The sequence below is a fragment of the Citrobacter sp. VF227 genome, assembly GCF_052950715.1.
Genome location: NZ_JBRFVF010000002.1, coordinates 573,694 through 631,364 on the forward strand (window position 1 = coordinate 573,694; position 57,671 = coordinate 631,364).

General features: G+C 52.5%; 51 protein-coding genes and 1 pseudogene (1 of these 52 running past the window's edge). 29 read left to right on the top strand and 23 right to left on the bottom strand.

The window, feature by feature from the left end:
- Positions 1-224: 224 nt before the first annotated feature.
- From citC to rna, 8 genes are all read left to right on the top strand, one after another.
- Positions 225-1,301: a [citrate (pro-3S)-lyase] ligase gene (gene citC, locus ACU8YC_RS10290; protein WP_187252823.1), complete on the top strand. Its 1,077-nt coding sequence runs from the start codon at positions 225-227 to the stop codon at positions 1,299-1,301.
- On the top strand, positions 1,298-1,594 hold the full coding sequence (gene citD, locus ACU8YC_RS10295) for a citrate lyase acyl carrier protein (protein WP_151218745.1): 297 nt from the start codon (positions 1,298-1,300) through the stop codon (positions 1,592-1,594). The genes citC and citD overlap by 4 nt, the downstream gene beginning before the upstream one ends.
- Positions 1,591-2,499 (top strand): aldolase/citrate lyase family protein, encoded by a 909-nt coding sequence (locus tag ACU8YC_RS10300; RefSeq protein ID WP_151218744.1) that lies wholly within the window; start codon positions 1,591-1,593, stop codon positions 2,497-2,499. The genes citD and ACU8YC_RS10300 overlap by 4 nt, the downstream gene beginning before the upstream one ends.
- Before the next feature lie 9 nt (positions 2,500-2,508).
- Positions 2,509-4,041 carry a citrate lyase subunit alpha gene (gene citF, locus ACU8YC_RS10305; RefSeq protein WP_423390303.1) on the top strand — a complete coding sequence of 511 codons (1,533 nt, stop codon included), beginning with the start codon at positions 2,509-2,511 and terminating at the stop codon, positions 4,039-4,041.
- A gap of 3 nt (positions 4,042-4,044) precedes the next feature.
- Complete coding sequence (gene citX / locus ACU8YC_RS10310; RefSeq protein WP_151218743.1) at positions 4,045-4,599, top strand: citrate lyase holo-[acyl-carrier protein] synthase; 555 nt, start codon at positions 4,045-4,047, stop codon at positions 4,597-4,599.
- On the top strand, positions 4,568-5,473 hold the full coding sequence (gene citG / locus ACU8YC_RS10315; RefSeq protein ID WP_151218742.1) for a triphosphoribosyl-dephospho-CoA synthase CitG: 906 nt from the start codon (positions 4,568-4,570) through the stop codon (positions 5,471-5,473). The genes citX and citG overlap by 32 nt, the downstream gene beginning before the upstream one ends.
- A gap of 25 nt (positions 5,474-5,498) precedes the next feature.
- Complete coding sequence (citT, locus tag ACU8YC_RS10320) at positions 5,499-6,962, top strand: citrate/succinate antiporter CitT (protein ID WP_151218741.1); 1,464 nt, start codon at positions 5,499-5,501, stop codon at positions 6,960-6,962.
- A 110-nt stretch (positions 6,963-7,072) separates the two neighbouring features.
- Positions 7,073-7,879: a ribonuclease I gene (rna, locus tag ACU8YC_RS10325; protein WP_446895307.1), complete on the top strand. Its 807-nt coding sequence runs from the start codon at positions 7,073-7,075 to the stop codon at positions 7,877-7,879.
- 64 nt (positions 7,880-7,943) lie between these two features.
- On the opposite strand, the gene ACU8YC_RS10330 is transcribed toward rna, so the two are convergent.
- The gene (locus ACU8YC_RS10330; protein WP_151218739.1) at positions 7,944-8,774 is read right to left on the bottom strand and encodes an alpha/beta fold hydrolase; all 831 of its coding nucleotides are present in this window, start codon (positions 8,772-8,774) and stop codon (positions 7,944-7,946) included.
- 275 nt (positions 8,775-9,049) lie between these two features.
- Between ACU8YC_RS10330 and rnk the strand changes: the two genes are divergently transcribed.
- Positions 9,050-9,460, top strand: coding sequence for a nucleoside diphosphate kinase regulator (rnk, locus tag ACU8YC_RS10335; RefSeq protein ID WP_005120853.1), 411 nt, complete (start codon positions 9,050-9,052; stop codon positions 9,458-9,460).
- Between the two features lie 180 nt (positions 9,461-9,640).
- On the top strand, positions 9,641-10,069 hold the full coding sequence (gene uspG, locus ACU8YC_RS10340) for a universal stress protein UspG (RefSeq protein WP_151218738.1): 429 nt from the start codon (positions 9,641-9,643) through the stop codon (positions 10,067-10,069).
- Positions 10,070-10,152: 83 nt separating this feature from the next.
- Here uspG and ACU8YC_RS10345 read toward each other — a convergent pair whose 3' ends face one another.
- The 6 genes and pseudogenes from ACU8YC_RS10345 to ahpC form a co-directional block, all read right to left on the bottom strand.
- Complete coding sequence (locus ACU8YC_RS10345; RefSeq protein WP_210904815.1) at positions 10,153-10,920, bottom strand: dimethyl sulfoxide reductase anchor subunit family protein; 768 nt, start codon at positions 10,918-10,920, stop codon at positions 10,153-10,155.
- Complete coding sequence (locus tag ACU8YC_RS10350) at positions 10,920-11,477, bottom strand: 4Fe-4S dicluster domain-containing protein (RefSeq protein ID WP_047412739.1); 558 nt, start codon at positions 11,475-11,477, stop codon at positions 10,920-10,922. The genes ACU8YC_RS10345 and ACU8YC_RS10350 overlap by 1 nt, the downstream gene beginning before the upstream one ends.
- Positions 11,474-13,744: pseudogene (locus ACU8YC_RS10355) on the bottom strand (molybdopterin-dependent oxidoreductase). The gene ACU8YC_RS10350 and the pseudogene ACU8YC_RS10355 overlap by 4 nt, the downstream one beginning before the upstream one ends.
- Complete coding sequence (locus ACU8YC_RS10360) at positions 13,741-14,295, bottom strand: TorD/DmsD family molecular chaperone (RefSeq protein ID WP_151224915.1); 555 nt, start codon at positions 14,293-14,295, stop codon at positions 13,741-13,743. The pseudogene ACU8YC_RS10355 and the gene ACU8YC_RS10360 overlap by 4 nt, the downstream one beginning before the upstream one ends.
- Before the next feature lie 225 nt (positions 14,296-14,520).
- Positions 14,521-16,086: an alkyl hydroperoxide reductase subunit F gene (gene ahpF, locus ACU8YC_RS10365; protein ID WP_151224914.1), complete on the bottom strand. Its 1,566-nt coding sequence runs from the start codon at positions 16,084-16,086 to the stop codon at positions 14,521-14,523.
- Between the two features lie 186 nt (positions 16,087-16,272).
- On the bottom strand, positions 16,273-16,836 hold the full coding sequence (gene ahpC, locus ACU8YC_RS10370) for an alkyl hydroperoxide reductase subunit C (RefSeq protein ID WP_004859485.1): 564 nt from the start codon (positions 16,834-16,836) through the stop codon (positions 16,273-16,275).
- 374 nt (positions 16,837-17,210) lie between these two features.
- Here ahpC and dsbG point away from each other — a divergent pair, with 374 nt between their 5' ends.
- From dsbG to ACU8YC_RS10390, 4 genes are all read left to right on the top strand, one after another.
- Positions 17,211-17,957, top strand: a complete 747-nt coding sequence (dsbG, locus tag ACU8YC_RS10375) for a thiol:disulfide interchange protein DsbG (protein WP_151218735.1) — start codon at positions 17,211-17,213, stop codon at positions 17,955-17,957.
- Between the two features lie 206 nt (positions 17,958-18,163).
- Entirely contained in the window at positions 18,164-19,069 is a 906-nt protein-coding gene (gene citR / locus ACU8YC_RS10380) for a DNA-binding transcriptional repressor CitR (RefSeq protein WP_151224913.1), read from the top strand.
- Positions 19,070-19,238: 169 nt separating this feature from the next.
- Complete coding sequence (locus ACU8YC_RS10385) at positions 19,239-20,462, top strand: phosphoadenosine phosphosulfate reductase (protein WP_414437954.1); 1,224 nt, start codon at positions 19,239-19,241, stop codon at positions 20,460-20,462.
- Positions 20,447-21,064 (top strand): IbrB-like domain-containing protein, encoded by a 618-nt coding sequence (locus tag ACU8YC_RS10390; protein WP_187259418.1) that lies wholly within the window; start codon positions 20,447-20,449, stop codon positions 21,062-21,064. Before ACU8YC_RS10385 ends, ACU8YC_RS10390 begins: the two co-directional genes overlap by 16 nt.
- Here ACU8YC_RS10390 and ACU8YC_RS10395 read toward each other — a convergent pair whose 3' ends face one another.
- Positions 21,065-22,225 (bottom strand): pyridoxal phosphate-dependent aminotransferase, encoded by a 1,161-nt coding sequence (locus ACU8YC_RS10395; RefSeq protein WP_187259417.1) that lies wholly within the window; start codon positions 22,223-22,225, stop codon positions 21,065-21,067.
- A 133-nt stretch (positions 22,226-22,358) separates the two neighbouring features.
- On the opposite strand from ACU8YC_RS10395, the gene ACU8YC_RS10400 reads away from it, so the two are divergent.
- A complete protein-coding gene (locus ACU8YC_RS10400; protein ID WP_252837992.1) occupies positions 22,359-23,447 on the top strand; it encodes an oxidoreductase in 1,089 nt (362 codons plus the stop codon).
- A 118-nt stretch (positions 23,448-23,565) separates the two neighbouring features.
- Here ACU8YC_RS10400 and ACU8YC_RS10405 read toward each other — a convergent pair whose 3' ends face one another.
- From ACU8YC_RS10405 to entC, 7 genes are all read right to left on the bottom strand, one after another.
- Entirely contained in the window at positions 23,566-23,763 is a 198-nt protein-coding gene (locus ACU8YC_RS10405) for a YbdD/YjiX family protein (protein ID WP_151218731.1), read from the bottom strand.
- A gap of 63 nt (positions 23,764-23,826) precedes the next feature.
- A complete protein-coding gene (gene cstA, locus ACU8YC_RS10410) occupies positions 23,827-25,932 on the bottom strand; it encodes a pyruvate/proton symporter CstA (protein WP_187252835.1) in 2,106 nt (701 codons plus the stop codon).
- Between the two features lie 184 nt (positions 25,933-26,116).
- On the bottom strand, positions 26,117-26,530 hold the full coding sequence (gene entH, locus ACU8YC_RS10415; RefSeq protein WP_151224911.1) for a proofreading thioesterase EntH: 414 nt from the start codon (positions 26,528-26,530) through the stop codon (positions 26,117-26,119).
- A gap of 2 nt (positions 26,531-26,532) precedes the next feature.
- Positions 26,533-27,288 (bottom strand): 2,3-dihydro-2,3-dihydroxybenzoate dehydrogenase EntA, encoded by a 756-nt coding sequence (gene entA / locus ACU8YC_RS10420; RefSeq protein ID WP_151218729.1) that lies wholly within the window; start codon positions 27,286-27,288, stop codon positions 26,533-26,535.
- The gene (locus ACU8YC_RS10425; RefSeq protein WP_151218728.1) at positions 27,288-28,145 is read right to left on the bottom strand and encodes an isochorismatase; all 858 of its coding nucleotides are present in this window, start codon (positions 28,143-28,145) and stop codon (positions 27,288-27,290) included. The genes entA and ACU8YC_RS10425 overlap by 1 nt, the downstream gene beginning before the upstream one ends.
- Positions 28,146-28,158: 13 nt before the next feature.
- A complete protein-coding gene (gene entE, locus ACU8YC_RS10430) occupies positions 28,159-29,769 on the bottom strand; it encodes a (2,3-dihydroxybenzoyl)adenylate synthase EntE (RefSeq protein ID WP_151218727.1) in 1,611 nt (536 codons plus the stop codon).
- Positions 29,770-29,925: 156 nt separating this feature from the next.
- Positions 29,926-31,101, bottom strand: a complete 1,176-nt coding sequence (gene entC, locus ACU8YC_RS10435; protein ID WP_187259413.1) for an isochorismate synthase EntC — start codon at positions 31,099-31,101, stop codon at positions 29,926-29,928.
- 214 nt (positions 31,102-31,315) lie between these two features.
- Between entC and fepB the strand changes: the two genes are divergently transcribed.
- Positions 31,316-32,245 (top strand): Fe2+-enterobactin ABC transporter substrate-binding protein, encoded by a 930-nt coding sequence (gene fepB / locus ACU8YC_RS10440; RefSeq protein ID WP_151225084.1) that lies wholly within the window; start codon positions 31,316-31,318, stop codon positions 32,243-32,245.
- 44 nt (positions 32,246-32,289) lie between these two features.
- Here fepB and entS read toward each other — a convergent pair whose 3' ends face one another.
- Complete coding sequence (gene entS / locus ACU8YC_RS10445) at positions 32,290-33,528, bottom strand: enterobactin transporter EntS (RefSeq protein WP_151224908.1); 1,239 nt, start codon at positions 33,526-33,528, stop codon at positions 32,290-32,292.
- A 109-nt stretch (positions 33,529-33,637) separates the two neighbouring features.
- Between entS and fepD the strand changes: the two genes are divergently transcribed.
- The 3 genes from fepD to fepC are packed head-to-tail and all read left to right on the top strand — an operon-like array spanning position 33,638 to position 36,428.
- Positions 33,638-34,645 (top strand): Fe(3+)-siderophore ABC transporter permease, encoded by a 1,008-nt coding sequence (fepD, locus tag ACU8YC_RS10450; protein WP_446895308.1) that lies wholly within the window; start codon positions 33,638-33,640, stop codon positions 34,643-34,645.
- On the top strand, positions 34,642-35,634 hold the full coding sequence (gene fepG, locus ACU8YC_RS10455) for an iron-enterobactin ABC transporter permease (protein WP_414437957.1): 993 nt from the start codon (positions 34,642-34,644) through the stop codon (positions 35,632-35,634). The genes fepD and fepG overlap by 4 nt, the downstream gene beginning before the upstream one ends.
- The gene (gene fepC, locus ACU8YC_RS10460) at positions 35,631-36,428 is read left to right on the top strand and encodes an iron-enterobactin ABC transporter ATP-binding protein (protein WP_446895309.1); all 798 of its coding nucleotides are present in this window, start codon (positions 35,631-35,633) and stop codon (positions 36,426-36,428) included. The genes fepG and fepC overlap by 4 nt, the downstream gene beginning before the upstream one ends.
- 46 nt (positions 36,429-36,474) lie before the next feature.
- Here the strand turns inward: fepC and wzz(fepE) are convergent, their stop codons facing one another.
- The 4 genes from wzz(fepE) to fes all read right to left on the bottom strand — a co-directional run bounded on the left by wzz(fepE) (position 36,475) and on the right by fes (position 43,191).
- Complete coding sequence (gene wzz(fepE), locus ACU8YC_RS10465; protein WP_187252843.1) at positions 36,475-37,608, bottom strand: LPS O-antigen length regulator Wzz(fepE); 1,134 nt, start codon at positions 37,606-37,608, stop codon at positions 36,475-36,477.
- Between the two features lie 229 nt (positions 37,609-37,837).
- Positions 37,838-41,728 (bottom strand): enterobactin non-ribosomal peptide synthetase EntF, encoded by a 3,891-nt coding sequence (gene entF / locus ACU8YC_RS10470; RefSeq protein WP_446895310.1) that lies wholly within the window; start codon positions 41,726-41,728, stop codon positions 37,838-37,840.
- A complete protein-coding gene (locus ACU8YC_RS10475; protein ID WP_151218720.1) occupies positions 41,725-41,943 on the bottom strand; it encodes an MbtH family protein in 219 nt (72 codons plus the stop codon). Before ACU8YC_RS10475 ends, entF begins: the two co-directional genes overlap by 4 nt.
- Positions 41,944-41,973: 30 nt before the next feature.
- Positions 41,974-43,191 carry an enterochelin esterase gene (gene fes, locus ACU8YC_RS10480; protein WP_446895311.1) on the bottom strand — a complete coding sequence of 406 codons (1,218 nt, stop codon included), beginning with the start codon at positions 43,189-43,191 and terminating at the stop codon, positions 41,974-41,976.
- A 253-nt stretch (positions 43,192-43,444) separates the two neighbouring features.
- On the opposite strand from fes, the gene ACU8YC_RS10485 reads away from it, so the two are divergent.
- Positions 43,445-45,718, top strand: a complete 2,274-nt coding sequence (locus ACU8YC_RS10485; RefSeq protein WP_210904802.1) for a TonB-dependent siderophore receptor — start codon at positions 43,445-43,447, stop codon at positions 45,716-45,718.
- A 49-nt stretch (positions 45,719-45,767) separates the two neighbouring features.
- The gene (entD, locus tag ACU8YC_RS10490; RefSeq protein ID WP_278238641.1) at positions 45,768-46,391 is read left to right on the top strand and encodes an enterobactin synthase subunit EntD; all 624 of its coding nucleotides are present in this window, start codon (positions 45,768-45,770) and stop codon (positions 46,389-46,391) included.
- Between the two features lie 3 nt (positions 46,392-46,394).
- Here the strand turns inward: entD and ACU8YC_RS10495 are convergent, their stop codons facing one another.
- Together ACU8YC_RS10495 and ACU8YC_RS10500 are read right to left on the bottom strand one after the other, a co-directional pair.
- Positions 46,395-47,330: a transketolase family protein gene (locus tag ACU8YC_RS10495; RefSeq protein ID WP_151224904.1), complete on the bottom strand. Its 936-nt coding sequence runs from the start codon at positions 47,328-47,330 to the stop codon at positions 46,395-46,397.
- Positions 47,323-48,153: a transketolase gene (locus ACU8YC_RS10500; protein WP_151224903.1), complete on the bottom strand. Its 831-nt coding sequence runs from the start codon at positions 48,151-48,153 to the stop codon at positions 47,323-47,325. Before ACU8YC_RS10500 ends, ACU8YC_RS10495 begins: the two co-directional genes overlap by 8 nt.
- A gap of 361 nt (positions 48,154-48,514) precedes the next feature.
- On the opposite strand from ACU8YC_RS10500, the gene ACU8YC_RS10505 reads away from it, so the two are divergent.
- The 8 genes from ACU8YC_RS10505 (at position 48,515) to ACU8YC_RS10540 (ending at position 57,353) form a co-directional block, all read left to right on the top strand.
- Positions 48,515-49,465 (top strand): sugar-binding transcriptional regulator, encoded by a 951-nt coding sequence (locus tag ACU8YC_RS10505; RefSeq protein ID WP_187252848.1) that lies wholly within the window; start codon positions 48,515-48,517, stop codon positions 49,463-49,465.
- A gap of 339 nt (positions 49,466-49,804) precedes the next feature.
- Positions 49,805-51,325, top strand: coding sequence for an FGGY family carbohydrate kinase (locus tag ACU8YC_RS10510; RefSeq protein ID WP_151218715.1), 1,521 nt, complete (start codon positions 49,805-49,807; stop codon positions 51,323-51,325).
- 125 nt (positions 51,326-51,450) lie between these two features.
- Positions 51,451-52,386, top strand: coding sequence for a D-ribose ABC transporter substrate-binding protein (locus ACU8YC_RS10515; protein WP_043015525.1), 936 nt, complete (start codon positions 51,451-51,453; stop codon positions 52,384-52,386).
- 43 nt (positions 52,387-52,429) lie between these two features.
- A complete protein-coding gene (locus tag ACU8YC_RS10520) occupies positions 52,430-53,050 on the top strand; it encodes a DUF2291 family protein (RefSeq protein WP_151218714.1) in 621 nt (206 codons plus the stop codon).
- Position 53,051: 1 nt separating this feature from the next.
- Positions 53,052-54,596, top strand: a complete 1,545-nt coding sequence (locus tag ACU8YC_RS10525) for a sugar ABC transporter ATP-binding protein (RefSeq protein WP_286543056.1) — start codon at positions 53,052-53,054, stop codon at positions 54,594-54,596.
- A 17-nt stretch (positions 54,597-54,613) separates the two neighbouring features.
- A complete protein-coding gene (locus ACU8YC_RS10530; protein ID WP_151218712.1) occupies positions 54,614-55,681 on the top strand; it encodes an ABC transporter permease in 1,068 nt (355 codons plus the stop codon).
- A 53-nt stretch (positions 55,682-55,734) separates the two neighbouring features.
- On the top strand, positions 55,735-56,532 hold the full coding sequence (locus ACU8YC_RS10535; RefSeq protein WP_446895312.1) for an SDR family oxidoreductase: 798 nt from the start codon (positions 55,735-55,737) through the stop codon (positions 56,530-56,532).
- Positions 56,533-56,567: 35 nt separating this feature from the next.
- Complete coding sequence (locus ACU8YC_RS10540) at positions 56,568-57,353, top strand: SDR family oxidoreductase (RefSeq protein WP_075145023.1); 786 nt, start codon at positions 56,568-56,570, stop codon at positions 57,351-57,353.
- A gap of 42 nt (positions 57,354-57,395) precedes the next feature.
- Here ACU8YC_RS10540 and ACU8YC_RS10545 read toward each other — a convergent pair whose 3' ends face one another.
- Positions 57,396-57,671: the 3' portion of a GNAT family N-acetyltransferase gene (locus tag ACU8YC_RS10545; protein WP_446895313.1), read on the bottom strand. The gene runs 429 nt beyond the window's last position; 276 of the gene's 705 nt are visible here — the last part of the coding sequence; its start codon lies off the right edge, out of view; the stop codon is at positions 57,396-57,398.

Here is a 57,671-nt window from a genome sequence, read left to right on the forward strand (position 1 = left end):
AACTTAAAACCATAAAACACATTAAAACCTTCTAACTTATTGTGAAATAAATCAAAAATTACCTCCAAAATACCCCTTACGATGTATGCATCAGGGAAAAAAAGAAATACTCGGTAATAAAAAACCATTCCCTTCAATTGCGAACAAAACGTTATCAAGTTGCTAAGCGGAGCAACAAAAACAGAAACCCAGTAACAAAATATAGCATCGGGACTCTTTTCACTATGTTCGGTAATAATATATTCACGCAAGTTAAACGCTCAGAAAATAAAAAGATGGCGGCTATCGCGCAATTTCTGAAAGAAAATGATTTGAGCGTTGATACCACCGTTGAAGTATTTATCACCGTCACCCGTGATGACCGCCTGATCGCCTGTGGCGGTATTGCTGGCAATATCATTAAGTGTGTCGCCATCTGCGAATCCGTACGCGGCGAAGGCTTAGCGCTGACACTGGCGACCGAGTTAATCAACCTCGCCTATGAGCGCCACTGTACGCACCTCTTCATCTATACCAAAACCGAGTACGAATCGCTGTTTAAACAGTGTGGCTTTTCTACGCTGACCAGCGTTCCCGGCATTATGGTGCTGATGGAAAACAGCACCACGCGTCTGAAGCGTTACGCTGAATCTCTGGCAAAACTGCGTCGTGAAGGGAAAAAAATTGGTTGTATCGTCATGAACGCCAACCCCTTCACCAACGGACACCGTTTTCTGATCCAACAGGCAGCCGCACAATGTGACTGGCTGCATCTGTTTTTGGTCAAAGAGGATACCTCGCGTTTTCCGTATGAAGACCGACTGGATCTGGTGCTTAAAGGAACAAAAGACATTCCACGTTTAACCGTGCATCGCGGTTCGGAATATATCATTTCCCGCGCCACATTCCCGTGCTACTTCATCAAAGAGCAGAGCGTTATTAACCACTGCTACACCGAAATTGACCTGAAAATCTTCCGCCAATATCTGGCCCCGGCTCTCGGCGTTACGCACCGCTTCGTCGGTACCGAGCCGTATTGCACCGTCACCTCCCAGTACAACAACGATATGCGTTACTGGCTGGAGACCCCAACGCTTCCCGCCCCACCAATTGAACTGGTGGAAATTGAGCGGCTGTGTTTCCAGGAGATGCCGATTTCCGCCTCCTGGGTGCGCAAGCTGCTGGTTAAAAAAGATCTCACGGCTATCGCATCCCTGGTCCCTGACGCCACGCTGCACTACTTGCAAAGCATGGTTGAACGAGCCTCATCGGGTGCGGCAGTCCGCCAAAATACCCCCGCATTAGCAACAGGTGAAAAATGAAAATAAACCAGGCAGCCGTCGCAGGCACACTTGAGTCCGGTGATGTGATGATTCGCATCGCCCCACTCGATTCGCAGGATATTGACCTGCAGGTTAACAGTAGCGTCGAAAAACAGTTCGGTGATGCCATCCGGACCACCATTCTGGACGTTCTGTCCCGCTACAACGTACGCGGCGTGCAATTAAATGTTGATGATAAAGGCGCACTGGACTGCATTTTACGTGCGCGACTGGAAGCACTACTGGCCCGCGCTGGTGGTATTTCGGCACTGCCATGGGAGGATTGCCAGTGATTTCCGCATCTTTACAACAACGTAAAACCCGTACCCGCCGCAGCATGCTGTTCGTACCTGGTGCCAATGCCGCCATGGTCAGCAACTCGTTCATCTACCCGGCAGATGCGTTGATGTTCGACCTCGAAGACTCCGTCGCGCTGCGCGAGAAAGATACTGCCCGCCGTATGGTGTATCACGCCCTGCAGCATCCGCTGTATCACGACGTTGAAACTATCGTGCGTGTAAACGCCCTCGACTCCGAATGGGGCATTAACGATCTCGAAGCCGTGGTACGCGGTGGTGCAGACATCGTGCGTTTACCGAAAACTGATACCGCGCAGGATGTCATCGACATCGAAAGCGAAATTCTGCGTATCGAGAAAGCCTGTGGCCGTGAGCCCGGCAGCACCGGTCTGTTAGCCGCTATCGAATCGCCGTTAGGCATTACCCGCGCGGTAGAAATTGCCCACGCTTCCGAGCGTCTGATCGGCATTGCTCTGGGTGCGGAAGATTATGTGCGTAACCTGCGTACTGAGCGCTCGCCGGAGGGTACTGAACTGCTGTTTGCCCGCTGTTCTATTTTGCAGGCGGCACGCTCTGCCGGTATTCAGGCGTTCGACACCGTGTATTCCGATGCCAACAACGAAGCAGGTTTCCTGCACGAAGCTGCACACATCAAGCAGTTGGGTTTTGACGGTAAATCGCTGATCAACCCGCGCCAGATCGAACTCCTGCACAACCTGTACGCCCCAACGCGCAAAGAGCTGGCTCATGCGCGCCTGGTCGTGGAGGCAGCTGAAGCCGCCGCTCGCGAGGGTCGTGGCGTAGTTTCCCTCAACGGCAAAATGGTCGACAGCCCGGTTATCGAGCGCGCCCTTCTGGTTATCTCCCGTGCAGAACTTTCAGGCATTCGCGAAGAATAAGGCAAAAAAATGACGCAGAAAATCGAACAGTCTCAACGCCAGGATCGCGTGGCGACCTGGAGCCGTCATGCAGAAAGTGAGCTTTCCGCTTATCAGAGCACCGCAAAAGTAGAATTACAGGCGCAAAAACCGCGCGACAAAAAGCTGTGCGCTAACCTGGAAGACGCCATTCGTCGTTCGGGTTTACAGGATGGCATGACCATCTCTTTCCACCACGCTTTCCGCGGTGGCGATCTGACGATTAACCTGGTGATGGACGCCATCGCCAGGATGGGTTTCAAAAACCTGACGCTGGCCTCCAGCTCTCTGAGCGATTGCCATGCTCCACTGCTTGAGCACATCCGTCAGGGTGTAGTCAGCCGTATTTATACCTCCGGGTTGCGTGGCCCGCTGGCGGAAGAGATCTCCCGTGGCTTGCTGGCAGAACCAGTCCAGATCCACTCCCACGGTGGCCGTGTACACTTGGTACAAAGCGGCGAACTCAGCATTGATGTCGCCTTCCTCGGCGTACCGTCCTGCGATCAGTTTGGTAACGCCAACGGTTATACCGGTAAAGCATGCTGCGGCTCACTGGGCTATGCTCGCGTTGATGCCGAAAACGCAAAACAGGTTGTCCTGCTGACAGAACAGCTACTGACCTACCCACATAACCCGGCGAGCATTACGCAGGATCAGGTGGATCTGATCGTCCAGATCGATCAGGTTGGCGATGCAGACAAAATCGGTGCTGATGCGACCCGCATGACCACCAACCCACGTGAACTGTTAATCGCCCGTAGCGCAGCAGACGTCATTGTTAACTCCGGCTACTTCAATGAAGGCTTCTCACTGCAGACAGGAACCGGCGGCGCCTCTTTGGCCGTGACGCGTTTCCTGGAAGACAAAATGCGCAGCCGCGATATCCGTGCTGACTTCGCGCTGGGCGGCATCACCGCCACCATCGTGGATCTGCACGAAAAAGGTCTGATCCGCAAACTGCTGGACGTGCAGAGCTTCGACCGTAACGCGGCTGAGTCGCTGGCCCGCAACCCAAACCACATTGAAATCAGTGCCAACCAGTATGCCAACTGGGGCTCGAAAGGCGCATCTGTCGATCGTCTGGACGTCGTGGTACTGAGTGCGCTGGAAGTTGACACCAGCTTCAACGTTAACGTCCTGACCGGCTCTGACGGCGTACTGCGCGGCGCATCCGGTGGTCACTGCGATACCGCAGTTGCCGCTGCGCTCTCCATCATTGTTGCTCCACTGGTTCGCGGACGCATTCCGACGCTGGTTGATAACGTCCTGACCTGCGTAACGCCGGGCTCCAGCGTCGATATCCTGGTCACTGACCACGGTATCGCCGTCAACCCTGCGCGTCCTGAACTGGCAGAACGTCTGAAAGAAGCTGGTATGAAAGTGGTATCCATTGAATGGCTGCGCGAACGAGCTCAGCAACTTACTGGTCAACCACGCGCTATCGAATTCACCGATCGTGTGATTGCCGTTGTGCGTTATCGCGATGGCTCGGTGATTGACGTTGTGCATCAGGTGAAGGAATAAGCCATGCACCTGCTCCCTGAATTTGCCACCCAACACGCGGTTTCGATTCCCGAGCTGCTCGCCAGCCGCGATGAGAGACAAGCAAGGCAACATGCCTGGCTGACGCGCCACCACGCGCCACTGGTCTCATTCACTGTGGTTGCACCGGGTCCGATTAAAGACAGCGCATTAACCCGTCGCATCTTTAATCACGGCGTAACCGCCCTGCTCGCACTGGCAGAAAAATCTGCCTGGATTATCAGGGAGCAAACAGCGCTGGTTTCGGCCAGCGGTCCGGAAGGTCTTTTGTCTATTGAGGCTCCGGCCCATGACCTCAAGCTCGCCACCATTGAGCTTGAGCATTCTCACCCGCTGGGACGGTTGTGGGACATCGATGTCCTGACCCCAGAAGGGGAAATTCTGTCCCGGCGTCATTTCGCACTCCCTGCCCGTCGCTGTCTGCTGTGCGGGCAAAGTGCTGCCGACTGTGCGCGGGGTAAAACTCACGCGCTTTCCGATTTACTGACTCAAATGGAGGCACTGCTGCATGATGCCGATTCCCGCAACATCACCCCATAACGCAGTCCTTCCTCTGGATCTCCCGGATGCCTACGCAACGCTTGCGTGGCGCGCCATGTTGACTGAAGTCAACCTGTCGCCCAAACCGGGTCTGGTGGATCGTTTTAACAACGGCGCACATAAAGATATGGCGCTGGAAGATTTCCATCGCAGCGCTGAGGCGATTCAGGCCTGGCTGCCGCGTTTTATTGAATACGGGGCGTTTAGCGCGCAATTGTCGCCTGAAGATGTGCTGCAAGGGCTGCGGCCGCTGGGCATGGCCTGCGAAGCCGACATGTTTCGCGCCACCGCAGGGGTGAACACCCATAAAGGGAGCATCTTTTCACTGGGACTACTGTGTGCCGCCATTGGCCGCCTGCTCCAGCTAGGCCTGACCGTCACCCCTGAAATCCTTTGCTCTACGGCAGCCGCATTTTGCCGTGGCCTGACCGAGCGCGAACTGCGCCAGAATAATCAACAACTCACGGCTGGCCAACGTCTTTATCAGCAACTGGGATTAACCGGCGCACGAGGTGAAGCCGAAGCGGGTTACCCGTTAGTCATCCAGCATGCTCTGCCGCACTACCGTGCCCTGCTGGCACAGGGGCGCGATCCTGAACTGGCGTTACTCGATACGTTACTGCTGCTGATGTCCATCAATGGCGATACCAACGTGGCCTCTCGCGGTGGCGCTGAAGGTCTGCGCTGGCTACAACAACAGGCCGCCACACTGTTGCAGCAAGGGGGAATTCGCACCCCTGCCGATCTCGAATACCTGCGCCAGTTCGACCAACAGTGCATTGAACGCAATCTCAGCCCTGGAGGCTGTGCCGATCTGCTGATCATCACCTGGTTCTTAGCTCAGATTTCACAAGTTCATCATTATCACAATTAAAGATCCTTTCCGGAGAATCACACACATGTCTTTAGCAAAAGATAAAATATGGAAGTTGCTGGCCCCACTGATCGTCATGGGCGTCATGTTTCTTATCCCCGTCCCTGATGGAATGCCCCCGCAGGCCTGGCACTACTTTGCCGTGTTCGTGGCAATGATTGTCGGGATGATCCTTGAGCCAATCCCGGCAACAGCGATTAGCTTTATCGCCGTAACGATCTGCGTCATCGGCAGCAACTATCTGCTGTTTGATGCTTCAGAGCTGGCCGACCCGGCGTTTAAAGCGGGTAAGCAAGCGCTGAAATGGGGTCTGGCAGGCTTCTCCAGCACGACCGTGTGGCTGGTGTTTGGCGCGTTTATTTTCGCGCTGGGCTATGAAGTCACCGGTCTGGGTCGCCGTATCGCGTTGTTTATGGTGAAATTCATGGGGAAACGTACCCTGACGCTGGGCTATGCGATTGTTATTATCGACATTTTGCTGGCGCCGTTTACACCATCTAACACCGCGCGTACCGGTGGGACCGTATTCCCGGTTATCAAAAACCTGCCGCCGCTGTTTAAATCATTCCCAAACGATCCTTCCGCGCGCCGTATCGGCGGATATCTGATGTGGATGATGGTTATCAGTACCAGCCTGAGCTCCTCTATGTTCGTAACCGGCGCTGCGCCTAACGTGCTGGGTCTGGAATTCGTCAACAAAATTGCCGGTATTCAAATCAGCTGGTTGCAGTGGTTCCTCAGCTTCCTGCCGGTTGGTATTATTTTGCTGATCGTTGCTCCGTGGCTGTCCTATGTTCTGTACAAGCCAGAAGTTACGCACAGTGCTGAAGTTGCCGCATGGGCTGGTGATGAACTGAAAACCATGGGTAAATTGACCCGTAAAGAGCTGACTCTGATCGGTCTGGTTATACTGAGCCTGGGTCTGTGGGTTTTCGGTGGTAAGCTGATTGACGCAACCGCAGTGGGCCTGCTGGCAGTCTCCCTGATGCTGGCGCTGCACGTGGTACCGTGGAAAGACATTACCCGCTATAACAGCGCATGGAACACCCTGGTCAACCTTGCCACACTGGTCGTGATGGCGAATGGATTAACCCGTTCAGGCTTTATCGACTGGTTCGCCAACACCATGAGTACGCACCTGGAAGGCTTCTCGCCTAACGCGACCGTAATCGTGCTGGTGCTGGTGTTCTACTTTGCTCACTACCTGTTTGCCAGTCTTTCTGCACACACCGCCACCATGCTGCCGGTTATTCTGGCGGTTGGTAAAGGTATCCCGGGCGTTCCGATGGAACACCTGTGTATCTTGCTGGTGCTGTCCATCGGTATCATGGGCTGTCTGACTCCGTATGCAACAGGCCCTGGCGTAATCATCTACGGCTGTGGTTATGTGAAATCCAAAGACTACTGGCGTCTGGGTGCTATCTTCGGCGTTATCTACATCTCTATGCTTCTGCTGGTCGGCTGGCCGATTCTGGCAATGTGGAGCTAATCATTTCGGTTCACGCCTGATGAAAATGATGCCAGTCAGCTGAACCTGACTGGCATTTTTTATGATTAAATAGATGATATTCAGAATTTATATAAGTATTCGACATCATCATGAGATCAACATGGCGTTATTCTTCGTTGCTGGCAGCACTTCTGCTGCCAATTTCTGCGGCTAAGGCCGATGAACTTCAGGCAAAACAGTACGCTGATTTTGACAGCTACGTGCTGGCCCTCTCCTGGCAAACCGGATTTTGTCAGAGCCAGCATGAGCGTAATCGTCAGGAACCTGACGAATGTCGCCTGCAAAAAGAGAGCGCGAACAAAGCGGATTTCCTGACCGTTCACGGTTTATGGCCCAGCCTGCCAAAATCTATCGCCGCCCGTGGAGTCGACAACCGCCGCTGGATGCGTTTTGGCTGCGCGACGCGACCAATTCCCAACCTACCTGAAGCGCGCGCCAGCCGTAAATGCGCGGCACCTGAAACGGGACTTTCTCTGGAAAGCGCGGCAAAGCTCAGCGCCGTAATGCCCGGCGCCGGTGGGAGATCCTGTCTGGAGCGTTACGAGTATGCCAAACATGGCGCCTGTTTCGGTTTTGACCCCGACGCGTACTTCGGCACGATGGTACGGCTGAATAATGAGGTTAAAAACAGTGAAGCTGGCAAGTTCCTGGCAGACAACTACGGTAAAACCGTCAGCCGTAGCGCATTTGACGCCGCCGTCGCCAAAAGCTGGGGTAAAGAGAACGTTAAAGCCGTGAAGTTAAGCTGCCACGGTAATCCGGCTTATCTCACGGAGATCCAGTTATCTCTGAAAGCCGACACCATCAACCAGACGTTATCCGCACAGTCATTCTTACCGCAACCGCATCCGGGTAACTGTAGTAAACAGTTTATTATCGACAAAGTGGGATACTAAACAGCCTGATCGAACACTACGCTGCTCCCTCGTCGGGCGGAACAGCGTAGTACGTCCCCAAAGATTAAGACTGAATAAAGTTGAGCAGATCGCCGTTGATCTGATGTTTATGGGTGGTGCAAATGCCATGCGATCCACCAACATACACCTTCAGTTGCGAGTCCGGTAATATTTCCGCCGCGACCTTCCCGCAGGTTTCAAACGGGACAATCTGATCGTCATCACCGTGGATCACCAGCGTCGGGATAGTCATCTTTTTGAGATCCTCACGCAGGTCAGTTTCTGAAAACGCATGGATACAGTCGTACAACGCTTTGATGGAGCCTTGTAAGCCCTGTGCAACAAAGCTTTCGCGTACGGCTTTCGACTCATTTACGCCCGGTCGGTTGTAGCCATAGAATGCTGCGGTCAGTTCATAGAAAAAGGCAGCGCGATCGTTTATCACCCCTTCACGGATACCCTCAAACACCTCTTTCGGCACGCCGTTTGGATTAAAATCGGTCTTGATCATAATGGGCGTCACCGCGCCGATTAATACCGCTTTTGCTACCCGTTGCGTTCCATGGCGACCAATGTACCGCGCCACTTCCCCACCGCCCGTAGAGTGTCCGACATGGACGGCATCTTTAAGATTGAGATACGCGGTAAGTTCAGCCAGATCGTCAGCATACTGATCCATATTGTGACCATCCCAGGGTTGGGCCGAGCGCCCATGCCCACGCCTGTCATGGGCGATCACACGAAATCCTTTCGACGCGAGGAACAACATCTGATCCTCAAACGCATCCGCCGTCAGCGGCCAACCATGACTAAAGACAATGGGCTGTCCACTTCCCCAGTCTTTAAAATGCAAATAGCTGCCGTCTTTCAAGGTTAGTTTGTCGTACTGGCTCATGAGATCTCCTGTCGCGGAACACTGAGTTGTTTGACGCGCCCGCAGCGAGCGCTTAAAAAGCATAATGCAAATTGGAGAACGATCACGTTTTTCGGCTAAAATCACACCATACGCGACAATATTGATGATTTGCCTGAATGTGAACTAAATCACTTCAAACCTGGGGTAAGTCTCAGTATCATCATAAAAGCTAAACCCTTGCCGCCTGACGGTGAGGGTTTTCTTTTGGGATTATTTACCTGCGCACCCGCAGTATCGACGACATGGAGTAATAAATGTCCAGACCAACTATCATCATTAACGACCTCGATGCGGAACGCATTGACCGCCTGTTGGAGCAACCTGCGTTTGCTGGTTTACCGATTGCCGACGCCCTGAACGCCGAGCTGGATCGTGCCCAAATGTGTTCTCCAGAAACCATGCCGCACGATGTTGTGACCATGAACAGCCGCGTGAAATTCCGCAATCTGAGTGATGGCGAAGTCCGCGTGCGTACCCTGGTGTATCCAGCTAATATGACTGACAGCAGCACACAGCTTTCGGTAATGGCGCCGGTCGGCGCTGCACTTTTGGGTCTGCGCGTTGGCGACACCATTCACTGGGAACTGCCAGGCGGGACATCAACACATCTCGAAGTCATTGAGCTTGAGTACCAACCTGAAGCTGCTGGCGATTACCTGCGCTAACTCTGTCTTATCAAAGCGACTCGCTTTATCTTACAGGGGATGCATCCGCATCCTCTTTCCGGTTAGCCCCAGTTCCTTGTTTTTCTTCCTGTTCGCAAAACATAAATCTGTGTCGTGACTGACAGAATCATTTTTAATACTATGCTGTTATGTGTTCATGTAATGACAAGGAGAATGTTTATGTACAACACAATCATAATGCCTGTTGATGTATTCGAGATGGAACTGAGCGATAAGGCTATTCGCCATGCAGAATTTCTGGCACAGGAAAAAGGCGTTATCCATCTGCTGCACGTGTTGCCAGGTTCGGCGAGCTTAAGTCTGCATCGCTTTGCCGCTGACGTTCGTCGTTTTGAAGAGCATCTGCAACACGAAGCGGAATCCCGTCTGCAAACGATGGTCGGTCATTTCAGTATCGATCCTTCTCGTATCAAACAACACGTCCGCTTTGGCAGCGTACGTGACGTGGTCAACGAGTTAGGTGAAGAGTTGAATGCGGATGTCGTTGTCATTGGGTCACGCAATCCATCAATCAGCACCCATCTGCTAGGCTCAAACGCGTCCAGCGTTGTTCGCCACGCAACACTGCCGGTGCTGGTTGTCCGCTAACAGCCGCTGATTTACTATCTTTGCGATAGATAGAAAACCCCTGCCAGGTTAACCGCCTGACAGGGGTTTTTATTCGCTCACAATCAATACAAGTGACCGATATTCACAATGGTACTGACCGTATCGCCAAAGAACGTCAGACGACTCAGAAACAGACCAACAAACAGCAGAACAAAAAGCGCTTTTGCACGACGCTCTCCCTGGCGGCTGAGTACAAAGGCCACCGCCAGACAAACCAAACTTGCCAGATAAAGCGGCGACGTCAGCCAGGCATGCGCCGTCATCTGCATGATAGTACCGCCGCTTAACCAGATAATCGGCGCGGCAATCATGACCGCCAGACAAGCGACAATCCCCTGGCGTAATGCGGCAATGGCAGGCGTGAGATTAAGCAACGGAATCGCGGCACACCCCATCACCCACACTGTGATGAAGAACAGCAGCATCGTCAGACCATTGGCGATCGCCGCCATAGCTGGGGCCGCATAAGTCATCCCCTGTACCGCCACCAGCGCGATCCCGAGAATGGATGCCAGTAAAGCTGGGGCTTTGTGCCCTTTCGCCAAAAACGTCACGCCCACCGCCGCGCCGTATAAGGTTGCGCCAAGAATTTCACGGCTCAGCCAGGCGTGCTGCAGGTTAATCAGGGCGTTGTAGGCGCGATCCGGATGCGCAAGGTGCAATACTGCCGCCACGGACGCAGCAGCCAGAACCAGCCCGCTTATCAGCCAATACAGGCGCTTGCTCTCCAGTTTTCCCTGCAAGGCACGCAGCGTCAGAATGAGTGTGATCCCAACCGACATCTGGCTCAATACGGTAAAAATAACCAGCGGAAGTTCATACTTTTCCATTACTTGCCCTCCGGCTGCTTCGGTTGGCGCGCAAGGATAAATCGCGTGCCCGGATTCAGCTGCGGCATACGCGGGAATCCCGGCGGATACTGTACGGCATTATTGGGGATCGGGTCGGCATCCAGGTCGATAAGCGTCAGCGCACCGACCGGACAGGCATTCACGCACGCCGGCTGCATACCAACATCAAGTCGCTCGTAGCACATGCTGCATTTTTCCGCTTTCTTCGTCTCCTCATTAAAGCGCGGCGCACCGTATGGGCAGTTGCGGATACAGTTTTTGCATCCGATACAGCGCTCCGGGTTATGCACCACTACACCATCTTCACGTTTGGTATACGCCTCTACCGGACACGCCGCCAGACAGGCTGGGTTTTCGCAGTGATTACAGGCCAGCGAATAAAATGCTCGCTCTTCATGCGGATAAATTTCTTTATCCAATGGATAGACATAGCGCCAGAAGCGTTCAGGCTCCAACTGGTTAAAACTCTTACACGCCATCGCACAGCCACGGCAGCCGATGCACTTATCGCTATTGACTAAAAACGCGCGTCTCATGCCGCTGCTCCTTTACTTACCAAAATGATGTCCGCAAACTGACTGTGGATCGCCGCACCCGGTGCGCCGGTTTTCATCAACCCCATATCGGCTGGGGTATCAGCCACCACGTTTTGTACGTTGTATTTGCGTTTCGGGAACCACGCCTCATACATCACCAGGAAATCTTCCGGTACGTTAGCGGTGACCTTCGCACGCAGTTCCACTTCTCCGGCGGTGTTAAACACTTTCACCAGGTCGTTTTCAGTAATTCCTCTTTTCGCTGCGGAAAGCGGATGCATATAAACAAACGGCTCCGGATAGAAAACCTGCATCCAGTCAAGGTTGATAAACTGGGAATGGATACCGAACTGCACATGTGGCGTAAACAGGTGGAATGGCAAGGTGCTTTTGGCTTCCGGTTTGTACTCCGGCAGCGCAGTATGACCATTTTTCTCGCATAGCTCAGATTTGAACTCAAACTTGCCGGAGGGCGTTTTGAACTTGCGGTCATACCAGGCCGCAGAGCTTGGTAGAATGGCTTTTTTCGGGCCGTCCAGCAGATCGTCCCAGGAAGAGATACCAAACATTTTGCCCATCCCGTCATTGAATTCCTGATCCAACCAACGTTTATGATCGAACTCCTGCGGGAACGTACAGGAACCCGGCTCCAGTTTGTTGATCGTGCGGGAAAGTAAAACGGCAATTTCCAGGTCGCATTTCGCCTCATACATCGGATTAATGGCTGGCTGGTTGATAGAGAGCCAGTAGTGCCAGTAAGAGGCGTCTACGTTCCACTCTTCAAATGCGGTAGTCACCGGCAAAACGATATCGGCATGCCCAACGGTTTCGTTAAAGAACTGATCGGCGCACACCACCATTTCCAGTTTTTCGAACGCTTTTTCCATCTTGCTACGATCAAAATCCTGAGCAAACGGGTTCTTACAAGCGACCCAAAGCATGCGCACAGGGGGATCGTTGGCATCAAGCAACCCTTGTGCCGTCTGGTTGATATTAAGCGAACGCTCGGAATATTGCGCAACTGCGCCCGCGGCGCCAAATTCGCTGGTTGCCCCAGCAGCACCGGGCATACCAACAGAACCTACCGGCGGTTTCTGCAGCATGGCATTGTAGTTAAAGCCCTAGGTATGCAGGTGACCATAACGCGCCCCGCCGCCTTCAACCCCAATATTGCCGGTCATTGCCACAAAGGCATCAATCGCACGGACGTTTGCGCCGCCGTTGACATGGCGCTGCATACCGTAGCCAATCCACACGGTGGCAGGATTAACTGCGGTAAATTCTTCCGCCAATTGACGAACAACATCAGCGGAAAGACCACAGATTTCAGCGGCCCACTCAACGGTCACATTGGTGCGCAGATAGGCTTCGAATTCCGGATAACCGTGGGAATAGTTATTGACGAAATCCTGATCCACCAGACCTTTATCCACCAGATGGCGCGCCATTCCCAACGCCAGAGCGCCATCTGAGCCTGGACGTACACGCAAGTAGAGATCGGCTTTCGCGGCAGTCTGGGTTAACAGCGGATCGATAACGACCACTTTTGCGCCTTTTTCCCGCGCCTGATAGACATATTTCATGGTGTGCATTGAACACCAGGCCGGGTTAGCCCCCCAGATGATGATGTATTTGGCTTTCACCATATCTTCCGGGTCGTTACACCACATATCGCCCATGTCATAGTTCTGCGCGTCAATACCGGCCGGCCAGCACGGCGTTCCGGCAAAACGGGTGGTGTAGCCCAGCGAAGACATCATGCCTTCAACGGCATAGTTCAGCACACCGAATTTGCCGGAGTACTTAGTCAGCGCCAGACCCAGCATTGAGCCGTCTTTCTTTTTGATCTCCAGCATCTTGGTCGCAATACGCTGCATTGCGTCTTCCCATGAGATGCGACGCCAGTTCCCGCTACCGCGAACATCCTGAACCATCGGATATTTAATACGATCCGGACTATAGACGCGACGGGGATAAGTCAGGCCTTTTACACAAGGAGTACCGTGTGTAAATGTTGACTCCGGTGCCCCTTCGACAAAGGTGATGACACCGTCTTTCACCCAGGTTTTCAGGCTACAGGTGTCATAGCAGTTACGCGGACAAGCGTTGCGATAAATTTTGTAGGTTTTGGGGTTAAACGGGATTGGCGGTTGCGCCAATGCGCAGCGTGAAGTCAGCAATCCCCCTGGCAGGGCTGCGACCGTGCCAAGGGCAATCAACCCTTTCAAAAATGAACGTCTGTTCAGAACTCCCGGTTCATTACTCATATTGATACTCTCGTTTTTAATTCATCAAGCCAAGAAGACAATCTTCCCGCTACGTTTTTCAACGTGACGGTTTGTGCATTTATATTTATTTTTTCTATATACTTGGGCACCCACACCGCGACATACTCAGATGCATATCGAGTAAGGGTCACCTGGTATTCAGATGATGCTCTGGCATTAGCTGATAATAAAACCGCCAATTCCAATACACAGGAAATATGATCATCCGGAATATTATTCCTGTCATTTATAGATAAGCCCATATTTGCCATGAATTCCCGAATGCTTCGGGTTGATTTGCCCATTACGAGGGCATCTTCTTCAAGATAAACCGAGGCAAACGGCGCGGCCTTTAGCTTCTGCGGTCCGACAAACAGTGCATTGAAGTCGTACTCCACTTCCAGCCACTCCTGCTCTGTTAGCGACTCGGCATTTCTATCCAGGGCAGAATAAGCCTCTTTCAGCGCGTTACTGTCATAAGAGATAAAAAAGTCACGCAAAAATAACCCTGTCGATTCAAAGTTCGTCAGGGTTTTATATATTTCACCCATGAATTAACCAACCATTTATTCATAAAATAAATAAGAACATAATGTGGGTTAATATAATAAATGAAACGCTAACGCTTTCTTTGACTAAAAAAATGATCAGGCTAACTTAAGTAATGTTTTATGCGTTTTATTGTTTCAGGAATTGAAAATTTGTGAGCGGCGGAAATAAAAAAAACCGCCAGCGGAAAACTGGCGGTTTTGGTATTGCAGGTGTGTCTTACTTTTTTATGCTACTGTCGTGCGAATCAGATAATCAAACGAACTCAATGATGCCTTGGCACCTTCGCCGGTCGCAATGATAATCTGCTTATACGGTACGGTGGTGCAATCACCGGCAGCAAAAACGCCCTTAACGCTCGTTTCGCACTTGGCATCAATGATGATTTCACCCATGCGATTACGCTCAACGGCACCTTCCAGCCAGTTGGTATTTGGCAACAGACCAATCTGTACAAAAATACCAGCCAGTTCTACGCTGTGAACATCGCCGCTTACGCGATCACGATACGCCAGACCAGTGACTTTGCTGCCATCGCCTTTCACTTCTGTCGTTTGCGCGTTCAGAATGATATCGACGTTTTTCAGACTGCGAAGTTTATTCTGCAGCACCTGATCGGCCTTCATTTCTGGAGCAAACTCCAGCAGCGTGACATGTTCAACAATACCAGCGAGGTCGATTGCGGCCTCAACACCAGAGTTACCGCCGCCAATCACTGCGACGCGCTTGCCTTTAAACAGCGGGCCATCGCAGTGTGGGCAGTAGGTTACGCCCTTGGTGCGATACTGATCTTCGCCCGGCACGTTCATGTTGCGCCATTTCGCACCAGTGGCAATGATAATACTGCGAGCTTTCAGCACTGCACCGGATGCCGTTTCGATCTGATGCAGACCGCCTTCCTGCGCCGCCGGGACCAGTTTGCTCGCGCTCTGGCTGTCGATCACATCAACATCATAATCATCAACGTGTGCTTTCAGCGCGCCGGCCAGTTTCTGACCTTCAGTTTTGGGCACCGAGATATAGTTTTCAATATCAACGGTATCAAGAACCTGACCACCAAAGCGTTCGCCCATCAGTCCGGTGCGAATACCTTTACGTGCAGAGTACACCGCCGCTGCCGCGCCCGCAGGACCAGAACCGACAATCAGCACATCATAGGCATCGCGCTTGTTCAGCTCTTCGGCTGCACGTTTTTCTGCACCGGTATCCACTTTCGCCACGATCTCAGTCAGCGTCATACGACCCTGACCGAACTCTTTGCCGTTCATATAGACCGCTGGAACGCCCATCACGTTGCGCTCGGTGATTTCGTTCTGGAATGTCCCGCCGTCAATCGCCGTATGCTTGATACGGGGGTTGAGTACAGACATCAGGTTCAGCGCTTGCACTACGTCCGGACAGTTATGGCAGGAAAGCGAATAATAGGTTTCAAACTCAAAATCACCGTCGAGATCGCGGATTTGCTCCAGCAACGCCTGCGCTTCTTTTGACGGATGACCGCCGGTCCACAGCAGCGCCAGCACCAGAGAGGTAAATTCATGACCCAGAGGAGAACCGGCAAAGCGTGGTCCCTGATGAGAACCGGGGTTAGTAATCAGAAACGATGGCTTACGTACCGCCAGAGTATTGTCTTCTTTGAAGGTGACTTTTTCTGACAATTCAGCAATTTCAGTCAGCAGTTCCTTGATTTCTGCCGATTTAGCGCTGTCATCCAGCGTAGCAATCAACTCAACAGGTTTGGTCAGTTTCTCAAGGTAAGCCCTGAGCTGGGTTTTCATATTTGTGTCGAGCATTCTTCTTCCCTCTCTGAAAACATCATCATGCAAGCCGACTTCGCTGGACTGCATTAATGCAACTTGCATCATGGTGCTGGAATGAAATGGGCGCGTCTGCGCCCATTGATTGCCGGGTGGCACTTCGTTTACCGGCCTACGGTTTCATAGGCCTGTGCAAGCGCATCACCGCAAGGCAAAACTGGCTTAGATCTTGCCGACCAGATCTAAAGATGGCGCTAAGGTCGCTTCACCTTCTTTCCATTTCGCCGGGCAAACTTCACCTGGGTGAGAAGCGACGTACTGAGCAGCTTTAATTTTGCGCAGCAGGTCAGATGCATCACGGCCGATACCTTCAGCGGTAACTTCGATTGCCTGGATGATACCCTGCGGGTCAACAACGAAAGTTGCGCGGTCAGCCAGACCTTCATCTTCACGCATGTTGTCGAAGTTACGGGTCAGGGCGCCAGTCGGGTCGCCGATCATCGCGTATTTGATTTTCGCGATAGTGTCAGAGCTGCTGTGCCATGCCTTGTGAGTGAAGTGGGTGTCAGTAGAGACGGAATAGACATCTACGCCCAGTTTCTGCAGTTCTTCATAATGGTCTGCAACGTCACCCAATTCGGTCGGGCATACGAAAGTAAAGTCAGCCGGGTAGAAGAAGAAGACGCTCCAGCGACCTTCGGTATCTTTCTCGGTTACTTCGATGAACTCACCGTTTTTGAACGCCTGGTTTTTGAAAGGTTTAATTTTAGTATTAATCAAAGACATCTGTACTTCCTCCGTGTTTTCGTTGAGAGATAAGTTAACGAAAATCTCTTCGCAGGGCTAATGCGTTTCCTTTATCAAATCAATAAGCGATAACTAACAACCCACTCAAACACATGTTGTGAACTTAACGATAAAAGTAAAAAAGGCCCCCTTTGCAGGGAGCCCCATTACCCGAGCTACCCGCAGGTAACATCAGTGCCAGCAGGACTGGCTATGTGTTGCGCTCTACATTACCTTAACAAAGGTCGTAACAGCGATTGGGATTACATCACCCAACTAAAGAAAGGGCAATCGATGGACGGTCGATCTTACCTATGGCTGCGATAGGTTTTACAACAGAGTCCCCTGTCCTTCTTATTTTATAAGGAAAATCAATGTTTAAACGCACCTTACTTTTAAGCCTGCTCCCTGCAGTGGTGTATGCCGAAGAACTGCCTGCTCCTGTTAAAGCGATTGAGAAACAGGGCATTACTATCCTGAAACCCTTCGACGCGCCGGGAGGAATGAAAGGCTATCTGGGAAAATACCAGGATATGGGCGTTACTATCTACGTCACGCCTGACGGTAAACATGCCATCTCGGGCTACATGTATAACGAAAAAGGAGAAAACCTCAGCAATGCGCTAATCGAAAAAGAGGTTTATGCCCCTGCAGGTCGCGAGATGTGGCAACGGATGGAAAAGGCATCCTGGATCCTGGACGGGAAAAAAGAGGCACCAGTCATTGTCTACGTGTTTGCCGATCCTTTCTGTCCTTATTGTAAACAATTCTGGCAGCAGGCGCGCCCGTGGGTGGATTCCGGAAAAGTTCAGTTGCGCACATTGCTGGTTGGCGTAATTAAACCCGAAAGTCCGGCTACCGCCGCTGCGATTCTGGCCGCAAAAGATCCGGCCAAAACCTGGCATGACTATGAGGCATCTGGTGGGAAAATAAAGTTGGAAATCCCGACCGCCGTCCCCCCAGAACAGATGAAAGTATTGAATATCAATCAAAAGTTGATGGATGACCTGGGGGCTAACGTAACGCCGGCTATCTATTACATGAGCAAGGACAATACGTTACAACAGGAGGTCGGGTTGCCCGATAAGGATAAATTAAACATTATCATGGGAAATAAATAAAGGTAATAGAATGAGTGATTGTTATCGTTCTCATTTCAATCACTCAGCACAATTCAAATTCCCCTCGTGAAAATTACGCAGATTGTGCTATTTTAGTTAAAGTTAATGATTCATTAAGCACAGAAACATAAACCACCAGAATAACTACCATTTAAAATATTCAAAATCTTTATTTTTCTCACCATAACTATTATTGGAAGGCATATATGGCTAATCTCTACGACCTTAAAAAATTCGATCTCAATCTACTGGTTATATTTGAGTGTATTTATCAACATTTGAGCATCAGTAAGGCTGCTGAAACGCTGTATATTACACCTTCTGCTGTTAGTCAGTCGTTGCAGCGACTGCGTACGCAATTTAATGATCCACTGTTTATTCGTTCCGGTAAGGGTATTACCCCGACGGTGACAGGCATTAATCTTCATCATCATCTTGAGAAAAACCTCAACAATCTGGAACAAACAATAAACATAATGCACAGTTCCAGTCTGAGCAAAAAATTTGTTATTTACAGCCCGCAATTTGCAACCAGACTGATTATCAACGAGTTAATTCATTCTCTCAGAGATGAGTCAGATATCGAAATTGAGCATCACGATATATTAATCTCCTCAGAAACGGCGGAGAACATATTGGTATACCGCAAGGCTGACCTGGTCATTACGACAGAGTCAATCAATAACCGCTCCATTATCTGTACGCCATTCACAACACTCGAGCATGTCCTGGCTTGCAGAAAAAATCACTCAAGAATCAATGAGTCAAGTACGATTGATGACATTATACAAGAGAAGTTTACATTTTTTCTTACTGAAAATGAAGGTATTAAAAACTTCCAGTCACAAATAGATAATGCTTTAATCAATCGTAACATTGGTTTCAGCAGCGATTCGACGATCTCAATCACCAATATCATTGCCAGCACGGACATAATCGGCGTTATTCCTCGGGCTATATACGAATACTATCGTACTTCTTTAGATTTAAAAGAAATCAATATTGATTTTACATTACCATCCATTACACTTTATTTAATGTACAACAGAGCCTCACTCAACAATAATGCTTTCGCTGAATACATAGCAAGAATCAGCCAGAATATTATTTAAAACAGCAAGTGATATATTCAATCAATAAATTTAATTCATCCAGAGAATAATCCCTGGCGAACCATACAAATAAAGAATACAGCGTAAATTGCATAACACATAAACTGGCATATCCAATTACAAGCATTTATTATGTCTGTAAATAATAAGATGCCGATATGGACTTGATATGTCTGTTTATAAAATTCCTCTGGTACAAAATGTTCTGGAGGCCGCTCAGGAACGCATATCCTGGACACTAGAAACTCTGCCACGCGTGTGCGTCTCATTCTCTGGAGGAAAAGATTCAGGGCTAATGCTACACCTGACAGCCACGCTCGCTCGTCAGTTAGGAAAAAAAATTAACGTCCTGTTTATCGACTGGGAAGCACAATTTTCCTGCACTATCGACTATGTAGTAGCTCTACGTGAACGTTATGCCGATGTCATTGAACGATTTTATTGGGTGGCCTTACCGCTCACCACCCAAAATTCACTCTCACAATTTCAACCCGAATGGCAGTGCTGGGAACCTGATACACCGTGGGTTCGTCAACCACCTGCGGATGCTATAACCGACCCTGAGTTCTTCTCTTTCTATCAACCCGGCATGACATTTGAACAATTTGTTCGTGAATTTGCTGACTGGTTTTCAGAGAAACGACCAGCCGCCATGATGGTGGGCATCCGCGCCGATGAGTCATACAATCGTTTCGTCGCTATCGCCAATTCTCATAAGCAACGTTTTGCCGATGATAAACCCTGGACTACCAGCGCCCCCGGCGGGCACACCTGGTATATTTATCCGCTTTATGACTGGAAAACCGCCGATATATGGACCTGGTTTGCAAAAACCAGAATGCCGAGCAATCCCCTATACAACCTGATGTATCAGGCTGGTGTCCCAACGCGCTACATGCGCATTTGTGAGCCCTTTGGCCCGGAACAGCGCCAGGGATTATGGCTATATCATGTCATTGAACCCGAGCGCTGGGCAGCCATGTGCGCCCGTGTTAGCGGCGTCAAAAGCGGGGGAATTTACGCTGGACATGATAATCATTTTTACGGTCACCGGAAAATACTCAAACCAGAGCATTTAAGCTGGCAGGAATATGCCATGCTGCTATTGGACAGCATGCCAGAGACGACTGCAGAACATTACCGCAATAAAATCGCCGTTTATTTACAGTGGTATAAGAAAAAGGGCATGGACAATATCCCGCAAATTCAGGAAAAAGATATTGGTTCAAAGGATATTCCATCGTGGCGGCGTATCTGCAAAGTCTTGCTGAATAATGACTACTGGTGCCGGGCACTTTCTTTCAGCCCAACAAAACCTAAAAACTACCAACGTTATAACGAACGTATGAAAACAAAACGCCAGGAATGGGGGATTTTATGCAGCAACGATTAACTCAGGAACTCACTGGTTTTCTTTCTGGCCTGTCAGAAGAAGAGCGAATTGAAGCGATCAATCAATTCAGAATGGCGATACACAGCGTCAGCCCCTTTCGCGATGAGCCTGTCGATTGTGTGTTATGGGTTAAAAATGATCATATCTCGCCCAACGATTACAATCCCAATAACGTTGCCCCGCCGGAGAAAAAGTTGCTGCTGAGATCCATCGAAGCCGACGGATTCACTCAACCTATTGTGGTGGTCCAGTCAACGACGGAAGACTATGAAATCGTCGATGGATTTCACCGTCATGAGTTAGGTAAAAGCAAGCCATTGCTGAGATCACGCCTGCATGGCTATCTGCCCGTCACCTGTTTACAACGCGAACGCCACGAACGTATGGCAGCGACCATTCGCCATAACCGTGCTCGCGGGCGGCATCAAATTCACGCTATGTCGGAAATCGTTCGTGAATTATCACAGCTGGGGTGGAGTGAAGAGAAAATAAGTAAAGAGCTAGGTATGGACGACGATGAGGTTTTACGTCTAAAACAAATCAACGGCCTGCAAGAGTTGTTTGCCGACCGTCGATTCTCTAAAGCCTGGACGGTGAAATAGCTATAGCGAAACCAAACGTTCGGCTGCCGCTAGTAGCGTCGATTCTTGCTTGGCAAAACAGAGGCGAATCAACTTATGCGGAAAAGGATCGGCGCAAAAAACCGACAACGGGATCGCCGCAACGCCCACCTCAGTCGTTAGCCACTGGCAAAACTCAACGTCGTTAAGCGTAGAGACAGCACTGTAATCGACCAACAGAAAATACGTGCCTTCACACGGGAGTATTTCCAGGCGGCTATCACGCAAGGCATTCACCAATATGTCGCGTTTTTGCTGATAAAATGCTGGCAGCTCATGATAGTGCGCTGGATCTTCGCGCAGCATATCCGCCAGCGCCAGCTGCGCCGGCGTATTGACAGAAAACGTCAGATACTGGTGAACCTTGCGCAATTCTGCGCTAATGGCGGCTGGCGCGACGCAGTAGCCAACTTTCCAGCCGGTCATATGATAAGTCTTACCAAATGATGAAACGGCAACGGCGCGTTCGCGTAGCTGGGGATGCGCCAGCACGCTGGCATGACCCTGTTCAGCGAAGCAGATATGTTCATAAACTTCGTCGCTGATGACAAAGATCTCGCGTTCTTTAATCGCCTGCCACAGCGCATCAAAATCGGCGTGATGCCACACGGTGGCGGAAGGGTTATGCGGTGTGTTAAGGATCACCAGCCGGGTACGTTCGCTGAGTAAAGCGCTAAACGCCCGCCAGTCGACGTTAAAAGACGGCGGTTGCAGCGCGATACGTTTCACCACCCCGCCGGATAATTCGACCGCAGGCGCATAGCTGTCATAACTTGGGTCAAAACAAATCACCTCATCACCCTGACGCACCAGCGCCGTAATTGCGGCGTACAATGCTTCCGTTGCCCCTGCGGTGACAGTCACTTCACTATTTGCGTCAGGACTAAAGCCGTATAACTGCGTGGTTTTATCCGCAATAGCTTCGCGCAGCGGCTGCACACCCGTCATCGGCGCATACTGGTTTGCACCATGCGCGACGTGATACGCCAGACGTTCCTGCAAAAAAAGTGGACCGTCAAAATCAGGAAATCCCTGCGAGAGGTTAATGGCCTGATGCTGCTGTGCCAGCGCGCTCATTTGCGTGAAAATAGTGGTGCCCAGATTAGGTAGTTTGCTTTGCGGAATCAGCGGGTTATTACTCATTATTGTTATCCCAGCGTGTGATGTTGTGGTTGAAGCAACTATAGCACGATGCTAGTATTTGGCAATCAAGACGTTCAGACGTCTATATAAAAATAACCTGCCAGGACAGGACAGCCAAAAGGACAAACACAACATGAGTAATACCGAGATTCGCGTCGTCACCGGCCCGGCCAACTATTTTTCCCATACCGGCAGCCTGTCAAGACTCAACGATTTTTTCACTGCCGATCAACTCTCACATGCTGTCTGGGTTTATGGTGAGCGCGCCATTGATGCGGCCCGCCCTTATCTGCCGGATGCATTTCATCTTGCCGAAGCTAAGCGCCTGTTGTTCACAGGACACTGCAGCGAAACCGATGTAACTGAACTGCAAAAACTGTCAGGAGAGGATCGCAGCGTGGTGATTGGCGTGGGCGGCGGAACCTTGCTCGACACCGCCAAAGCGCTGGCTCGTCGTCTCGGTTTGCCTTTCGTGGCGATCCCGACCATTGCCGCCACCTGCGCGGCCTGGACACCGCTCTCTGTCTGGTACAACGATGCAGGCCAGGCGCTACATTTTGACATTTTCGATGATGCTAATTTTCTCGTACTGGTAGAGCCGGAAATCATACTCAACGCCCCAGAGGAGTATTTACTGGCGGGGATCGGCGATACGCTGGCGAAGTGGTATGAAGCTGTCGTTCTCACGCCTCAGCCGGAAACTTTGCCGTTGACCGTACGGCTGGGTATCCATGCCGCACAGACGATCCGCGATGTCCTGCTGGAAAGCAGCGAGCATGCGCTAGCCGATAAACAACAAGGCACGTTAAGCCGTACATTTTGCGATGTGGTTGATGCCATTATTGCCGGAGGCGGCATGGTTGGCGGTCTGGGCGAACGTTACACCCGGGTGGCGGCAGCACATTCGGTACACAATGGCCTGACCGTCCTTCCGCAAACGGAGAAGTTTTTACACGGCACCAAAGTGGCGTACGGCATACTGGTGCAGAGCGCGCTGCTGGAACAAGATGATGCACTGGCGCAATTGATAGCCGCTTATCAGCGCTTCAACCTGCCAACGCGGCTGGCTCAATTAGATGTGGATATCAAGAATCAGGCCGAGATTGATAAGGTGATTGCCCACACTCTGCGCCCGGTAGAATCCATTCACGCGCTAGCGGTGACGTTAACCCCGGATACCCTGCGCACGGCGTTCGAAAAGGTAGAATCGTTTACAGGGTGAGCGAAAAATCTGCCGGGAGCAGATTTGCACACTGCTTGCAGCGGCCCTGTAGGGGCGAAGCCCAGGGATGGGCCGAGTAACAAAGCCCACATACCTGCAGCTTGAATTATGAAGATCATTAACAACAGCGCGCGCCGCCTTTGCCCCCATAACGCGCATCCTGGCGCTCGCGGAAAAATTCTTCGTAGGTCATCGGCGTCTGATCCGGGTGCGTGACTCGCATATGTTCAACATAGTTGTCGTAATCCGGTACACCGATCATTAACCGGGCGGTTTGGCCTAAATACTTTCCGGCTTTAGAGAGCGTTTCAAACATAGTGGTTACCTGTCGTACAAACGCCCTCCCCGTTCAGGAGAGGGCTCATTGGTTAAGAGAATATTAGTGCGCGCCTTTCGCCTGCGCCACGATCTCTTCGACATTCTCAGGCATCGGCTCGTACGGCGTCTCTTTCGAAGTTGGTTTGTCCTCTTTCAATGCTGCCAGCGCAGTTTTGATGGAGAACAGACCCAGCACCACAACGACTACCATGAAGAAAATGGTAAGCCCCGCATCCAGACGGTTGTTAAACACCAGCTGCGTCAGCTGTGACTGGGTGTACTGTGCCGGAATGTTTCCGCTGTCGATCATAGCCTGGAACTTGTTGGCGATAGCCAGGAAGCCGATTTTCGCATCCGGGCTAAACGCTTTCTGCCAGCCAGCAGTCAGGGTACAAATCAGCAGCCAGGCGGTTGGCACCAGCGCCACCCATGCGTAGCGTTGACGTTTCATCTTGAACAGTACCACTGCACAAAGCATCAGCGCCATACCGGCCAGCATCTGGTTGGCGATACCAAACAGTGGCCACAGGGTATTAATACCGCCCAGTGGATCCACCACGCCCTGGTGCAAGAAATAACCCCAGGCCAGCACGCACAGCGCTGTCGCCAACAGGTTCGCTGGCAGCGAATCGGTACGTTTCAGACCCGGTGACATCACGCCCAGCAGATCCTGCAGCATAAAGCGCGCGGCGCGCGTACCGGCGTCGACTGCCGTCAGAATAAACAGGGCTTCAAACAAAATGGCGAAGTGATACCAGAACGCCACATCCATCATGCCACCCAGCGCACCGTGCAGAATATACGCCATGCCCACCGCCAGCGTCGGCGCACCGCCTGCGCGGGAGATAATGGATTGTTCGCCGACATCGTTCGCAATCTGATGCAGCGTATCAGGCGTGATAACAAAGCCCCAACTGCTCACGACCTGTGCCGCTGACGCAACCACATCGGTGGTTCCGGCAGGTGCCAGTACCGCCATCGGGCTGTTCATCGCAAAGTAAACACCTGGATCGATAACGCAGGCCGCCACCAGCGCCATAATGGCGACAAAGGATTCCATCAGCATCCCGCCGTAACCGATAAAGCAGGCCTGACCTTCATTCGCCAGCATCTTCGGCGTGGTGCCGGAGGCAATCAGCGCGTGGAAACCCGAGACTGCACCGCAGGCGATGGTAATAAACAGGAACGGGAACAAGTTACCACTCCAGACCGGGCCTGTACCGTCAACAAACTTTGTCAACGCAGGCATGGTCAGTGTCGGGCGCATGATCAGGATCCCTACCGCCAGACCAACAATGGTGCCAATTTTCAGGAAGGTAGAAAGATAATCACGCGGTGCCAGCAGCAGCCATACCGGCAGCACGGCAGCGACAAAACCGTATCCCACCAGCATCCATGTCAGCTGTACGCCGGTAAAGTCAAAATAAGGAGCCCAGGTGGGACTTTCCGCCACCCAGCCGCCGGAAATAATGGCGAATACCAGGAAGACCAGACCGATGACCGACACTTCACCAATGCGACCTGGGCGCAGATAACGCAGGTAAATCCCCATAAAAATCGCCAGCGGGATTGTGAACGCCACGGTATAGGTTCCCCACGGACTGTGGGTCAGCGCTTTCACGACGATCATCGCCAGTACCGCCAGGATAATCACCATGATCATAAAACAGGCCACCAGCGCAATAACGCCTGCCGTTGGGCCCATCTCTTCTTTAACCAGTTCGCCAAGGGAACGACCATCGCGACGGGTAGATACAAACAGTACCATGAAGTCCTGCACCGCACCCGCCAGCACCACCCCGGCCAGCAACCAGATCATACCTGGCAGATAGCCCATTTGCGCCGCCAGTACAGGTCCAACTAATGGCCCCGCTCCGGCAATCGCCGCAAAATGGTGACCAAACAGCACTTTTTTATCGGTGGGAACATAGTCCAGACCATCGTTATGACGCACGGCTGGCGTCATACGCGTCGGGTCCAGCGCCAGTACATTTTTAGCGATGTACAGGCCGTAGAAACGATAAGCGATAAGGTAGACACAGACCGACGCCACGACTATCCACAACGCGTTGATCTGTTCACCGCGGTTTAATGCGATATAGCCGAGGGCAAATGCTCCCATTACGGAGAGCACTGTCCAGACGAGGTACTTCCCTGATTTGTTCATAGTTGTTATCCGTTGTCCGCTCCAGAGAGATGTTACATTTTGTTTCTATAACATCTTTTCTGAATTTAACAACCTGACAACCATACAAACCCGAAGTATCACTGAGTATTTACATTGCATTGTTAACTAGATCACTTCATTTACCTGTTAACGCTGCAATTTCATTTTACTTTTCAGGGTCACTTCACCCCATCACCGCAGTACCTAAACGGCAGGTGCAACAGCGTCGTCCCTGCTCATCAAAGATGACAATTTCCCAGCTCTGATTCTGACGCCCGAGGTGCAAAGGTTGGCAGACACCGCGCACTTTACCCTGCGAAACCGCCCGATGGTGCGTGGCGTTGAGTTCCGTCCCCACCACACACTGCCCGTCGCGAGTCATCAGATAACCTGCCATCGAACCCAACGTTTCTGCCAGAGCCGCAGACGCTCCGCCGTGCAGCAAACCAAACGGCTGATGCGTACGCTCATCCACCGGCATTTCGGCTTCCAGCACATCATCACTCAGTCGGGTATAGACCATGCCCAGGTGCGCCACCATGGTGTTCTGACTGGTGGCATTGAGTTCATCCAGCGTTAAATGACGTTTCCAGATCATCGTCATGCTCCCAGCGTAGAGCCGCCGTCTACCACGATATCCTGCAACGTAATGTGGCTGGCTAAATCGGAGGCAAGAAATAAAATCGTGTGGGCGATCTCCTGCGGCTGGGCGATTTTCCCCAACGGAATGCCGAGCTTATACTGCTCGCCAAATCCACGAATACGCTGCTGTTCCGCGTCATCGCTGACCCACAACGTACGCTGCATATCGGTATCGGTCGAGCCAGGCGAAACCACATTACAGCGCACACCGCTACCCGCCAGTTCAAGTCCGACGGTTAACGCCAGGCTTTTCAGCGCGGCTTTTGACGCCCCATAAGCACTCATGCCGATACGCGGCGTGTGCGCCGCATCCGATGCAACGGTGACGATCGCCCCGCCCTGCTGGCGACGAAACTGCGCCATCGTCTGCTGAAACAGATTGAACGCTCCGCCCACGTTGACGGCGAAGGTTTGCTGCCAGTCCTCAACGCTAAGCGCGTCGGTTGGTCCCATACGCAGGATCCCTGCGGCATTCACCAGTATGTCGAGACATTCGGTATTCGCGAGCAAACGCCCGCATACCTGCGCCACCTGCTGCGCGTTCGCCACGTCCATCACCTCGGTGGCAAAGGGATACTCTGCCAGCGCGAACTCGCGGTCAAAGCCCGTAACCTGTGCCCCGGCGTCAATAAACGCCAGCGCCGTGGTGTAGCCGATTCCTTTTCCCGCGCCGGTTACCCAGACGGTTTTCCCGGCAAAATCAAATCCGGCCATTACTTCACCTCGCGGGAGAGCAGAGCCCACCAGGCGTCAATGGTCGGTTTTTTCGCCAGCATGACGAAATCAATGTCGCCATGCACTTTACGCCAGCGGGCGGCCAGCGCCATCATGCGAACCGAATCCAGTCCATAGTCGATCAGGTTTTCATCATCCATCGGCTCTTCTGATTCATCCAGCAGCGGCAGAATAACGCGGCGCAACGCCTCTTTACTGGCCGGGACAGGCATCGGCAATAATTCCTGCGTCATCACCACACGCCCGGAACGTCCCGCCACATATTTCAGCGACATCAGATGTTCGTCACGGCTAAAGTCCGCCAACGCATCGGCAACCATAAACGGTTTGATATCACGCATGAAGGCGTCTGTTGCGGTGGTCATACAGCCAATATGCGCATACACGCCGGTAATAATCAGTTGATTACGCCCGGTTTCCTTAAGCATCTGTTCTAACGGAGAGCGATGAAATGCGCTGTAACGCCATTTCACCAGGATAGTATCTGCTTCATCCGGTGCCAGCGCTTCAACGATTTTTTGCTGCTCAGGCGAACGCGTCAGGCCCGGCCCCCACATATCATTAAGCAAAGCACGGTCCTCATCACTCTGCTCTTTCGGCTGGGCGGTGTAATACACCGGAATATTATGCGCTTTGCAGTATTGACGCAGTGCGGCGATGTTAGCGACAACCTGCTCCATCATCGGGCAGTTATCGCCCCAAAAACCGATAAAATAGTCCTGCATGTCATGGATCAGCAGCGCGGCGCGTTCAGGTTCAAAGGCCCAGTCCACTTTGTTCACCGGAACATCAAGCGCTGTGGGTAGCGCATAAGCCTGCAGTTTAGGAATTGCCATCTCTTTTTCTCCTTCAGGCCAGTGAACGTGATGCCAGCCACTGACGTAATTGTTTTTTATCCACTTTCCCAACCGGCGTCAGCGGTAATGACTCAACGCATTCCACACGGTCAGGTAATTTAAATTCCGCCACGCCCTGCTCGCGCAGAAAACGACGCACCTGCACCGCGCGTAGCGGCTCTTTTACTACCAGGCAGGCGCAGCTTTTCTCGCCCATCAGCTCGTCATCCACACTGACCAGCGCCGCATGAATCACCGCCGGATGGCGCAGTAACAAGTTTTCGATTTCTTCGGCAGCGATCTTCTCCCCGCCACGGTTGATCTGATCTTTTTCGCGCCCCTGCACGGTGATGTAGCCATCCCGATCGATAGCGATCAGATCGCCGGAGCAGTAAAACCCGTTGGCATCAAAGGCGCTGGCATTGTGTTCAGGGCTGTTGAAATAGCCACGGAAGGTGTACGGGCCACGCGTCATCAGGCGTCCGGTTTCGCCCTGTGGCAAAGGATTACCGTCAGCGTCTGCCACCCAAACCTCATCATCGGGACACATCGGGCGACCCTGGGTATTGATGATGCGCTCAGGACTGTCGTCCAGGCGGGTGTAGTTCACCAGCCCTTCCGCCATACCGAAGACCTGCTGCAACTGGCAGCCTATTTCCGCCGGAATGCGGGCGGCAAGCGTCGCGGACAAGCGCGCTCCGCCAACCTGTAACAATTTCAGCGATGCCAATTGCGCATTACTGCCCCACTCCGCAATCGCCTGCAGCCACAGGCTCACGGCTGGCGGCACCAGCGCCGTAACGTTCACCTGATGCTGTTCAATCAACGGGAAGCACAGCGTGGCGCTTGGATCGGCCGCCAGCACTACAGTTCCACCCGCAAGGAACACCCCCAGCGCGCCAGGTGAACTCATGGCGTAGTTATGCGCCGCCGGAATAGCGCACAGATAGCGCGTTTCTCCAGTGAAATGGCAAATCTCGTTGCTGCGGCGCACGCTGTAGTAATAATCGTTATGGGTACGCGGGATCAGCTTCGGCGTCCCGGTAGTGCCACCGGAAAGCTGGAAATACGCCACTTCATCTGCAGGCGATGGCGTAGCGGTAAAATCAGTCGCCGACTGGCTTATCGCGTTTTGCAGGTTGTGTTCACCCTCGTCATTGAGCAGCAGAACCACGCGCACCGAGCTGTGCTCGGCAACAAATGTGTTAAGAAAGTCATCTGCGGTAAACAGCGTATGCGCGCGGTCAGCGATCAGCAGCGCCGGTTTAATTTGTGTCGCGTAGGCGTTGAGCTCGGTGCGTTGATGGCTGTACAGCCCAAAAACAGGCGCCACTCCCAGCTTGAGCAGGGCAAAAAAGGTGACATACAGTTCAGCCACATTGCCCAGTTGCACCAGCGCGGTTTCGCCGGGTTTGATCCCCAGGCGGCGCAGGCTGCTGGCGAGATTATCTGCTGCCTGGTTCAACTGGCGATAGCTCAGATGGCGTTCACCATCAATCACCGCCGTCTGGTCACTATCGGCGTGGCGAGTCAAAATGTCGGTCAGCGGCAAATCCTGCCAGTAACCTTTTTCACGATAGCGGCGGGCAAATTCTTCCGGCCAACGGGTGAAAGGAATACTCATGATTACTCCTTAGAGCCTGTCAATAAGGCGTATATTGTTGCAGCCAGTTTGGACACGGACAGCGCGGAGCAACCGGAGCGTACTTGTGGTACGTGAGGATTGTGAGCACTGCCCAGGGTCAAACTGGCAAATAAAATAGCCTGATGGACCAGGCTCTTAATGCAGGCCAAAAACATTCAACATGGTGGAAAGCTTGGCTCCCGTTTCACGCCATTCCGCAACCGGGGAAGAGGCTGGCACAATTCCTGCTCCGGCGAAGAAACGAACCTGATTGCGCAGCAGCCTCGCGCAGCGGATCGTCACGACCCATTCACCGTTACCTTCGGCATCACACCAGCCGACAATGCCGCCGAACAGTTCACGATCGAACGGCTCCAGTTCGGCGATAAGTTTGCGTGCGACCTGATGCGGGAAGCCGCTCAGCGCAGGCGTCGGGTGTAGCAGGCACGCCAACGTCAGGGCGTTTTCCTGCGCGTTGGCTTTACCTTCAAACGGCGTACCGAGGTGCCACAGCGTAGGCGTGGTAACCAGTTGCGGAGAGGAAGGGAGTTGCAGTTCACGGCTACGATCGCGCAATACATTTTTCATCGCCTGCGTCACCAGTTCGTGTTCATGGCGATCCTTCTCGGATGCCAGCAGGCGATTACCCGCCTCCCTGTCCAGCACATCGTCCGGCTGACGGCGCGCGGAACCGGCCAGAGGTAATGAGCTGAAACGATCGTCTTCTTTGCGTAACAGCAGTTCCGGACTGGCGCCAATCAATACGCCGTCGTCTTCAAGAGGCACGTGGAAGTTGTAGCTCGCCGGATTTTGCGCCACCAGCCGCTCCAGCAGGGCGCCGCTGTCTATATTGGCGTCTACAGTGATATCGATCAGGCGGGATAACACCACTTTGTCAACTTCCGGGGTAGACGTCAGCGCAGCCGCCCGGGCGACCATGTCTTCAAAAAAGTCCTGTTCTGGGATCGATTTACGTTCCACGACGTTCAGCGACTGATGCGCATTAAAATAACGTGATGACTGCTGCTTCGCCGTGCGGGAAAACGTCTGCCACGACTGGGGAATAAACAACGATGACGGCTGGCGGGTGTCAAAAGGGATCGCCCCGACCATGATAGGGTTAGCGATACCCTGCGATTTGGCATCAGCAAACAGGGCGCGCATTTTCTGTTGGAAAGGGCTGTCTGGCGCGTCGCCATCAATTGCCGGTTCCGCATAGCGGGCGAAGCATCCTGACGTCGTAAAACTACGGTACGGCGACATAAAGAAAAAACTGTCGGGAGCGAGCGTCGGCATAGTCTGCGTTTTTTCCTCGGCCAGTGACGTATCCATATCATCCTCCAAAAATGATAAAGGCTCTAATAATGATTATCATTTATATTTTCGGTCGCTAACCTAAAAGTAAAGCGGCAGTATGTCAACTCTTGAGGTAGCACAATGTGCGACTTTGGCTTGCATCCTTGTTCACTAACAATGAAAATGAGAAGCATTACTCATACTGATAACAGGAAGCTGATTCGTGAGTCTCCCCTCTTTTTGCCGCACCATGCTCTTGCTGACAGGTTTGTCTATTTCAGGAATTTCTTCAGGTCACGCCGCCGAGTGGCCGCGTCAGGTTACCGACAGCCGCGGCACGCATACGCTGGAGCATAAGCCGCAGCGCATTGTCTCCACCAGCGTCACCCTCACAGGCTCGCTACTGGCGATTGATGCTCCGGTCATCGCCAGCGGAGCCACCACGCCGAACAATCGCATTGGCGATGCGCAGGGCTTTTTGCGTCAGTGGAGCGAAGTCGCAAAAGAGCGCAAATTGAGTCGTCTGTATATTGGTGAACCGAGCGCTGAAGCCGTTGCGGCGCAAATGCCGGATCTGATTCTGATAAGCGCCACCGGCGGGGATTCTGCCCTCGCACTGTACGATCAACTGTCCACCATTGCGCCCACACTTATCATTAATTACGACGACAAAAGCTGGCAGTCACTGCTGACGCAGTTAGGCGGCATCACCGGGCATGAGCAACAGGCGGCAGCACGTATTGCCGAGTTTGATAAGCAACTGCAGACGGTTAAACAACGTATTACCCTACCGCCACAGCCGGTTAACGCACTGGTGTACACCGCCGCCGCGCACAGCGCCAACCTGTGGACGCCGGAATCTGCGCAAGGCAAGTTAATGGAGCAGTTAGGTTTCACGTTAGCGCAGCTGCCAGCCGGACTGCACACCAGCCAGAGTCAGGGCAAGCGCCACGATATCATTCAAATCGGCGGTGAGAATCTGGCGACCGGACTGAATGGCGAAGCGCTATTCCTGTTCGCGGGCGACAACAAAGATGCCGACGCCATTTATGCCAATCCGCTGCTGGCACATCTGCCGGCCGTGCAGAACAAGCGTGTTTACGCCCTGGGAACGGAAACTTTCCGTCTGGACTACTACAGCGCGACGCTGTTGCTGCAACGCTTCTCCTCACTGTTTTAATGGTTCGTACCGGATGTGGTTTACGCCGCATCCGGCCTGAAGCCTCACGCCAGTTCAGGCGGCGTCTGACGGAAACGACGTAACTCATTCAACAGCAGCAACAGCAGCAGTCCTGCGATCGCAAGGCCAAATCCACTGACGCTTGCCGAAGCGACTGGCGTCATCATCGCGCCCAGACCACCTAACAACGCCGCTCCGATGGCATCACCAGTGACATTCTGCGCGGTCCACAAACCGTTAATTCGCCCGAGCATCGCTTCCGGCGTCTGCGTCTGTAACAGGGTGTACTGCAACAAAGAGCTGACCGCACTCAGCCAGCCAAACAGCGCCAGGCAAACAACCCCAAGCTCCCACACCGGCATCAACCCAAACAGCCCGATAGCCAGGAACGACGCCACGGTCGATGCCAACATGATCAGTCCCGGGCGAATGCTGTGCGCCAGTTGCCCGCTGGTCAATGCGCCCACCGCCGCCCCCAGGGGAATAGCCGCATACAGCAGACCAATTTGCGCGCTCGACATTTGCCAGTTAATCGCCAGCGCCGGATACAACACGCGTACAGCGCTCGCCATGGTCAACAGACCGCCGAGCAACGCAATGCCGCCAATCAGCGGACTGGCAAGCAGAAAACGAAATGCTGCCAGCAGCGATTTCAGCGGATGCTCACGCGGCTGCGGCGGAGGCGGCAACGCGGGAAGGCTCAGCAACGGCAGCAATGTAATGAAGGTCCCCGCCGCCGCCAGCCCGTAGTTCCAGGCCACGCCACCGGTTGCGAGCAGCACCCCGCCAAGCATTGGCGAAATGACCGACCCCAGACGCACCGTCAGCATGGTAATCGCCCCGGCCTGCATCAAATTCTCCCGCCCGACCAGCGCCGGCGTTGCTGCCAGCAAAGCGGTTACACCCAGTGAGGCAAAGAAACCGTCCCACAAGCCAAGCAGATAAATCACCAGTAATGACGGTTCAGGCAGTAGCGCATTCAGACACAGACCAATAAAGCCAATTCCGCAGGTTCCACGCGCCAACAGGATCACTTTTTTACGTTCATAGCGATCGGCCAGCACGCCGCCCACCATCAGGCCAATAAACATCGCGCTACCAGTCAACGTCACCGACAAACCAACCTGCCAGGTCGACTGCGTCATCATCTGGATCTGTACCGGAACCGCCACACCGAGTAGCCCCAGAGAGACAATGGAAATAAAACGGGCGAGGAAGACGGCACGAAATGCAGGGTGGGTCTTTAACAGGCTGAGATTGAGCAGCCATGATTGTCGATTCATTACAGAGCCTTACCAGGTACTTTTTCAATATCCATTCGATGGCTGCACATGCTAACATATCCAAATAAGATCGATAACGATAATTACTATCATTATCAGGGAAGTTGATATGCCATGCTCTGTTTCCGCGACACGTGCCTTCGCCGTGCCCGGACTATTGTTATTACTTGTTCTCATCACGGTACTAAGCCTGGTGATTGGCGCAAAATCGCTACCTGCTTCCGTGGTGCTGGATGCGCTCACCGGCAGTTGTCAAAGCGCTGATTGCACCATCGTGCTGGACGCACGCCTGCCGCGCACACTGGCAGGACTGCTCGCAGGTGGTGCGCTGGGCCTGGCTGGCGCATTAATGCAAACGCTCACGCGTAACCCTCTCGCCGATCCCGGCATTCTGGGCGTCAACGCCGGTGCCAGCTTCGCTATTGTGCTGGGCGCCGCGCTGTTCGGCTTTTCCTCTGCGCAAGAGCAACTGCTGATGGCCTTTTGCGGTGCGCTGGCCGCGTCGCTGATCGTGGCATTTACCGGTAGTCAGGGCGGTGGGCAGTTAAGCCCGGTACGTCTGACGCTGGCAGGGGTTGCGCTGGGCGCGGTGCTGGAAGGATTATCCACCGGCATCGCCCTGCTCAACCCGGACGTTTACGATCAGTTGCGTTTCTGGCAAGCCGGTTCACTGGATATCCGCAGCCTGCAAACGCTTAAAGTAGTACTTGTGCCGGTGCTGATTGCCGCTACTGTTGCGTTGTTCCTCAGCCGCGCCCTGAATAGTCTGAGCCTCGGAAGTGACACCGCTACCGCACTGGGCAGCAAAGTCGCTCGCACGCAGTTTATTGGCCTGCTGGCGATTACCGTACTGTGTGGTAGTGCAACCGCGATTGTCGGCCCTATCGCCTTTATCGGTCTGATGATGCCGCATATGGCGCGCTGGCTGGTAGGGGCAGATCACCGTTGGTCACTGCCCGCTACCCTGCTGGCTACCCCGTCTCTGCTACTGATTGCCGATATCATCGGTCGCCTGATTGTCCCCGGGGAGCTGCGTGTTTCGGTGGTCAGCGCATTCATCGGCGCGCCGGTGCTTATCTTTCTGGTACGACGGAAACCACGCGGAGGTGGCGCATGATGCACCTCTCTCGCCGTCTGATAATCAGCAGCCTGTTGCTGATTGTAGGCTGTCTCGCCGTTGGCTTATGGAGCCTGCGGAGCGGCGTCGTGACGCTGGAAACCCAGCAAATTTTTGCTGCTCTGTTTGGCGATGCGCCACGCAGTATTACGCTGGTGGTGACCGAATGGCGTTTGCCTCGCATGCTCATGGCGCTATTGATTGGCGCGGCGCTCGGCGTGAGCGGCGCTATATTTCAGTCGCTGATGCGCAACCCGCTGGGCAGCCCGGATGTGATGGGTTTCAATACCGGTGCCTGGAGCGGTGTGCTGGTGGCAATGGTGCTGTTTGGACAACATCTCACCGCTATTGCTCTTGCGGCGATGCTGGGTGGGATCCTGACCTCTCTGGTGGTCTGGGCGCTTGCCTGGCGCAACGGTATTGACACCTTCCGACTGATTATTATCGGTATTGGCATACGTGCCATGCTGGTCGCGTTCAACACCTGGCTGCTGCTGAAGGCTTCATTAGAAACCGCATTGACGGCTGGGCTGTGGAACGCCGGATCGCTCAATGGTCTGACCTGGGCTAAGACCTGGCCTGCTGCACCGTTGATCATCATTATGCTGGTGTGCGCCACGTTGCTGGTGCGCCGGATGCGTTTACTGGAAATGGGTGATGACAGTGCCTGCGCGCTTGGGGTCAGCGTAGAACGTTCACGTTTGATGATGATGCTGGTAGCCGTTGTGCTGACCGCCGCCGCCACCGCGCTGGCAGGCCCCATCTCATTTATTGCTCTTGTCGCCCCGCATATCGCGCGGCGGGTTAGCGGCACATCGCGCTGGGGATTAACCCTGTCGGCACTGTGCGGCGCATTGCTGCTGCTGATGGCGGATTTGTGCGCTCAACAGCTGTTTATGCCTTATCAGCTTCCGGTGGGCGTTGTCACCGTAAGCCTCGGCGGTATTTATCTTATCGTCTTGTTAATTCAGGAGTCCCGCAAAAAATGATCGAATCAGTAGCCCGTTTGCGTGGCGACCAGTTAACGCTGGGTTATGGCAAGTTTACCGTAGCGGAAAACCTCAATGTGTCGATTCCCGACGGTCACTTCACCGCAATTATTGGGCCAAACGGCTGCGGGAAATCAACGCTACTGCGCACGTTGAGTCGTTTGATGACACCTGCACGCGGTCAGGTCTGGCTCGACGGTGAGCATATTCAGCACTATCCCAGCAAAGAAGTAGCCCGCAGAATTGGTTTACTTGCGCAAAACGCCACTACGCCGGGTGATATTACGGTGCAGGAGCTGGTTGCCCGTGGGCGCTACCCGCACCAGCCATTGTTTACCCGCTGGCGGAATGAAGATGAAATAGCGGTCTCAAACGCCATGCAGGCGACGGGGATCATCCACCTAGCATCACAAAGTGTGGATACCATTTCCGGCGGACAACGGCAGCGCGCATGGATTGCGATGGTACTGGCGCAGGAAACATCCATTATGCTGCTCGATGAGCCCACCACCTGGCTGGATATCAGTCATCAGATCGATCTGCTGGAGCTACTGAGTGAACTAAACCGGGAGAAAGGCTATACGCTGGCCGCCGTTTTACACGACCTCAATCAGGCCTGTCGCTATGCGACGCATCTGATTGCACTCCGTGACGGACATATTATTGCCGAGGGCGCGCCGAAGGAGATTGTCACGGCGGAGCTTATCGAAAAAATCTATGGGCTGCGCTGTATGATTATCGACGATCCGGTTGCCGGAACGCCGTTAGTGGTACCGCTCGGGCGCAACAAATAGCAAGATTTGTCGTATGGCGGCCTGTTCGCCGCCATACGACAATTCATCACACCAGTTGTTGGTCAACAAACGTCATTTTTTGCTTACGCGACGCCATGGCGTAGTTCAGTAAAACGCCACCACATGCCACCATACCGCCCAGTAAAGCAGCCAGAACAACGATCATTGATTTAGCCGCACCATCTTTATGCACCGGCAGCGAAGGTGAAAGTTGATATTTAAACGGAGCGAATTGTACGTCGCTCACATTCATCGCTAACAGCTGCTCAACGTGATATTGGCGATTACGTAATTCACCGTTAATTTCAGCAACATCTGTTACTGATTTTTCTATTTCTAATTTACGCGCGATGCCGTCGGCGCCAAGTGAAATAGAAAAATCAGGGTCATCTTTCACTGCCTGACCATTACTGTAGACTGGTTTTTTAATCCCGGCAGCATTCGCAATCTCCAGGGAGTAGTTCAACCGCTGGATATTGGCTTCCAGCTGATTCTTGAGCCTGACGCGATCCATCTCCAGTCTTTCTTTTTCAAAGCTGGTTTTGATCGACAGTTTATTGCGAATATCTTCCAGCGTTTCTTTTTCCACAATGTCTGAAATGTACTGGATGTAGCCTTTCAATACCGACTGGGCTTCTTCAGCCTGTGGCGCGGTAAAACTCAGCGTCCATGCGGTATACAACGAGGTTTCATTCTTTTTTCCTACGTTGCTGTCAACCGCTTTCATTTTCTCACTGAGCCTGACGATGGCCCGATGCAGGTCCATTTCATCGATATCAGCGCCTTTCAGTTGATCCATCACGTAGGGTGAAGAACGCAGATACGCTCCTAACAATGAGGGCGACTGAAATTTTTTGATAAACAGGTTAAATACATCACCACGGCTAACGTTTATATCCATATCCAACACGCGCAATTTGGTCAACGTATTCTCAAGCTCCTGCCACTGGACCGGTTCTGCAGGGGTCACGATGGCCTGACTGGTCCATTTTTGTGGCAGCAAAAAAGAGACCAGAATACCCACACAAGCAAAGGCTAATACGGTCGCCATAATTTTCGTCCTGGCGCGCCATAAAATTTCGATAAGATTCACTAAATCAATTTCGTTGGCATTAGCCGTTGGCTGGGGATAAGCAGTAAGTTCCGAAACGTTGTCTTGCTTAATATTTAATGATGACATGTTGTGTGACCTGAGATCCGCGCCCAAAGAAGAACATTTTCGAAAGAGAAGTCTACCAGTTAGTAAGAATTATCCGAAACATTCTTTGTGCCTGAAGCCCTACCAATAATAATATTCGGAATTTATTCACCCCTTTAATCGCCATCCGCCCCACAAAAAAGATCATCTCCATAACATATAATTTACATTATGGAGCTATTTGATCGCCGCGATAGCAAGAATGGCTTTGTTACATCGAATTATTGATTCGAGAATTAATTATCGGCCCTATATCCTCAAACGAGGCAGGGGAGATAATATCGACATGCGCGCAGTCGTGGTGGTAAACATCCAGACTGGATATCCACGGGGACCAGCTACGTTCAGGGCTGACGCCCGGCACTAAGGTACGCTCAGCAACGAACAGCGTGGCGTGGCCCGCAAACGGCACGCTGTGTGCCGTCGTGAGCAGGCGAACCGCATCAGCGTAGTTGCCTTCGATAGCGGTAAATAAAACCTCCGACGCATTCCCCTGCTGTGCTGCCAGAAACGCTTCACGCTCCCGCTCGATCTCCGCCAGTACGGCAGGATCTAAACCATTGGCCTCTTTTTCCTGCCAGTTTTGCGTCTCCGGCGGCCAGGTATCCAGCAGCCCCAGGAAGGCAACCGTCTCACCTCTGGCCTGTAAACGCGCGGCAATTCCCTGCGCCAGCGTCCCTCCCAGTGAATAACCTAATAAATAGTAGGGGCCATGAGGCTGCTGACTGAGTAGCGTTGCCAGATGATGTTCGCATACCGCATCGAGGTTTTCCGCCATCTGCATCGGGCCATCCGGTCGCGGAGACTGAATACCAATAATCGACCACTGCGGGCTGAGATAACGTGACAGCACGCTAAACTGCCAGGCAAAACCCGACGCCGGATGGAAGCAGAACAACGTTGGACCGTGACTTTCACGCAGTGGCAGCAGCGTCTCGAATCCCAGACGCTGCGACTGTTCATCATCATTGCTCTCCAGCAATGCACTCAGTCGTTCCACGGTAGAAGCCACCATAATCTGCCCGGGTGTTACCTGACGCTCAAAAATGCGGCTCAACTGCGCCGCCAGCTTCATCGCCAGCAGAGAATGTCCGCCCAGCGCAAAGAAATCAGCCTCTACATCATTCACCCCGCAATTCAGCAAGGCCGCAAAAGACTGCGCGATGGTTGTCTCCGTCCCTGCTCGCGGCGCGCGCCCGGAAGTACGCGACGTCAACTGCGGCATGGGTAGCGCTTTACGATCCAGTTTGCCGTTCGCGCTAAGCGGCAACTCCGCCAGTTGTAACAATACCGCTGGTACCATGTGCGCAGGCAGTTTTTCGCGCAGACGTTCCCGTAATGCAGACGTCTCCAGCGGTAGACCCGATTGAGACACCACATACCCCACCAGTTGGCGCGCATCCCCGCCTGTCGCCGCGGCCTGGTTGAATACGCAGGCATGGGCAACGGCATGTTCGATGTCAGGCATTTGTTGCATCGCCCGGTCAATCTCACCGAGCTCAATGCGCTGTCCGCGAATTTTAAGCTGGTCATCGCTGCGCCCGAGGTATTCCACCGCGCCATTTTCCAACCAGCGCGCCACATCCCCGGTACGATACATGCGTTCGCCCGCGTTAAACGGATCGGCGATAAAACGGCTCGCCGTCAGATCCGGACGGCCCAAATAGCCTTGTGCCAGTTGGATCCCCGTCAGATACAGATCGCCCGCCACGCCGAAAGGCACCGGTCGCATCATGGCATCCAGAATACGTAAACCAGTATTCCATACCGGATAGCCAATCGGCACGCTGTTGCCGGTTACGGCGGCAAGTTCTTCCCCCCAGGCCGGATACCAGCTCACATCGACCGCCGCTTCCGTTGGCCCGTATAAATTGTGCAACGGCACATGAGTCAACTGTTCCCACTCGCGGCATAAGTCTGCAGGCAAGGCTTCACCGCTACAAAATACCTGTTTCAGCGAGGCACAACTCTCCCGCGCCGTTTCCGCCGTCAATGAAGCGACAAAAGCAGCCAGCATAGAAGGAACAAAGTGCGTGGTCGTCACCCCGTATTGGGCAAAAAATTGCTGCATCGCCAGTGGATCGCGGTGCGCCTCAGGTTCTGCCATGACCAGTTTTGCCCCGGCAATAAACGGCCAGAAAAACTCCCATACCGAGACGTCAAAACTGCACGGTGTTTTTTGCGCCACCACATCATCTGCGGTCAGCGGATAGTGATTTTGCATCCACAGCAAACGGTTAACGATGGCGGTTTGCCCAACCATCACCCCTTTTGGCCTGCCGGTTGAACCGGAAGTAAAAATGATATAGGCCGTATGATTGGGTCGAGATAGCGCCAACGGAGCTGCATCATCTGCTGGCAGCGGCGCGTCGTAGCACAGGCTTTCCAGGCCAGGGATGTCACTAAAGCGCGCCAGTTGTTCCTCGGTCGCGATCAACAGTTTTGGCTGCGCATCTTCGAGCATCATCCGCAGGCGATCGTCCGGGTATCCGGTATCCAATGGCAGCCAGGCGGCTCCCGCCTCAACAATGCCATGCAGCGCCAGCGTCAGGAACACGGAACGCGGTAATACCACGGCAACGCTGTCACCCGGCTGTACGCCGCGTTCACGCAGAAGGCTCGCCAGCGCCACAACCTGCTGGCGCATTTCGCGATAGCTAAACTGATAGCGGGCATCGGCCAGTGCCGGGGCATCCGGTGTTTTATCGGCTTGTTGCGCCACCAGCGCGCTCAGCGTAGTGGACGGGATCTCCACGCTCGTGTCGTTAATCTTCGCCAGCTGCTCATGTTCTGTCGGCAACAACATTTCAGCGTCGCCACAGCATAGCGACGGATTGTCGGCAAATTGCTCAATAAGCGCGATTAAACGCGAGGCATGCTGCGCCAGCGTCGCTGCATCGTAGCGCTGTTTATTGGCCAGGATTTCAATACTCAGCCCGCCGTTTTCATCCGGGAACAATGCCAGTTCAAGATCATTCACCGGCCCTGTCGCCAGCGTATGGGTTTGCGCCTGTACGCCGGGAATATTCAGCTGATAGTCGAATATTTTCACGTTCAGCACCGGGCCAAACAGCGGTTCGGCCCCGGCTGCACGCCCGCTGTCGCGAACGATTTGTTCGGCATCATAACGTTGATGCCGACGCATTTTCTTCAACTGCCCGGCCAGTCGTTGTGCAAGCGCAGGCAAGCTTTCTGTCGCATCCAGTTGCACGCCAAACGGCAGAACGTTTAAAACCGGTCCTGTGGACGTCAACGCCGCCGAGCCCATGCGCCGCATAAAGATAAACCCGGCGGCATAATCCATTCGGCTGCATAAGCGTCCCAGCCACAACGCCACCAGCGCAAGAGCCAGATCCGCACGCTGAACATCAGGCATGCGTGCCGCAAGCTGGCGGAACACGCCTTCAGGCGCGGTTAACTTCAGGCGAATAATCTCCGCGCTGGCCGATCGCCCCGGCAACGGTTTGTTCGACAGCGAAGCCGGTGGTGGTAGTTGTTTTCGCTGCTCGCGCCAGAATGCGCCGTCGCGTTGCCAGGCATCGCTTTGACGATACTGTTGATACTCTTCCACCACCTCAGTAAACGGCGTAAAAGGTGAGTCTGGCGTTGACTCGCCGTGCAGCCATGCGCGGTAAATTGCGGCTATCTGTCGGGTAATAGCCGGGAAACTGAAGCCATCGACCAGCAGATGATGATAACGTTGATACCAATACCAGCGTTTGTCTCCCACCTGAATAAGCAAATGAAAAACCAGCGGCTTGTCGCCGTCAGCACGCAGATCCTGCTGCAGGTCAGCTTGCATCAACGCCCGCGCCACCTCATGTGGGTTGGATTTTTCGCGCAGATCGATGATTCCGGGTTGCGCAAAAGTGAGCGCAGGATCCACCCATTGCCAGACCTCGCCGTTATCTTCGCTAAACTGCATTCGCAAGGTATCGGCCTGCTCCAGGCCAGCCACAACCGCTTTCGCCAGCAACGGCGCGTCCAGTTCGCCGGTTAATTCTACGTAGTGCGCTACGCTCCACGCCGAGGGCAATGTGGAGAGTTTTTCCGCCATCCAGATCCCCGGCTGAGCCGCCACTAACGGTAAACGTTGAGTCATGGAGCCTCCTGCACATCGACGTAGTTCGCTGGCGTCAGCGCGGTCCAGTTTGCATCCAGCCATTGCTGGCAGGCTTCCTGGGATTGGGGTTCACACACGACCTTCCAGCCAGCAGGAAGTGAGCACTGTTGCGGCCAAAGACTAAACTGGCGTTGGGGATTTTGCAGAATGTAAAACTGACCCTGCGGATTATCGAAGGGATTACTGAATTCCATACTCAACTCCTGTCGTGGAACATCGTCCGGTTAAATCGTGTCGGTAAGCGGCTGCCAGAGCGTCATTAGCCCTTGCATCAAACCGCCGCGCCAGCAAAGCGCATCGTGTCCACCATCAACCTGACGCCAGAAAATAGACTGTGGCGCAGAGGGTAACTGGGCATATAGCGCCTGATTTGCACGAATAATAATGGGCTCGCGTATCCCCGCTTCCAGGACAATCCGCAGCCCCTGAGCGCTGATGGTCCCGGTCTTCAGTTGCTCGACGATCGCTCCGTCCTGATGACCACCGCGATGCGGCCACCAGTAAGATCCAGACTGACTGAGTACGCAGCCAAAGCGTTCCGGCCAGTGCAGTCCGGCATACAGCGATGACAACCCGCCAAAACTTTGCCCGGCGACCACGGTACGCTGCGGGTCGTCACTGAACGCGGTCGTCGCCTTCACCAGCGGCAATAGCTCCTGCTGTACTGCCAACCAAAAATCGGCATTACACGGCAGTTCGTGGCTGCGGTGAGCCGTATCGATGGCATCAATCAGGAGATAAACGGCGGGAGGGAGGTGTCCGCAATGCGTAAGTGAAGTTAGCGCAGGCCAGACCGGCATACTCTGCGCCCAAAACTGTCCGTCCAGCAGGATAGCCAACGGACGTGCTTCCGGTTGGGCATCACCGGTGGTAAACACCCACACGCGGCGCGTATTGCCAAGCCTGCCGCTACACCATTGCAGGCAAACTGCGGGAGAACCGGGGTTTTCAGGTCGATCCCATCCAGGTTGTACGGGAGCCTCCGGCATCTCCAGCGCAGACACCGCGTGACCACGACCGCCCTGCCAGCTCTGTGGATTAAGCGGATCGGCAATGGCCTGCGGCAGCAATTTTCGCCAGCCTTCACGCAGCACGGTTCGGTCAGGCGCTTCGCCCGCTGCCAGCGCAGCAAAAATATCGTTTCGTTCTGTTGGAATAAAGCAGTAACTGCCGCGCCAGTTGGCGCTGAGTGAAATACGCCAGCACCAAACATTTGTTCCATCAATGCGTTGCATCGACTGAGGGGTCGCGTTTTGATGGTGATCGGTGACGCCGGTGACGTAGACCCATACGCGACGAATAGCGGACTCTTTTTCCGTTCCCTGCGGGTCACGCCACCAAAAAGTTACCCGATAATTTCCGTTGTCTTCACGCTCCCACTCCGGGCCCTTTTTCGACTGCCACCACGCCTCGCTTCCCATCATTAACGTCGTCACCGCCATAACCCCATGTTTATTGTGAAATTTTATGATTTAGCGTTAAATATATTGATAATATTATTGATAACTATTTGCATTTGCAATAGCGTATTGTCGCGCTGTGGGAAGCGCGCACAGTTTTTCACCACTTATAAACCGACCTGACGCTGCGTACTTTTTCTGGAATGGAGGGTTTACGCGGATACGGGCGACATCAGGCCAAATGCCGTACTACGGCAGATTGGTACTCGTGGCTAAAAGAACAGCAGGACAAACAATGAACAACAAGATTCATTCACTGGCCTTATTGGTCAATTTAGGGATTTACGGGGTAGCCCTGCCAGCAATGGCAGAAGATCAAACCGAGAACGCCGCAGTCTCTCATGAAGACACTATTGTGGTTACCGCCGCCCAGCAGAACCTGCAGGCGCCGGGCGTTTCAACCATTACCGCTGATGAAATCCGTAAGAATCCTCCCGCTCGCGACGTGTCGGAAATCATCCGTACCATGCCAGGCGTTAACCTGACCGGTAACTCAACCAGCGGCCAACGCGGCAACAACCGCCAGATCGATATTCGCGGTATGGGGCCGGAAAACACCCTGATTCTTATCGACGGCAAACCGGTCACCAGCCGCAACTCCGTGCGTCAGGGCTGGCGCGGCGAGCGTGATACCCGTGGCGATACCGCCTGGGTGCCGCCGGAAATGATCGAGCGTATTGAAGTGCTGCGCGGTCCTGCCGCGGCACGCTATGGCAACGGTGCGGCTGGCGGCGTGGTGAATATCATCACCAAAAAAGGCAGCAACGAATGGCACGGCTCCTGGGATACCTATTTCAATGCCCCGGAACACAAAGACGAAGGTTCGACCAAACGTACCAACTTTAGCCTGAATGGTCCAATGGGCGGAGATTTCAGCTTCCGTCTTTACGGTAATCTCGATAAAACCCAGGCCGACGCATGGGACATCAACCAGGGTCATCAGTCAGAACGTACCGGCACATATTCAAATACCCTACCAGCCGGTCGTGAAGGGGTGATCAACAAAGATATTAACGGCGTGGTTCGCTGGGATTTCGCCCCGCTCCAGTCACTGGAACTGGAAGCTGGCTATAGCCGTCAAGGCAATCTTTATGCGGGTGACACCCAAAACACCAACACCAACCAACTGGTGAAAGATAACTACGGGAAAGAGACCAACCGTCTTTACCGCCAGAACTACTCTCTGACCTGGAATGGTGGCTGGGATAACGGCGTCACCACCAGCAACTGGGTACAGTACGAACATACGCGTAACTCCCGTACGCCGGAAGGTCTGGCGGGCGGTACTGAGGGGATCTTCGACCCGAATGCGTCACAAAAATATCTCGACGCCGACCTGAGTGACGTCATGCTGCACAGTGAGGTCAGCATTCCGTTAGATCTGCTGGTCAACCAAAACCTGACGCTCGGTACCGAATGGAATCAGCAGCGCATGAAGGATATGTTGTCCAATTCACAGACCTTTATGGGCGGTGATATTCCAGGTTCGAGCAGCACCAACCGTAGCCCGTACTCAGACGCAGAGATTTTCTCTCTGTTTGCTGAAAACAACATGGAACTGACCGACAGCACCATGCTGACGCCGGGTCTACGTTTCGACCATCACAGCATCGTCGGCGACAACTGGAGTCCGTCTCTGAACCTGTCCCAAGGTCTGGGAGATGACTTTACGCTGAAAATGGGCATTGCGCGCGCCTATAAAGCGCCAAGTCTGTACCAGCTCAACCCGAATTACATTCTGTACAGCAAGGGGCAGGGTTGCTACGCCACCGGCTCCGCGACCGGTATTGGTTGCTACATGATGGGCAATGACGATCTGAAGGCCGAAACCAGTATCAATAAAGAGATTGGTCTTGAGTTCAAACGTGACGGCTGGCTGGCCGGGGTAACCTGGTTCCGCAATGATTATCGCAACAAGATTGAAGCGGGTACGGTACCTTTCGACAGAACGTCTATCACCAATAAAGGAAAGACGACTTACACCGATATCTATCAGTGGGAAAACATTCCTAAAGCGGTGGTTGAGGGTCTGGAAGGTACGTTGAACGTGCCAGTTAGCGAAACCGTTACCTGGACCAACAACATCACCTACATGCTGCAAAGTAAGAATAAAGAGACCGGCGAGCGCCTGTCGATTATTCCTGAATACACGTTGAATTCGACCCTGAGCTGGCAGGCACGCGAAGATTTGTCGCTGCAGTCAACCTTCACCTGGTATGGCAAACAGCAGCCTAAAAAATACGATTACCAGGGTAAACCGGTGACCGGCAGCTCGGCCAGCGAAGTTAGTCCGTACAGTATCGTCGGCCTGAGTGCGACCTGGGACGTGACGAAAAACGTCAGCCTGACCGGCGGCGTGGATAACGTCTTTGATAAACGTTTGTGGCGTGAAGGTAATGCCCAGACCACGGGTGATATCGTCACCGGGAACTATATGGCGGGCGCTGGCGCGCACACCTATAACGAACCGGGCCGCACGTGGTTCATGAGCGTTAACACGCACTTCTGATAACGTTTCTCCCTCTCCTCACTGCGGGGAGAGGGAACTCATCACTATCATGCGCACAACTCACACACCACTCACCTTCGCAGACCATACGCTGCACGTTGTCGAGTTCGATCCCGACAGCTTCCATGAGCACGACATGCTCTGGCTGCCCCACCACACTCAACTTCTGTCCAGTGGACGTAAGCGTAAAGCCGAGCACCTGGCAGGCCGTATTGCCGCCGTGCACGCGCTGCGTGAATTTGGCCACAAAGCCGTACCCGGCATCGGCGCACAACGCCAACCGTTGTGGCCGCAAAATCTGTTTGGCAGCATCAGCCATTGCGCAACAATTGCCCTGGCGACGGTATCGACGCATCCCGTCGGGCTGGATATAGAAACTATATTTACGCTGCAAACCGCGAACGAACTGTTAAGTAGTATTGTCACCAATACAGAAAAAGAGTGGTTGGCCAATAGCGGCCTGACAGTGGAACAGGCTCTCACACTGGCATTTTCCGCCAAAGAAAGTGCTTTTAAAGTAACCCTGGCATCACAACAGGCAAACGCCGGATTTTCGCAGTATCAAATCGTTGAGTTGCAACACAACCAAATGATACTACGTGCTCACAGCCAAATGTATCGCGTGCAATGGCGGTTCTCGGGCAATGATGTAATCACACTGGCAACAGTGTGAACGTCACAGCAGGTCTCGCGCCTGAGCAGCGATAGCTGCGGCGTCAAAACCATGATGCTGACGTAGCCAGCCACGATCCGCTGCCGCTGCGTACTCTCCATCCGGAATACCTAAACGCTTTAACACTGCCCCGACTCCGCCCTCAGCCAGTACTTCTGCCACCAGGCTTCCCAACCCACCATTAATATTGTGCTCTTCTACGGTAATCACCGCTTTGCAGCCCTGTAATACTGATAACAGAGCTTTGGTATCACATGGTCGAATTGAAGGTACACTGACCACTTTCGCCTGAATACCTGCATCAGCCAACAGCGCAGCGGCATCAACAATTTCATGAACTGTCGAGCCAGTTGCCACCAGCGCCACATGTTCCCCCTCGCGCAGTGTCAACACCGCCCCCGGAACAAAACGGTAACTCTCGTCATGAAGTTCCGGCAGTGCTTTTCCATCAAGACGAATATATACCGGTCCCTGATAGCCAATCGCATAATCGATAATCTGTCGGCACTCTCGTGGCGAAGATGGGGCGAAAATCTGGATATTGCCGAAGCCTCGCATAATGGCAATATCATCGATCGAATGGTGAGTGCTCGCCAACGGGCCATAGCTGGCACCGGCATTAAGACCGAATAGCTTCACATTGGTATTGTTGTAGCAAACATCGACTTTAATTTGCTCATTGGCACGGGAGATCAGAAATGGCGCAGCGTTACAGGTGACGGCTACCTTACCGCCAAGAGCAAGTCCTGCCGCCGTTCCAACCATGCTTTGTTCAGCAATACCTACGTTGACCAACCGACCAGGAAACTGCTTTATAAAAGGAGCAATTTTCGCTGTTGATGTCGAGTCCGCTACGACCGGAACCAGGTCAACCCCCTTTTCAACTGCATCAATGAACGCCTGAACCATGACGTTTGCGAGGTGTTCTGCATTACTCATCTTTTAACTCCTCCAGAGCCAGTTCGATCTCTTCACCTTTTGGCACCCGATGGTGCCATTCAGAGCGCCCCTGGATAAACGATATACCCGCGCCTTTCGTGGTATTGGCAATGATGACGTTAGGTTTGCCTTCCTGCTTAAGTCCTTCCAGAGTGGCGACAACCGACGCCATATCATTCCCCTGACATTCAGTCACTGTCATACCAAATGCCTGCCATTTTGCGGCAAGCGGATCGGTATTCATGATTTCGCGAGTCGGTCCGGCTAATTGAAGATTGTTCTTGTCATTAATAATGATCAGGTTGTCGAGGCCATAATGAGCAGCAGCCAGTGCCGCTTCCCAGTTACTTCCTTCGGCCAGTTCACCATCACCTGTGATTAAAAAGATGCGGCGTGAACTGTTATTTTTCTTCGCAGCCAGAGCCAGTCCCACCGCAACAGGTAAACCGTGGCCCAGAGCACCTGTATTCAGTTCAATACCCGGCGTTTTCTGGCGAACCGGATGTCCGGGAAGATGGGAATTGGCATGTTGATAGGTTTCCAGCCAGTCAACGGGGAAAAAACCCGCTTCCGCCAGAACACAGTAGTAACAGCCCACCGCGTGACCTTTAGATTGGATGTAGATATCCCGAGCTTCATCAGCGATACGCTCCGGAGCGACATTGAGTATCCGAAAATAGAGTGCCGTCAACAGTTCAACTTGAGACAGGTCCGCACCAGTATGCCCACCCGCAGGACTGTTAGCATTTAATCTGACGATGTGACGGCGAACCGCCCGCGCTTTGCGCTCAAGAGTCTGGATATCATAGTTCCAGGGATTCATTTAGCACCTCTGAATTTATTTTCAATGTGGAATATTTATTCTGTATGGGACTAAAAAAACCAGAATTTCCCATACGTCACATCATCAGGCTTACGCCCTTGTATCATACTCAGGTACATTCTGCCTCCTTACCGCGGCCACACTGACGCTGGTAATAATAAGTTGACCTGTCACCACTATGAATATATATTCATAAATGATTCTTTATTCAATTATGCAACCTAATTTTCGTATTTGTCCATAGCTGTTTTTGAGGATTGGTTAAAGTTAGAGCTTTATCACACTTACCTGTCTTCAATTTTCGCGTATGATAAAACGCATTAAGATAATGGCGGTACGTAAATGATTTTCGGGGAAATATATGGCTAAGCAGGACGAACAACGGCTATTGGTTAAAATCGCTACCCTTTACTACCTTGAAGGACGCAAACAGTCCGATATTGCTCAACTTCTCTCGCTTTCTCAGTCGTTTATCTCCCGCGCCATCACCCGCTGTCAGAAAGAAGGGGTGGTGAAAATCAGCGTTGTCCAGCCCTCAAATATCTTCCTGAATCTTGAAAAAGGGATCGAGGAACGTTACGGCATTAAGCAGGCCATAGTGGTTGATACCGAAGAGGATGCCAGCGACCACACCATCAAACGCGCCATTGGTTCTGCCGCAGCCCACTATCTGGAAACCCGATTGCGCCCCAAAGACCTGGTGGGCGTTTCCTCATGGAGTTCGACTATCCGAGCGATGGTGGATGAAGTCCATACACAGAATCTGAAAGCCGGCGGCGTAATTCAATTGTTGGGCGGCGTAGGTCCCAACGGCAACGTACAAGCCACAATTCTGACGCAGACGCTGGCGCAACATCTGAATTGTGAAGCCTGGCTACTTCCTTCTCAGAGTATCGAAGGTTCGGTTGAAGAGAAAAACCGTCTCGTTGCCAGCAAAGATGTCGCCGATGTGATTTCACGCTTTGATAATGTCGACATCGCCATTGTTGGCGTCGGGATCCTCGAACCATCCCAATTGCTGAAAACATCAGGTAACTACTACCACGAAGATATGTTGCAGGTACTGGCCGATCGCGGCGCGGTCGGGGACATTTGCCTGCATTACTACGACAACGAGGGACAGCCGGTATTACAAGATGACGAAGATCCAGTGATTGGCATGGCACTGGACAAGGTAAAAAAATGCCCGAATGTCGTGGCGCTTGCTGGCGGTACAGACAAAGTCGCGGCAATTAAAGGGGCGTTGAACGGAGGTTATATCGACGTGCTCATTACCGACTATCCTACGGCCCGTATGCTGGTCACCTCCTGACCCTTAATTCACTGGTAGCCTTTGCACGAAAGATAAAAAGCAAAGGCAGTGACTAAAATCTATATATTTCAATAGACTGAAAGGTTTCACCTCGCCTTAATTTATTCTTTTTTCTGTTATTGTCCCGTCTGTGTAAGTGTGATTCTCAGCACAATTGATGATTTTTTCTGTAGCCCAACGGAAAGATTGTAGCTAAGGTATTAAATAAATAATCAACACCGAATATATATTCAATAATTAAAAAAGCGATGTCACAGCCAGGCCTGATGCAGTAATGACGCGACAATGAGAGGGTTTTATCCTCTAAACCGGGACGCAATGTGACTCAGGAGATAATCTATGTGTGCAGCGAAGAAAGAGTTCATCATTGCGCTGGATGAAGGCACAACTAACGCCAAAGCAATCGCGCTTGATGCACAGGGCAATGTGGTCGCAAAGTTTTCTCAGCCACTGGCGATTCAGACCCCCCGGGATGGCTGGGTTGAACAATCTGGGGAGGCGTTGATTGATGCGTCTATTAGCGTCATAGCCAAAGCTATGAATCATGTTGGTGCTGAAAACGTCGCAGCACTGGCTATTAGTAATCAGCGTGAAACCGCCATAGGCTGGTATCGCCAGACTGGCAGACCGCTAAATTCCGCAATCACCTGGCAATGTACGCGCAGTGCGGCTTACTGCGAGGAACTGCGGCATGAAAATAAAGAACAACTAATAAAATCAACCACTGGTCTGCCAATCGCACCACTTTTCTCCGCATCAAAAATGCGCTGGCTACTGGAATCCGTGACCGATGGCCCACAGCTGGCTGCGCAGGGACAAATTTGCCTGGGAACGATCGACAGTTGGTTGCTATGGAATTTAACCGCTGGTGAAACCTTCTGCTGTGACTATTCCAACGCCGCCCGCACACAGTTGCTAAACCTGCACTCTGGAGAGTGGGATGAAGCCATGCTGGCACTCTTCCACATTCCGCGTGTCGCCTTACCGGAAATAAAACCCTCCAGTGGATTATTTGGTCATACTCGTGGACTGGATGGCATTCCAGACGGCATTCCTGTGATGTCGATGGTGGGTGACTCACATGCCGCTCTGTTTGGTCATGCTCTTGGCGAAATGGGATGCGTTAAAGCAACTTATGGTACCGGGTCATCAGTGATGGCGCCGGTCAAATCAGCCCAATGCGATATTGACGCTCTGGCTACCACCATCGCCTGGCACGATGGCAATAGCATCATATACGGTCTGGAGGGCAATATCCCGCACACGGGTGATGCGGTGGCATGGATGGCAGACAGTACGGGTTTGAGCGAACTTTCGGATGCCGAACTGGCAAACGAACTCAACACCCTTCCCGCCTCTGTTGATTCAACCCTCGGCGTTTATTTTGTGCCAGCACTGACCGGGCTTGGGGCGCCGTGGTGGGATGACAGTGCCCGTGGAGTTATCTGCGGACTCAGTCGGGGAGTTAAACGTGCCCATCTGATCCGTGCCGCACTTGAGTCGATTACCTATCAAATCGCCGATGTTGTAGTTGCCATGCAGCAGCACGATGATTTCAAGTTAACGGCATTAATGGTTGACGGTGGCCCCACCAAAAACGACTGGCTAATGCAATATCAGGCAGATCTGCTTGGTTATCCGGTTATGCGTAGCGATGTGCCAGAACTGTCCGCCATTGGCGCGGCATTACTGGCGCGTAAAGCGCTTTATCCTGGCTCACTGACTGATTTAAAAGCTTTTTTAACCGTACATAGCACATTTAAACCCGACATGGATCGCCATCATCGGTTGCAAAAAAGATGGCAGGAATGGCGCCATGCGGTAAACAGAACATTATGGAAACCGGCCCCGTCCGCCTGATGCCTCGCCAGGGAAAACACGCGACGTTATTTACCACATATACAGGAGGGCACCGGATCATAAAAAACTCAGGCTTTACGTTGTTTCACCGTACCCGACAATAACAACACAGAGAGAACATTGTCATGAAATTACGTTTAACGCTGTTAACTGCTGCAACCCTGACTGCTTTGTCTTTTACTGCTCATGCAGCGGAAAAAGGGACAATCATGATTATGGTGAATTCACTGGATAATCCGTATTACGCCTCAGAAGCAAAAGGTGCCAGTGAAAAAGCCCAGGAACTAGGCTACAAAACCACAATTTTGTCGCACAGTGAAGATGTAAAAAAACAGAATGAATTGATTGATACGGCAATCGGCAAAAAAGTCCAGGGTATTGTTCTGGATAATGCAGATTCAACGGCCAGCGTTGCGGCAATTGAAAAAGCGAAAAAAGCTGGAATTCCCGTCATATTGATCAACCGTGAAATTCCCGTTGATGATGTTGCACTGGTGCAAATTACCCATAATAACTTCCAGGCTGGTTCAGAAGTTGCAAATATTTTCGTCGAGAAAATGGGTGAAAAAGGTAAATATGCTGAACTGACATGTAACCTTGCCGATAATAATTGTGTTACGCGCTCCAAATCCTTTCATCAGGTTATTGATCAGTTCCCGGATATGGTTAGTGTCGCCAGACAGGATGCCAAAGGCACGCTTATCGACGGTAAACGTATTATGGACAGCATCCTACAGGCCCACCCGGACGTGAAAGGTATTATCTGCGGTAACGGTCCAGTAGCACTGGGGGCTATTGCTGCATTAAAAGCGGCGAACCGCAGTGACGTGGTCGTGGTCGGTATCGACGGTAGCAACGACGAACGTGATGCAGTGAAAGCTGGCACTCTACAGGCGACCGTCATGCTCCAGGCACAGGCTATCGCAGCGCAAGGAGTTACCGATCTGGATAACTACCTGCAAAAAGGCATAAAACCAGAAAAACAACGCGTCATGTTCCGCGGAATTCTTATCACTAAAGAAAACGCAGATAAAGTGCAGGATTTCAATATCAAGTCCTGATCCCGGGTTGTTGCGCCTCTCAGGAGGCGCAGAGGAGAACATTATGTCTAAGAAAGCCTGGCTTGCGCTGGTCGTGCTGACCGTGGGAGGATGTCGCATCGTCTCGCAGCAGGAACTTGCGGACCTCAAGTCGCCACCGAATCCACACATGGGTAATATAGCCCAAACGTGGCAAAACAAGATTGTCCCGCAAATTGTCGGGCAGGCTCGTCCGGTGGCCGATTTATTAATGGCCTTGCATGCTGAAAAAGATTTTGACAGCGCCTGTAAAAATCTCGGCTATCGCTCTCAGGAAGAGAATCCCTGCATCTTTTACGTACAAGTGGAGGGAAAAATTAGCAATCTTGATACCGCCTCTCGTAGTGGAAAAATGACCATCGTCGATAAAAGCGGCAACAACATTATTGTGCAGATTGGTCCGACGCTGCGCGGCACACAATTACGCGATGCCTTTAAAGGCGCAAGTTATAGTGATTTCAATGACCAGGTATTATTTGGTGAATATGGTCGAGGAATTAACGAACAAGCAATAAAGATGGTCCAATCTGCGCAACTTAAAACCGGAGAATCAGTGCACGTTTATGGTGTTTTTTCTGAGTGGGAGATTCCAGAATCCATCCCGGTTATTACACCAGCGAAAATTGAATCCGTAGGAGGACAATAACATGCAGCAGCAAGATATCGTCACTCCTCATTCCGTCGAATCTGAAGTTATTATCGAAACACAAGATTTATCGCGTGTTTACCCTGGGGTGGTGGCATTAGATAGCGTCAACTATCGGGTATATCGAAATAAAGTAAACGTGCTGATCGGAGAAAATGGTGCGGGTAAGTCCACCATGATGAAAATGCTTGCTGGTGTCGAAAGCCCCTCTTCCGGGCAAATTATTATGGATGGCATACCTGTCACATTAAATTCTACTCATCAGGCCGAAAAACTGGGTATCAGCATTATTTTTCAGGAGTTGAATTTATTCCCAAACATGAATGTCATGGATAATATTTTCATGGCTAACGAGTTCTTTCAGAAAGGGAAAATCAACGAAAAATACCAATACGCACTGGCAAAATCATTACTGGAAAGACTCGAGCTGGATGTTGATCCGTATACACCTCTGGAAGAACTAGGGATCGGTCATCAGCAACTGGTCGAAATTGCTCGTGCGCTCTCCAAAGATACCCGTGTTTTAATCATGGATGAACCGACCTCCGCCCTCAGCCAGTCTGAGGTGAAAGTGTTGTTTAACGTCATTGAGCAACTCAAACGGCGCGGCGTCACCATCATCTATATATCCCACCGTCTGGAAGAGTTGATGGAAATTGGTGATTACATCACGATTTTCCGCGACGGCCATTTTATCAGTGAACGCCCAGTCAATGATGCCAGTATTCCGTGGATCATTGAACAAATGGTGGGAGACAAGAAAAAACATTTTGATTATCAACCCGCACCAAAAGGTGAAACGGTTCTATCCGTACAGGGTCTCACAGCCCTTCATCCGAGCGGCGGCTATAAGCTTAATGACGTGACGTTTAGCCTCAGTAAAGGCGAAGTCATCGGAATCTATGGTCTGCTGGGCGCAGGACGGACGGAACTGTTCAAAGGCCTGGTGGGACTTATGCCCTGCCAGAGTGGGAGTGTGCAGCTTAACGGCGAATGCATTGATAAAGCCCATTTTCAGTCACGCCTTAAAAAGGGGTTGGCACTGGTGCCTGAAGACAGACAGGGCGAAGGTGTTGTTCAGATGATGTCGATTCAGTCCAATATGACGCTGTCTGACTTCAGCCTGCAAGGCTTTCGCCGAGCCTGGAAATGGCTGAATCCGCACAAAGAGCAGACCAGTGTGAAGGCAATGATCCAGCAACTGGCTATCAAAGTGAGCGATCCCGAACTGCCTATCACCTCATTAAGCGGCGGTAATCAGCAAAAAGTGGTGCTGGGTAAGGCATTAATGACGCAACCGCAGGTGGTTTTCCTTGACGAGCCCACCCGAGGCATTGATGTGGGCGCGAAAACCGACGTGTATCACCTTATTGGCAAAATGGCGCAGCAAGGGCTGGCGGTGATGTTCTCTTCATCAGAGCTGGACGAAGTGATGGCGCTGGCGGACCGTATTCTGGTGATGGCTGATGGCCGAATCACCGCTGATGTCCCCCGTCATGCGGTCACCCGCGAGACCTTAATCGCGGCTTCGACACCTCAAGATTAATCAGGCTGGAATCCATCATGAACCAGAAATATATGATTTATATGTACCTGCTGAAGGCCAGAACGTTTATTGCACTGCTGCTGGTTATCGCATTCTTTAGTGTGATGGTACCTAATTTCCTGACCACCTCAAATCTGTTAATCATGACTCAACACGTCGCCATCACGGGATTACTGGCAATTGGTATGACGCTGGTGATACTGACTGGCGGTATCGATCTGTCCGTCGGGGCGGTAGCGGGTATTTGCGGCATGGTTGCAGGCGCCTTGCTTACCAACGGTCTGCCCATCTGGGGTGGCAACATCATCTTCTTCAACGTACCAGAGGTCATAATCTGTGTTGCCCTCTTCGGCGTTGTCGTTGGTTTTGTCAACGGTGCCGTCATCACCCGTTTCGGCGTTGCACCGTTTATCTGTACGCTCGGCATGATGTACGTTGCCAGAGGATCTGCGCTTCTGTTTAACGACGGCAGCACCTACCCAAATCTGAACGGCATGGACGCGCTGGGCAATACCGGTTTTGCCACGCTGGGTTCAGGTACTTTGTTGGGGATTTATCTCCCTATCTGGCTGATGATTGCCTTCCTGTTGCTGGGCTACTGGGTAACCACCAAAACCCCTCTAGGCCGCTACATCTACGCGATTGGAGGGAACGAATCCGCCGCACGTCTGGCGGGTGTCCCTATCGTAAAAGCGAAGATCTTTGTGTACGCCTTCTCCGGCCTGTGTGCTGCTTTTGTTGGGTTAATTGTGGCTTCACAACTGCAAACTGCACATCCGATGACCGGCAACATGTTTGAGATGGATGCCATTGGCGCAACTGTGCTGGGCGGAACTGCGCTCGCTGGAGGACGCGGACGCGTCTCCGGCTCCATTATCGGTGCCTTCGTAATTGTCTTCCTTGCCGATGGCATGGTGATGATGGGCGTCAGTGATTTCTGGCAGATGGTCATTAAAGGTGTGGTTATCGTCACCGCCGTTGTTGTCGATCAGTTCCAGCAAAAGCTGCAGAACAAAGTCATTCTGATGCGTCGCCATGAAGAAAAGCTGGCGGCAGCACCCTCAGGAAATACCGTATCCAGTTAAGCAGCAACATTCCGCCGGGCATCCTTTGCCCGGCCCATACAGGGGATAAAAATATGCAACGTGATTTTCATGGTAAGACAATTGTCATCACTGGTGCTTGTCGGGGGATTGGCGCTGGTATCGCCGAACGTTTTGCCCGCGACGGCGCAAATCTGGTGATGGTATCGAATGCGGAGCGTGTCCACGAAACAGCGGAACAGCTTCGTCAGCGCTATCAGGCAGATATTTTATCTTTGCAGGTGGATGTCACCAATGAGGCGCAGGTGCAATCTCTGTACGAGCAGGCCGCAGCGCGCTTCGGCACCATTGATGTCTCAATTCAAAACGCGGGTGTCATCACCATCGACTATTTCGACCGCATGCCGAAAGCCGATTTTGAAAAAGTCCTCTCCGTGAATACCACTGGCGTATGGCTCTGCTGCCGGGAAGCAGCAAAATATATGGTTAAGCAAAACCAGGGCTGCCTGATTAATACCTCTTCCGGTCAGGGACGTCAGGGTTTCATCTATACCCCACACTACGCCGCCAGCAAGATGGGCGTAATTGGTATTACGCAAAGTCTGGCGCATGAGTTAGCGCCATGGAATATCACCGTTAACGCCTTTTGTCCGGGGATAATCGAAAGCGAAATGTGGGATTACAACGATCGTGTCTGGGGCGAGATTCTCAGTACAGATGAAAAACGCTATGGCAAAGGTGAACTGATGGCTGAATGGGTTAAAGGCATCCCAATGAAACGCGCGGGCAAACCTGAAGATGTCGCCGGACTGGTCGCTTTTCTCGCCTCTGACGATGCGCGTTATCTCACTGGACAAACCATCAACATCGATGGTGGCCTGATTATGTCTTAATACCCATCAGGGTATCTGTTAAGAGAGTCATCATTATGATTGCAAAAGATTTTGCTCAACAACTGTTTAATCTTGAGGGGCGCGTCGCTTTTGTTACTGGCGCAGGTAGCGGCATCGGTCAGACTATCGCCTGCGCACTCGCCAGCGCGGGCGCGCACGTGGTCTGTTTTGATTTGCGTGAAGACGGCGGGCTAAATGCGACTGTTGATACTATCACCGCTATTGGCGCCCAGGCTGCGCTCTATACGGGTGATGTCCGCCAGCTTAGCGACCTTCGCGCCGCGGTAGCCCTGGCGAAGGAACGCTTTGGTCGCCTGGATATTGCGGTCAATGCCGCAGGCATTGCCAACGCCAACCCTGCGCTGGAAATGGAAAGCGAGCAGTGGCAACGCGTTATCGACATTAACCTCACTGGCGTGTGGAACTCCTGTAAAGCCGAAGCAGAACTGATGCTGGAATCAGGCGGTGGCTCGATTATTAACATCGCATCCATGTCAGGGATTATTGTTAACCGAGGCCTTGAGCAAGCCCATTACAATAGCGCTAAAGCGGGGGTAATTCATCTGTCAAAAAGCCTGGCGATGGAGTGGATTGGAAAAGGCATACGCGTGAATTCCATAAGCCCCGGATATACCGCCACGCCGATGAACACCCGACCGGAAATGGTTCATCAGACGCGGGAGTTTGAAAGCCAGACCCCGATTCAACGCATGGCAAAAGTGGAAGAGATGGCAGGCCCGGCACTCTTTCTGGCCAGCGATGCTGCTTCATTTTGTACCGGTGTAGACCTGGTTGTAGATGGTGGATTTATCTGCTGGTAAACAGCATTACGCCCGCAGCCATTGTTAGCTGCGGGCATTAATTTATTCGCCGCTACACGCCGCCAGGGTTTTTTGTTGCCGCCCATTTTCATCAAAGTTCTCCGGCGCCAGCCAGCGCTGTAACACGGCGTCACACTGGGGCCATTCGCCGTCAATCATCGATAACCAGTCGCTGTCGCGATTACGCCCCTTGCGCACAATCTTCTGGCGAAAACGTCCTTCGAAGATAAACCCAAGGCGTTCCGCCGCCCGTCGAGAAGCGGTGTTCAGAGAGTCGCATTTCCACTCCACGCGACGATAACCCAACGCAAACGCCTG

What these genes read in the sequence shown, in the direction of transcription:
- citC (WP_187252823.1), top strand. Translation starts at nt 225, where the DNA reads ATGTTCGGTAATAATATATTCACGCAAGTTAAACGCTCAGAAAATAAA.
- citD (WP_151218745.1), top strand. Translation starts at nt 1,298, where the DNA reads ATGAAAATAAACCAGGCAGCCGTCGCAGGCACACTTGAGTCCGGTGAT.
- citF (WP_423390303.1), top strand. Translation starts at nt 2,509, where the DNA reads ATGACGCAGAAAATCGAACAGTCTCAACGCCAGGATCGCGTGGCGACC.
- citX (WP_151218743.1), top strand. Translation starts at nt 4,045, where the DNA reads ATGCACCTGCTCCCTGAATTTGCCACCCAACACGCGGTTTCGATTCCC.
- citG (WP_151218742.1), top strand. Translation starts at nt 4,568, where the DNA reads ATGATGCCGATTCCCGCAACATCACCCCATAACGCAGTCCTTCCTCTG.
- citT (WP_151218741.1), top strand. Translation starts at nt 5,499, where the DNA reads ATGTCTTTAGCAAAAGATAAAATATGGAAGTTGCTGGCCCCACTGATC.
- rna (WP_446895307.1), top strand. Translation starts at nt 7,073, where the DNA reads ATGAGATCAACATGGCGTTATTCTTCGTTGCTGGCAGCACTTCTGCTG.
- ACU8YC_RS10330 (WP_151218739.1), bottom strand. Translation starts at nt 8,774, where the DNA reads ATGAGCCAGTACGACAAACTAACCTTGAAAGACGGCAGCTATTTGCAT.
- rnk (WP_005120853.1), top strand. Translation starts at nt 9,050, where the DNA reads ATGTCCAGACCAACTATCATCATTAACGACCTCGATGCGGAACGCATT.
- uspG (WP_151218738.1), top strand. Translation starts at nt 9,641, where the DNA reads ATGTACAACACAATCATAATGCCTGTTGATGTATTCGAGATGGAACTG.
- ACU8YC_RS10345 (WP_210904815.1), bottom strand. Translation starts at nt 10,920, where the DNA reads ATGGAAAAGTATGAACTTCCGCTGGTTATTTTTACCGTATTGAGCCAG.
- ACU8YC_RS10350 (WP_047412739.1), bottom strand. Translation starts at nt 11,477, where the DNA reads ATGAGACGCGCGTTTTTAGTCAATAGCGATAAGTGCATCGGCTGCCGT.
- ACU8YC_RS10360 (WP_151224915.1), bottom strand. Translation starts at nt 14,295, where the DNA reads ATGGGTGAAATATATAAAACCCTGACGAACTTTGAATCGACAGGGTTA.
- ahpF (WP_151224914.1), bottom strand. Translation starts at nt 16,086, where the DNA reads ATGCTCGACACAAATATGAAAACCCAGCTCAGGGCTTACCTTGAGAAA.
- ahpC (WP_004859485.1), bottom strand. Translation starts at nt 16,836, where the DNA reads ATGTCTTTGATTAATACTAAAATTAAACCTTTCAAAAACCAGGCGTTC.
- dsbG (WP_151218735.1), top strand. Translation starts at nt 17,211, where the DNA reads ATGTTTAAACGCACCTTACTTTTAAGCCTGCTCCCTGCAGTGGTGTAT.
- citR (WP_151224913.1), top strand. Translation starts at nt 18,164, where the DNA reads ATGGCTAATCTCTACGACCTTAAAAAATTCGATCTCAATCTACTGGTT.
- ACU8YC_RS10385 (WP_414437954.1), top strand. Translation starts at nt 19,239, where the DNA reads ATGTCTGTTTATAAAATTCCTCTGGTACAAAATGTTCTGGAGGCCGCT.
- ACU8YC_RS10390 (WP_187259418.1), top strand. Translation starts at nt 20,447, where the DNA reads ATGCAGCAACGATTAACTCAGGAACTCACTGGTTTTCTTTCTGGCCTG.
- ACU8YC_RS10395 (WP_187259417.1), bottom strand. Translation starts at nt 22,225, where the DNA reads ATGAGTAATAACCCGCTGATTCCGCAAAGCAAACTACCTAATCTGGGC.
- ACU8YC_RS10400 (WP_252837992.1), top strand. Translation starts at nt 22,359, where the DNA reads ATGAGTAATACCGAGATTCGCGTCGTCACCGGCCCGGCCAACTATTTT.
- ACU8YC_RS10405 (WP_151218731.1), bottom strand. Translation starts at nt 23,763, where the DNA reads ATGTTTGAAACGCTCTCTAAAGCCGGAAAGTATTTAGGCCAAACCGCC.
- cstA (WP_187252835.1), bottom strand. Translation starts at nt 25,932, where the DNA reads ATGAACAAATCAGGGAAGTACCTCGTCTGGACAGTGCTCTCCGTAATG.
- entH (WP_151224911.1), bottom strand. Translation starts at nt 26,530, where the DNA reads ATGATCTGGAAACGTCATTTAACGCTGGATGAACTCAATGCCACCAGT.
- entA (WP_151218729.1), bottom strand. Translation starts at nt 27,288, where the DNA reads ATGGCCGGATTTGATTTTGCCGGGAAAACCGTCTGGGTAACCGGCGCG.
- ACU8YC_RS10425 (WP_151218728.1), bottom strand. Translation starts at nt 28,145, where the DNA reads ATGGCAATTCCTAAACTGCAGGCTTATGCGCTACCCACAGCGCTTGAT.
- entE (WP_151218727.1), bottom strand. Translation starts at nt 29,769, where the DNA reads ATGAGTATTCCTTTCACCCGTTGGCCGGAAGAATTTGCCCGCCGCTAT.
- entC (WP_187259413.1), bottom strand. Translation starts at nt 31,101, where the DNA reads ATGGATACGTCACTGGCCGAGGAAAAAACGCAGACTATGCCGACGCTC.
- fepB (WP_151225084.1), top strand. Translation starts at nt 31,316, where the DNA reads ATGCTCTTGCTGACAGGTTTGTCTATTTCAGGAATTTCTTCAGGTCAC.
- entS (WP_151224908.1), bottom strand. Translation starts at nt 33,528, where the DNA reads ATGAATCGACAATCATGGCTGCTCAATCTCAGCCTGTTAAAGACCCAC.
- fepD (WP_446895308.1), top strand. Translation starts at nt 33,638, where the DNA reads ATGCCATGCTCTGTTTCCGCGACACGTGCCTTCGCCGTGCCCGGACTA.
- fepG (WP_414437957.1), top strand. Translation starts at nt 34,642, where the DNA reads ATGATGCACCTCTCTCGCCGTCTGATAATCAGCAGCCTGTTGCTGATT.
- fepC (WP_446895309.1), top strand. Translation starts at nt 35,631, where the DNA reads ATGATCGAATCAGTAGCCCGTTTGCGTGGCGACCAGTTAACGCTGGGT.
- entF (WP_446895310.1), bottom strand. Translation starts at nt 41,728, where the DNA reads ATGACTCAACGTTTACCGTTAGTGGCGGCTCAGCCGGGGATCTGGATG.
- ACU8YC_RS10475 (WP_151218720.1), bottom strand. Translation starts at nt 41,943, where the DNA reads ATGGAATTCAGTAATCCCTTCGATAATCCGCAGGGTCAGTTTTACATT.
- fes (WP_446895311.1), bottom strand. Translation starts at nt 43,191, where the DNA reads ATGGCGGTGACGACGTTAATGATGGGAAGCGAGGCGTGGTGGCAGTCG.
- ACU8YC_RS10485 (WP_210904802.1), top strand. Translation starts at nt 43,445, where the DNA reads ATGAACAACAAGATTCATTCACTGGCCTTATTGGTCAATTTAGGGATT.
- entD (WP_278238641.1), top strand. Translation starts at nt 45,768, where the DNA reads ATGCGCACAACTCACACACCACTCACCTTCGCAGACCATACGCTGCAC.
- ACU8YC_RS10495 (WP_151224904.1), bottom strand. Translation starts at nt 47,330, where the DNA reads ATGAGTAATGCAGAACACCTCGCAAACGTCATGGTTCAGGCGTTCATT.
- ACU8YC_RS10500 (WP_151224903.1), bottom strand. Translation starts at nt 48,153, where the DNA reads ATGAATCCCTGGAACTATGATATCCAGACTCTTGAGCGCAAAGCGCGG.
- ACU8YC_RS10505 (WP_187252848.1), top strand. Translation starts at nt 48,515, where the DNA reads ATGGCTAAGCAGGACGAACAACGGCTATTGGTTAAAATCGCTACCCTT.
- ACU8YC_RS10510 (WP_151218715.1), top strand. Translation starts at nt 49,805, where the DNA reads ATGTGTGCAGCGAAGAAAGAGTTCATCATTGCGCTGGATGAAGGCACA.
- ACU8YC_RS10515 (WP_043015525.1), top strand. Translation starts at nt 51,451, where the DNA reads ATGAAATTACGTTTAACGCTGTTAACTGCTGCAACCCTGACTGCTTTG.
- ACU8YC_RS10520 (WP_151218714.1), top strand. Translation starts at nt 52,430, where the DNA reads ATGTCTAAGAAAGCCTGGCTTGCGCTGGTCGTGCTGACCGTGGGAGGA.
- ACU8YC_RS10525 (WP_286543056.1), top strand. Translation starts at nt 53,052, where the DNA reads ATGCAGCAGCAAGATATCGTCACTCCTCATTCCGTCGAATCTGAAGTT.
- ACU8YC_RS10530 (WP_151218712.1), top strand. Translation starts at nt 54,614, where the DNA reads ATGAACCAGAAATATATGATTTATATGTACCTGCTGAAGGCCAGAACG.
- ACU8YC_RS10535 (WP_446895312.1), top strand. Translation starts at nt 55,735, where the DNA reads ATGCAACGTGATTTTCATGGTAAGACAATTGTCATCACTGGTGCTTGT.
- ACU8YC_RS10540 (WP_075145023.1), top strand. Translation starts at nt 56,568, where the DNA reads ATGATTGCAAAAGATTTTGCTCAACAACTGTTTAATCTTGAGGGGCGC.